Origin of the sequence: Shimwellia pseudoproteus (genome assembly GCF_016415625.1) — a bacterium.
Lineage (GTDB): Bacteria > Pseudomonadota > Gammaproteobacteria > Enterobacterales > Enterobacteriaceae > Shimwellia > Shimwellia pseudoproteus.
The window spans coordinates 57672-114510 of sequence record NZ_WBXP01000006.1 but is presented as its reverse complement, the minus strand read 5'-3'; the positions used below and the strand labels follow the sequence as shown (position 1 = coordinate 114510).

General features: G+C 57.0%; 52 protein-coding genes, 1 tRNA gene, 1 CRISPR repeat array and 1 riboswitch (1 of these 55 running past the window's edge). Of the genes, 25 read left to right on the top strand and 28 right to left on the bottom strand.

Features of this window, described 5'->3' with window-relative positions:
- The 3 genes from F9C28_RS04680 to F9C28_RS04670 form a co-directional block, all read right to left on the bottom strand.
- On the bottom strand, positions 1-1223 hold the 5' portion of the coding sequence (locus F9C28_RS04680; RefSeq protein ID WP_199014074.1) for a sugar ABC transporter permease. Its footprint begins 34 nt before the window's first position; 1223 of the gene's 1257 nt are visible here — the first part of the coding sequence; it begins with the start codon at positions 1221-1223; its stop codon lies off the left edge, out of view.
- A complete protein-coding gene (locus F9C28_RS04675) occupies positions 1220-2038 on the bottom strand; it encodes an ATP-binding cassette domain-containing protein (RefSeq protein ID WP_199014073.1) in 819 nt (272 codons plus the stop codon). Before F9C28_RS04675 ends, F9C28_RS04680 begins: the two co-directional genes overlap by 4 nt.
- Positions 2039-2100: 62 nt before the next feature.
- Positions 2101-3159, bottom strand: coding sequence for an ABC transporter substrate-binding protein (locus tag F9C28_RS04670; protein ID WP_233148909.1), 1059 nt, complete (start codon positions 3157-3159; stop codon positions 2101-2103).
- Positions 3160-3856: 697 nt separating this feature from the next.
- On the opposite strand from F9C28_RS04670, the gene cas1f reads away from it, so the two are divergent.
- Genes cas1f through cas6f form a run of 6 tightly spaced genes read left to right on the top strand, consistent with a single transcriptional unit; the run spans position 3857 to position 11902 of the window.
- Positions 3857-4828 (top strand): type I-F CRISPR-associated endonuclease Cas1f, encoded by a 972-nt coding sequence (gene cas1f, locus F9C28_RS04665; RefSeq protein WP_199014072.1) that lies wholly within the window; start codon positions 3857-3859, stop codon positions 4826-4828.
- Positions 4825-8064 carry a type I-F CRISPR-associated helicase Cas3f gene (gene cas3f, locus F9C28_RS04660; RefSeq protein WP_199014071.1) on the top strand — a complete coding sequence of 1080 codons (3240 nt, stop codon included), beginning with the start codon at positions 4825-4827 and terminating at the stop codon, positions 8062-8064. The genes cas1f and cas3f overlap by 4 nt, the downstream gene beginning before the upstream one ends.
- A 17-nt stretch (positions 8065-8081) precedes the next feature.
- The gene (gene csy1, locus F9C28_RS04655) at positions 8082-9401 is read left to right on the top strand and encodes a type I-F CRISPR-associated protein Csy1 (protein ID WP_199014070.1); all 1320 of its coding nucleotides are present in this window, start codon (positions 8082-8084) and stop codon (positions 9399-9401) included.
- Positions 9394-10329 (top strand): type I-F CRISPR-associated protein Csy2, encoded by a 936-nt coding sequence (gene csy2, locus F9C28_RS04650; protein ID WP_199014069.1) that lies wholly within the window; start codon positions 9394-9396, stop codon positions 10327-10329. Before csy1 ends, csy2 begins: the two co-directional genes overlap by 8 nt.
- A gap of 11 nt (positions 10330-10340) precedes the next feature.
- Positions 10341-11336 carry a type I-F CRISPR-associated protein Csy3 gene (csy3, locus tag F9C28_RS04645; RefSeq protein ID WP_199014068.1) on the top strand — a complete coding sequence of 332 codons (996 nt, stop codon included), beginning with the start codon at positions 10341-10343 and terminating at the stop codon, positions 11334-11336.
- 11 nt (positions 11337-11347) lie between these two features.
- Complete coding sequence (gene cas6f, locus F9C28_RS04640) at positions 11348-11902, top strand: type I-F CRISPR-associated endoribonuclease Cas6/Csy4 (protein ID WP_199014067.1); 555 nt, start codon at positions 11348-11350, stop codon at positions 11900-11902.
- 185 nt (positions 11903-12087) lie between these two features.
- Positions 12088-13620: a CRISPR direct-repeat array (repeat unit 28 nt; unit sequence GTTCACTGCCGTACAGGCAGCTTAGAAA).
- A gap of 133 nt (positions 13621-13753) precedes the next feature.
- On the opposite strand, the gene F9C28_RS04635 is transcribed toward cas6f, so the two are convergent.
- Positions 13754-13829: transfer RNA gene (locus F9C28_RS04635), tRNA-Ile, on the bottom strand.
- 143 nt (positions 13830-13972) lie between these two features.
- On the opposite strand from F9C28_RS04635, the gene mug reads away from it, so the two are divergent.
- Entirely contained in the window at positions 13973-14479 is a 507-nt protein-coding gene (gene mug, locus F9C28_RS04630) for a G/U mismatch-specific DNA glycosylase (protein WP_199014066.1), read from the top strand.
- A 78-nt stretch (positions 14480-14557) separates the two neighbouring features.
- On the opposite strand, the gene rpoD is transcribed toward mug, so the two are convergent.
- The 3 genes from rpoD to rpsU all read right to left on the bottom strand — a co-directional run bounded on the left by rpoD (position 14558) and on the right by rpsU (position 18960).
- Entirely contained in the window at positions 14558-16399 is a 1842-nt protein-coding gene (rpoD, locus tag F9C28_RS04625) for an RNA polymerase sigma factor RpoD (protein WP_199014065.1), read from the bottom strand.
- Positions 16400-16784: 385 nt separating this feature from the next.
- On the bottom strand, positions 16785-18530 hold the full coding sequence (dnaG, locus tag F9C28_RS04620; RefSeq protein ID WP_199014064.1) for a DNA primase: 1746 nt from the start codon (positions 18528-18530) through the stop codon (positions 16785-16787).
- A gap of 214 nt (positions 18531-18744) precedes the next feature.
- Positions 18745-18960: a 30S ribosomal protein S21 gene (gene rpsU / locus F9C28_RS04615; protein ID WP_001144069.1), complete on the bottom strand. Its 216-nt coding sequence runs from the start codon at positions 18958-18960 to the stop codon at positions 18745-18747.
- A 246-nt stretch (positions 18961-19206) separates the two neighbouring features.
- Here rpsU and tsaD point away from each other — a divergent pair, with 246 nt between their 5' ends.
- On the top strand, positions 19207-20226 hold the full coding sequence (tsaD, locus tag F9C28_RS04610; protein ID WP_199014063.1) for a tRNA (adenosine(37)-N6)-threonylcarbamoyltransferase complex transferase subunit TsaD: 1020 nt from the start codon (positions 19207-19209) through the stop codon (positions 20224-20226).
- A gap of 42 nt (positions 20227-20268) precedes the next feature.
- Here tsaD and F9C28_RS04605 read toward each other — a convergent pair whose 3' ends face one another.
- On the bottom strand, positions 20269-20676 hold the full coding sequence (locus tag F9C28_RS04605; protein WP_199014062.1) for a MarR family winged helix-turn-helix transcriptional regulator: 408 nt from the start codon (positions 20674-20676) through the stop codon (positions 20269-20271).
- Positions 20677-20763: 87 nt separating this feature from the next.
- Positions 20764-21399, bottom strand: coding sequence for a glycerol-3-phosphate 1-O-acyltransferase PlsY (gene plsY, locus F9C28_RS04600; RefSeq protein WP_199014061.1), 636 nt, complete (start codon positions 21397-21399; stop codon positions 20764-20766).
- A 105-nt stretch (positions 21400-21504) separates the two neighbouring features.
- On the opposite strand from plsY, the gene folB reads away from it, so the two are divergent.
- Entirely contained in the window at positions 21505-21870 is a 366-nt protein-coding gene (folB, locus tag F9C28_RS04595; RefSeq protein ID WP_199014060.1) for a bifunctional dihydroneopterin aldolase/7,8-dihydroneopterin epimerase, read from the top strand.
- A 125-nt stretch (positions 21871-21995) separates the two neighbouring features.
- Positions 21996-22832, top strand: coding sequence for an undecaprenyl-diphosphate phosphatase (gene bacA, locus F9C28_RS04590; RefSeq protein ID WP_199014059.1), 837 nt, complete (start codon positions 21996-21998; stop codon positions 22830-22832).
- 17 nt (positions 22833-22849) lie between these two features.
- On the opposite strand, the gene F9C28_RS04585 is transcribed toward bacA, so the two are convergent.
- Entirely contained in the window at positions 22850-24091 is a 1242-nt protein-coding gene (locus F9C28_RS04585) for a multifunctional CCA addition/repair protein (RefSeq protein ID WP_199014084.1), read from the bottom strand.
- A 133-nt stretch (positions 24092-24224) separates the two neighbouring features.
- Positions 24225-24845, bottom strand: a complete 621-nt coding sequence (locus F9C28_RS04580; protein ID WP_199014058.1) for a TIGR04211 family SH3 domain-containing protein — start codon at positions 24843-24845, stop codon at positions 24225-24227.
- 254 nt (positions 24846-25099) lie between these two features.
- Between F9C28_RS04580 and F9C28_RS04575 the strand changes: the two genes are divergently transcribed.
- The 4 genes from F9C28_RS04575 (at position 25100) to glgS (ending at position 31253) form a co-directional block, all read left to right on the top strand.
- A complete protein-coding gene (locus F9C28_RS04575) occupies positions 25100-26401 on the top strand; it encodes a CYTH domain-containing protein (RefSeq protein ID WP_199014057.1) in 1302 nt (433 codons plus the stop codon).
- Positions 26402-26443: 42 nt separating this feature from the next.
- Entirely contained in the window at positions 26444-29275 is a 2832-nt protein-coding gene (gene glnE / locus F9C28_RS04570; protein ID WP_199014056.1) for a bifunctional [glutamate--ammonia ligase]-adenylyl-L-tyrosine phosphorylase/[glutamate--ammonia-ligase] adenylyltransferase, read from the top strand.
- Between the two features lie 98 nt (positions 29276-29373).
- Positions 29374-30810: a bifunctional D-glycero-beta-D-manno-heptose-7-phosphate kinase/D-glycero-beta-D-manno-heptose 1-phosphate adenylyltransferase HldE gene (gene hldE, locus F9C28_RS04565; protein WP_199014055.1), complete on the top strand. Its 1437-nt coding sequence runs from the start codon at positions 29374-29376 to the stop codon at positions 30808-30810.
- A gap of 227 nt (positions 30811-31037) precedes the next feature.
- Positions 31038-31253, top strand: coding sequence for a cell surface composition regulator GlgS (gene glgS / locus F9C28_RS04560; RefSeq protein WP_199014054.1), 216 nt, complete (start codon positions 31038-31040; stop codon positions 31251-31253).
- Between the two features lie 37 nt (positions 31254-31290).
- On the opposite strand, the gene ubiK is transcribed toward glgS, so the two are convergent.
- The gene (ubiK, locus tag F9C28_RS04555; protein WP_199014053.1) at positions 31291-31572 is read right to left on the bottom strand and encodes a ubiquinone biosynthesis accessory factor UbiK; all 282 of its coding nucleotides are present in this window, start codon (positions 31570-31572) and stop codon (positions 31291-31293) included.
- Between the two features lie 121 nt (positions 31573-31693).
- Positions 31694-31845: riboswitch (FMN riboswitch) on the top strand.
- Between the two features lie 103 nt (positions 31846-31948).
- Here ubiK and ribB point away from each other — a divergent pair.
- Positions 31949-32602 carry a 3,4-dihydroxy-2-butanone-4-phosphate synthase gene (gene ribB / locus F9C28_RS04550; RefSeq protein WP_199014052.1) on the top strand — a complete coding sequence of 218 codons (654 nt, stop codon included), beginning with the start codon at positions 31949-31951 and terminating at the stop codon, positions 32600-32602.
- A 77-nt stretch (positions 32603-32679) separates the two neighbouring features.
- Here ribB and zupT read toward each other — a convergent pair whose 3' ends face one another.
- A complete protein-coding gene (zupT, locus tag F9C28_RS04545) occupies positions 32680-33447 on the bottom strand; it encodes a zinc transporter ZupT (protein WP_199014051.1) in 768 nt (255 codons plus the stop codon).
- Between the two features lie 180 nt (positions 33448-33627).
- Between zupT and ygiD the strand changes: the two genes are divergently transcribed.
- Positions 33628-34425 carry a 4,5-DOPA-extradiol-dioxygenase gene (gene ygiD, locus F9C28_RS04540; protein ID WP_199014050.1) on the top strand — a complete coding sequence of 266 codons (798 nt, stop codon included), beginning with the start codon at positions 33628-33630 and terminating at the stop codon, positions 34423-34425.
- Between the two features lie 71 nt (positions 34426-34496).
- Here ygiD and F9C28_RS04535 read toward each other — a convergent pair whose 3' ends face one another.
- The 3 genes from F9C28_RS04535 to tolC all read right to left on the bottom strand — a co-directional run bounded on the left by F9C28_RS04535 (position 34497) and on the right by tolC (position 37913).
- Complete coding sequence (locus F9C28_RS04535; protein WP_199014049.1) at positions 34497-35657, bottom strand: glutathionylspermidine synthase family protein; 1161 nt, start codon at positions 35655-35657, stop codon at positions 34497-34499.
- 5 nt (positions 35658-35662) lie between these two features.
- Entirely contained in the window at positions 35663-36319 is a 657-nt protein-coding gene (locus F9C28_RS04530) for a DUF1190 family protein (RefSeq protein ID WP_199014048.1), read from the bottom strand.
- 187 nt (positions 36320-36506) lie between these two features.
- On the bottom strand, positions 36507-37913 hold the full coding sequence (gene tolC, locus F9C28_RS04525) for an outer membrane channel protein TolC (RefSeq protein ID WP_199014047.1): 1407 nt from the start codon (positions 37911-37913) through the stop codon (positions 36507-36509).
- Between the two features lie 210 nt (positions 37914-38123).
- Here tolC and nudF point away from each other — a divergent pair, with 210 nt between their 5' ends.
- Genes nudF through parE form a run of 5 tightly spaced genes read left to right on the top strand, consistent with a single transcriptional unit; the run spans position 38124 to position 42546 of the window.
- The gene (gene nudF / locus F9C28_RS04520) at positions 38124-38759 is read left to right on the top strand and encodes an ADP-ribose diphosphatase (protein ID WP_199014046.1); all 636 of its coding nucleotides are present in this window, start codon (positions 38124-38126) and stop codon (positions 38757-38759) included.
- 2 nt (positions 38760-38761) lie between these two features.
- Positions 38762-39184, top strand: coding sequence for a DUF1249 family protein (locus F9C28_RS04515; protein WP_199014045.1), 423 nt, complete (start codon positions 38762-38764; stop codon positions 39182-39184).
- A gap of 24 nt (positions 39185-39208) precedes the next feature.
- Positions 39209-40036: a 3',5'-cyclic-AMP phosphodiesterase gene (gene cpdA / locus F9C28_RS04510; protein WP_199014044.1), complete on the top strand. Its 828-nt coding sequence runs from the start codon at positions 39209-39211 to the stop codon at positions 40034-40036.
- Positions 40036-40611, top strand: coding sequence for an esterase YqiA (gene yqiA, locus F9C28_RS04505; RefSeq protein ID WP_199014043.1), 576 nt, complete (start codon positions 40036-40038; stop codon positions 40609-40611). Before cpdA ends, yqiA begins: the two co-directional genes overlap by 1 nt.
- A gap of 42 nt (positions 40612-40653) precedes the next feature.
- Positions 40654-42546, top strand: coding sequence for a DNA topoisomerase IV subunit B (gene parE, locus F9C28_RS04500; protein ID WP_199014042.1), 1893 nt, complete (start codon positions 40654-40656; stop codon positions 42544-42546).
- A gap of 132 nt (positions 42547-42678) precedes the next feature.
- Here parE and F9C28_RS04495 read toward each other — a convergent pair whose 3' ends face one another.
- The 3 genes from F9C28_RS04495 to F9C28_RS04485 form a co-directional block, all read right to left on the bottom strand.
- The gene (locus tag F9C28_RS04495) at positions 42679-42990 is read right to left on the bottom strand and encodes a putative quinol monooxygenase (protein ID WP_199014041.1); all 312 of its coding nucleotides are present in this window, start codon (positions 42988-42990) and stop codon (positions 42679-42681) included.
- A gap of 29 nt (positions 42991-43019) precedes the next feature.
- On the bottom strand, positions 43020-43601 hold the full coding sequence (locus F9C28_RS04490) for an NAD(P)H-dependent oxidoreductase (protein ID WP_199014040.1): 582 nt from the start codon (positions 43599-43601) through the stop codon (positions 43020-43022).
- Positions 43602-43691: 90 nt separating this feature from the next.
- Entirely contained in the window at positions 43692-44699 is a 1008-nt protein-coding gene (locus tag F9C28_RS04485; protein WP_233148908.1) for a zinc-dependent alcohol dehydrogenase family protein, read from the bottom strand.
- Positions 44700-44839: 140 nt separating this feature from the next.
- On the opposite strand from F9C28_RS04485, the gene parC reads away from it, so the two are divergent.
- From parC to ftsP, 3 genes are all read left to right on the top strand, one after another.
- Positions 44840-47104 (top strand): DNA topoisomerase IV subunit A, encoded by a 2265-nt coding sequence (gene parC / locus F9C28_RS04480; protein ID WP_199014039.1) that lies wholly within the window; start codon positions 44840-44842, stop codon positions 47102-47104.
- A 209-nt stretch (positions 47105-47313) separates the two neighbouring features.
- Positions 47314-48072: a 1-acylglycerol-3-phosphate O-acyltransferase gene (locus tag F9C28_RS04475; protein ID WP_199014038.1), complete on the top strand. Its 759-nt coding sequence runs from the start codon at positions 47314-47316 to the stop codon at positions 48070-48072.
- 104 nt (positions 48073-48176) lie between these two features.
- A complete protein-coding gene (gene ftsP / locus F9C28_RS04470; protein ID WP_199014037.1) occupies positions 48177-49592 on the top strand; it encodes a cell division protein FtsP in 1416 nt (471 codons plus the stop codon).
- A gap of 63 nt (positions 49593-49655) precedes the next feature.
- Here ftsP and hemW read toward each other — a convergent pair whose 3' ends face one another.
- From hemW to F9C28_RS04445, 5 genes are read right to left on the bottom strand one after another with little or no spacing between them, the layout of a single operon-like run.
- Positions 49656-50804 (bottom strand): radical SAM family heme chaperone HemW, encoded by a 1149-nt coding sequence (gene hemW / locus F9C28_RS04465; RefSeq protein ID WP_199014036.1) that lies wholly within the window; start codon positions 50802-50804, stop codon positions 49656-49658.
- Positions 50797-51390: an XTP/dITP diphosphatase gene (locus tag F9C28_RS04460; protein ID WP_199014035.1), complete on the bottom strand. Its 594-nt coding sequence runs from the start codon at positions 51388-51390 to the stop codon at positions 50797-50799. The genes hemW and F9C28_RS04460 overlap by 8 nt, the downstream gene beginning before the upstream one ends.
- A 28-nt stretch (positions 51391-51418) precedes the next feature.
- Positions 51419-51706: a DUF167 family protein YggU gene (yggU, locus tag F9C28_RS04455; protein WP_199014034.1), complete on the bottom strand. Its 288-nt coding sequence runs from the start codon at positions 51704-51706 to the stop codon at positions 51419-51421.
- A complete protein-coding gene (locus F9C28_RS04450; protein ID WP_199014033.1) occupies positions 51703-52257 on the bottom strand; it encodes a YggT family protein in 555 nt (184 codons plus the stop codon). Before F9C28_RS04450 ends, yggU begins: the two co-directional genes overlap by 4 nt.
- Before the next feature lie 17 nt (positions 52258-52274).
- Positions 52275-52979, bottom strand: coding sequence for a YggS family pyridoxal phosphate-dependent enzyme (locus F9C28_RS04445; RefSeq protein WP_199014032.1), 705 nt, complete (start codon positions 52977-52979; stop codon positions 52275-52277).
- A gap of 8 nt (positions 52980-52987) precedes the next feature.
- On the opposite strand from F9C28_RS04445, the gene F9C28_RS04440 reads away from it, so the two are divergent.
- Positions 52988-53971 (top strand): type IV pilus twitching motility protein PilT, encoded by a 984-nt coding sequence (locus tag F9C28_RS04440; protein ID WP_199014031.1) that lies wholly within the window; start codon positions 52988-52990, stop codon positions 53969-53971.
- Between the two features lie 14 nt (positions 53972-53985).
- Here F9C28_RS04440 and ruvX read toward each other — a convergent pair whose 3' ends face one another.
- The 4 genes from ruvX to rsmE all read right to left on the bottom strand — a co-directional run bounded on the left by ruvX (position 53986) and on the right by rsmE (position 56802).
- The gene (ruvX, locus tag F9C28_RS04435) at positions 53986-54405 is read right to left on the bottom strand and encodes a Holliday junction resolvase RuvX (RefSeq protein WP_199014030.1); all 420 of its coding nucleotides are present in this window, start codon (positions 54403-54405) and stop codon (positions 53986-53988) included.
- Positions 54405-54968, bottom strand: a complete 564-nt coding sequence (locus F9C28_RS04430) for a YqgE/AlgH family protein (protein WP_199014082.1) — start codon at positions 54966-54968, stop codon at positions 54405-54407. Before F9C28_RS04430 ends, ruvX begins: the two co-directional genes overlap by 1 nt.
- A 120-nt stretch (positions 54969-55088) precedes the next feature.
- A complete protein-coding gene (gshB, locus tag F9C28_RS04425) occupies positions 55089-56036 on the bottom strand; it encodes a glutathione synthase (RefSeq protein WP_199014029.1) in 948 nt (315 codons plus the stop codon).
- A 34-nt stretch (positions 56037-56070) separates the two neighbouring features.
- On the bottom strand, positions 56071-56802 hold the full coding sequence (gene rsmE, locus F9C28_RS04420; RefSeq protein WP_199014028.1) for a 16S rRNA (uracil(1498)-N(3))-methyltransferase: 732 nt from the start codon (positions 56800-56802) through the stop codon (positions 56071-56073).
- Between the last annotated feature and the right edge of the window lie 37 nt (positions 56803-56839).

Genomic DNA, 56839 nt, shown 5'->3' with positions numbered 1-56839 from the left:
GCCATCGAATCGACAATTACCGCCACGGCCAGCACACCACCGGTTATCATATAGCGCAGTGACGACGGTAAGTTCAGCAGGGTCAGGCCGCTGGAAATACACTGGATAACGATAATGCCCAGCAGGGCGGACCAGGCGCTTCCCCGGCCGCCAAACAGGCTGGTGCCGCCAATAACCGCCGCCGCAATGGCGTTTAAATTGACATCCCCGGTGCCCGCCTGCTGGCTGGCCGATGCCAGACGGGATGCGGCAAGTATTCCGCCCAGGGTGGCCAGGGTGGAGCACAGCATAAAGGCGCTGATATAAATCCGCGGCACGTTGATCCCGGCCCGTCTGGCGGCTTCCCGGTTGCCCCCCACGGCAAACACCGAGCGGCCCCACTTGGTGCGTTTCAGGGCGTAGTTCAGCACCACGACCACCGCCACAAACAGCCCGAAGACCCAGGGGACACCGCGCCCGAGGTTGAGGTAAAACACCCCGGCCTCAAACACCAGCGAAATCACCATAACCCGTAACCACAGCGACCGGCGCGGCTCGCAGGAGAGGTTTGCCCCGGCGCGGCGGGTGCGGGTGCGTAACCCCATCACTAGCAGAGCGATACCGGGCAACAAGGCGAAAACGTGCGCCAGCCAGCCAGGCATCACCATTATCTGGCCAAAGCGCACCAGCGGGGCGCTGTAGGGGAGGTTAATACTGCCGGAGGGGCCGAGGATGTAAAGTTGCAGGCCGAGCAGGGCCAGCAGCCCGGCCAGAGTGGCGACAAAACTCGGCATTCCCAGGCGGGTATAAAGCCAGGCGTACAGTAATCCGACCAGGGCACCCAGGGCGAGGGCTGCCGCGATGGCGGCAGTCACCGGCCAGCCCTGATTAACCCACAGCACCCCGATGATCGCCGATGCCAGGCCGCTCATTGATCCCACTGACAGGTCTATTTCGCCCAGCAGCAGTACACAGACAATCCCCAGTGAGATAAACCCCACCGTGGCGCAGTCAAACAGCATATTGACGAGGTTCCCCGGGGCGAGGTAAACCGGATTCAGCAGGGCAAATACCGCGGAAATAATAATCAGCCCCAGCACCACCGGTATCATGCCTAAATCGCCGGTTCTGATACGGGTGAGATAGGCGCGTACCAGGCCGCGCAGATCATCATGGTGGCTGACCCGTTCGTCCGCGCGATCCAGCATGGCGGCGGGGCTGAGTGATTTGTTGTGAGTGGTCATCGGTCAGGCTCCCCGTGGACGGTGGCGTGTAATTTGCGCTCTACCCGGCGCGAGACGGCGTTTTCGGTAGCACCGGTGATGGCGGCGACTAAATCCTGGTTGGTGGCTTCCGGGGTGAAGATGCCTTTGTTACGCCCGAGGCGCAGCACCACTATCCTGTCTGCCACCGCCCGGACATCTTCCATGTTATGGCTGATGATAATCACCCCCAGCCCCCGGGCCCGGACGCGTTCAATCAGGTTAAGCACTTCCGCAGTCTGGGCGACGCCCAGGGCGGCGGTGGGCTCATCGAGCATGATAATTTGGGGGTTGAGCAGCAGCGAACGCGCGATGGCCACGGTCTGGCGCTGGCCCCCGGATAATGACGCCACCGGCTCCCGCAGGGAGGGAATGCGCGCCGCCAGCTCCCTGAGCAGTGTCCAGGCGCGCACCTCCATGGTGACTTCGTCCAGTTGCCAGGGGGCCAGCTCATGGCCGAGGAACAGGTTAGCCACCACGTCGAGGTTTTCACACAGGGCCAGATCCTGGAAGACGGTGGCGATCCCGTACTCCAGCGCCTTGCCTGGGCTTTCCAGGGTCACGGGCTGGCCGGCAAATTCAATGGTACCGGAGGAGGGCTGATGCACCCCGGCGAGGACTTTTACCAGGGTTGATTTACCGGCGCCGTTGTCGCCAACCAGGGCAACGACCTCGCCAGCATTCACCTCCAGATCGATATCGGTCAGCGCCGATACCGCGCCAAAATGCTTCGATATTTTACGTAACCGCAGCAGAGGCTGTGCGGTGCCGGGGGCCGGATTGTTTTCTATTAACATAGCCAGGACCTTTATAGGGATCGGGCGCCCGTCGGCGGTACCCGGGGCGCGTTGACGAGTGCTTAGTTGATCACGCCGGCTTTTTTGCAGGCCGCCAGGTACTCCCCGCGGCAGACTTGCGCCGGGGTCTGGATTTTTTTAGCGAAGATTTCGGCGTTGATATTCTCGCGGGTGATCACCGCCGGGACAAAAAGCTGGGCCGGGGTGTTGTACAGCGAGGTGGTGGCTTTGGGGGTTTCCCCGTTAATCAACTGCACCGCCACTTTCGCGGCGGCGGCGGCGACTATCTCTGCGGGTTTAGAGATGGTGTTGTATTGATCCCCGGCGAGGATCAGCTGCAACGCGGCGATGGTGGCATCATTACCGGTAACCGGTGGGATCGGTTGTACACCATTGGCTTTAAACGCGGCAATAGCGCCGCCTGCGGTGCCGTCGTTGGCGGCAACAACGCCTTTGATGGCGTCGCCAAAGCGGGTTATCTGGCCGGCGGCCCACTCTTGCGCTTTCGGGGGGGCCCAGTCCGGGGTGTCGAATTCGGCGAGGGTTTTATAACCTGAGTCTTTTAACCCACGGTGGATACCGTCACGGATCAGCCCGGCGGCGGCATCCGTGGGGGAGCCGTTGATCTCCAGAACCCCGGCCCCTGCGGGCACGCCACTGGCTTTCAGGTGTGCCACCAGGGAGGATGCTATCGCGTAGCCGATGCCTTCGTTATCAAAGGAGATGTAAAAGTCTGCCGGCGTGGCGGGGATGGGGCGGTCGTAGGCCACCACCTTAACTCCCTGGGCATGGGCAATTTCTACCAGGCCCGCCGCGGCGGAAGAATCCACCGGATCCAGCACGATCACTTTTGCCCCCTGGGTGATGGCGGCATTAAATTGCTGCTGCTGTAACGCAGCGCTGGCGTTGGCGTTCTGGTAAATCACGTGGCATGCGGGGCATTCCCTGGCCAGCGCGGTTTTAAAGCCGGGGAAATCATGTTGCTCATAGCGGGTGGAGGCCTGGTCAGGCATTAAAAATGCCACAGTGGCGGCCTGCTTGGCATGTGCCAGGGCGCTAAACCCCGCCAGTGCGAGAAGGGAAGCCCTGAACGACGCTTTGAACATAGTACGATAACGCATATTTCTGCTCCTGAGTGTCCGAACATGATTAACCCACCGCAGGGCATACCCGGGATGGGCCGGTGTTTTATGGCGACTGGGGCGGCATGCTGAAATCCGCCGGTTAATGATTTTTACCGCTGGGTTTCAACGGCCCGACGTCCATTGTTAATAAAAAATTAAATATTTATTAGCAATGTGTTCACATTTGCTCAATCGGTGAAGCAGAATTGCCACTACGCATTTACCTTGTCAAGATAAGTAACAAAAGGGATAAAATTTTTGTGACTGGCCGCAGAATTGGCCGGGCTAAGGGGGGGCGTACGGGACGGCGTGAGGGGCTGTACAGGCGAACGAAACGTGCCGCGAGATACCGATTTTGGTTATATATCGTTATTTAATAATTGATACCCGGTTGATGACCAGAAAAATGACTGACAATATATTATGGCTAACCATAATTGCCGTCTGTTTAGCTATATTATTTATTGAAAACTATAATTATAACGACATAATAATTACGTTATAAAATAGTCTACTAACAATCATTTATTTATTATTGCTGCCTCGGGCCTCTGAGTTCCGGTAGCGGTGCGCTCATCAATTGATGCGTTATCATAACCATATGATATACATGTTTTTATTGCTGTATTATTCTTACGCCAGACGGCGTGTTATTTTTACGCCGGGAATGATAAACCGATAAGGATGTACGCTGATGCTATTACCGTCGGATTTGAAAACTATTCTTCACTCAAAACGCGCCAATATCTACTACTTGCAGTATTGCCGGGTATTGGTTAATGGCGGGCGTGTGGAATATGTTACCGATGAAGGTAAAACGTCCCTGTACTGGAATATCCCCATAGCTAACACCACGGTGGTTATGCTGGGTACCGGTACCTCAGTAACGCAGGCAGCGATGCGTGAATTTGCCCGGGCAGGGGTATTGGTTGGGTTTTGCGGTAGTGATGGCACACCGTTGTATTCTGGCAATGAGGTTGATATCGATGTTTCCTGGATCTGCCCCCAGAGTGAATATCGCCCCACGCAATACCTGCAACGCTGGGTGTCATTCTGGTTTGGGGAAGATAAGCGCCTGGTTGCCGCCAGGCAGTTTCAGAAAATACGTTTGCAGCACATAGAGCGCCAGTGGCTGGGGGCGGCAATGCAGCGTGAAACGCGTTTTGCGCTTCCAGCTGCGTTATTAAAAGAGAAATTAGCGCGTTTTCAGCAAGGGATTGATGCGGCTGACAGCCATAATGCGTTAATGCTGCAAGAGGCTCAATTGACAAAAGGACTGTATAAATTAGCCAGTGACGCGGTGCAGTATGGTGACTTCACCCGAGTAAAACGGGGAAACGGGAGTGATAGCGCTAACCATTTTCTGGATCACGGTAACTATCTTGCCTATGGACTCGGCGCTGTGGCCGCCTGGGTAACCGGTATCCCTCATGGGCTGGCGGTGCTGCATGGTAAAACCCGGCGGGGCGGGCTGGTATTTGATCTGGCAGATCTCATTAAAGATGCACTGGTATTGCCACAGGCCTTTATTGCCGCAATGGCGGGTGACGATCAGCAGACGTTCCGGCAGCGATGCATCAGTGGGTTTCAGCAGGCCGAAGCGTTAGACATCATGATCGACACGCTCCAGGAGACAGCACTAACGCTTGGGAACTGTAACGCATGAACGTGCTGCTAATTTCACAGTGTACCAAAAAAGCCCGTGAGCAAAGTTGCCAGATCCTCGATCAGTTTGCCGAACGTAAAGGTGATAGTGCCTGGCAAACCGCAATCACCCGCCAGGGCCTGGAGACACTGCGGCGTTTACTGCGCAAAACCGCCCGCCGCAATACTGCCGTTGCCTGCCACTGGCTGAAAAAGAATGGCCAAACCGAGCTACTCTGGGTCGTTGGCAACCTGCGGCGCTTTAATGCCCAGGGCTCTGTACCCACTAATCACACCACGCGGGATATTCTGCGCAGTCAGCATGAGTCATCCTGGCGCAGCACTGAGGCCGTAGCTTTGCTGGCGGCGATTGCTGGTTTATTCCATGATTTTGGCAAGGCGGGATCGCTGTTTCAGGCCGGGCTTACTGGAAATAGCGCAAAGCGTTTTCAGCCGTTTCGCCATGAGTGGCTCTCTCTGCGATTGTTTCAGGCCCTGGTAGGGGAGCAGAGCGATGCACAATGGCTGGAAAGGCTGGGGGCGCTGGCCCCGGCAGATGAAGACATCTTACTGGCAAGATTGCGTAAGGACAGCGGTGACTGGAGCGACAGCCCGTTTAACAGCTTGCCTCCGCTGGCGCAGGTTGTCGCCTGGCTTATCCTTTCTCATCATCGCCTGCCGCAGTACCTGGGGGAGAATGCCGCGCCTGATTTCAACGACGAGCACTGGCTGACAAGGCAACTGGACGCCAGCTGGAATGCCCTGAATCACCAGCATAGCGGCTGGCAAGCGCGAGATTTTACACAGGTCTGGGACTTCCCGGCGGGCACACCACTACAAAGCGACACCTGGCGGGAAAAGGCCAGACAGCTGGCGAAGCGCGCCGCCCATGCACTATCCATCTATGAGTTCGGGACTGTGGGGCAGGCGTTCACCCTGCATCTGGCACGTATGTCTTTGATGCTGGCTGACCATTTCTATTCTGCACAGCCGCCGCGCATTGCCTGGCAGGATCCGCATTATGTCGCCTGGGCAAATACCGACCGTGAAACCCGCCAGTTAAAGCAAAAGCTGGATGAACATAATATCGGTGTTGCTCATCACGCACTTTTACTTGGCCGTTCCTTGCCCACACTGCGGGAGTATTTACCGGCGATTACCCGCCATAAGGGATTTCGCCAGCGGGCGAGTATTGCGCGTTTCCACTGGCAAAACCGCGCATGGGACGTAGCTGAAGGTCTACGCGAACGCGCGAAGCGTCAGGGGTTCTTCGGTATTAATATGGCTTCTACCGGTTGTGGGAAAACGTTCGCAAATGCCCGCATTATGTATGCCCTGGCCAATGAGGCGCAGGGTTGCCGTTTCACCGTGGCGCTCGGGTTACGCACTCTGACGCTGCAAACCGGTGATGCGCTGCGGGAAAAGCTCGGGCTGGGTGAAGATGACCTCGCGGTGCTGATTGGGTCGACGGCGGTACGCGAGCTGCATGAAGATATGCCGGATACGGGCAGTATTTCAGAGGATGATCTGTTTGAGGGGCATCAGTATGTTCACTATGACGGCGTGATTAATCAGGGGCCACTGCGCCACTTACTGGACAGCAGCCCTAAGCTCAGCCAACTGATTAACGCGCCGGTGCTGGTTTCGACCATTGATCACCTGATGCCCGCCACTGAAGGTGTCCGGGGCGGTAAGCAAATCGCGCCGATGCTACGCCTGCTGAATAGTGATTTAGTGCTGGATGAGCCGGATGACTTTGATATTGCCGATCAGCATGCCCTGTGCCGCCTGGTGAACTGGGCAGGGATGCTTGGCAGCCGGGTGCTGTTGTCATCTGCCACGCTCCCGCCTGCACTGGTACAGGCGCTTTATACTGCTTACCTTAGCGGGCGTAAGGCCTTCCAACAGGCCTGTGGCGATCCGGGGCAGGAACTGGATGTTTGTTGTGCCTGGTTTGATGAAGATGAATCCTGGTCATCTACGTTCGGTAAAACTCAGCCTTTCTGGGACGCCCATAAGCAGTTTGCTCAGCGGCGCGCAACGCGCCTGGCAACCAAACCGGCATTGCGGGAGGCACAACTGATTCCGGTTACCTTAGCCGCAGGTGACACCCCAGGTCTGGCGGCACTGTTACAGCGTGAGATGCTGGGCTTGCATAGGGCTCATCATCAGCAGCACCCGAGTGGCAAAACGGTTTCTCTGGGGCTGGTGCGTATGGCAAATATCAACCCGCTGGTGGCTACGGCCCGGGCGTTGATGGCATTGCCATCCCCGGAAGGATATTGCATCCATTACTGTGTATACCACAGCCAGCATCCACTGCTGTTCCGATCCTACATTGAAAAACACCTTGATGCGGCCTTTAGCCGCCATGAGGAGCAGGCCCTGTGGCAGCAGCCGGCGATTCGCCAGGCACTGAATCAGGAGCCCGCTCAGCATCACCTGTTTGTGGTGCTGGGCACCTCGGTTATTGAAGTGGGCCGCGACTGGGATGCGGACTGGGGCGTGGCGGAGCCGAGCTCAATGCGATCACTGATTCAGTTTGCCGGGCGTATTCAGCGCCACCGTCAGCAAAGACCAGTGAATGCTAACCTGCTGATTATGGACAAAAACATTCGAGCTCTGCGTAAGGATATGACCCGCCCGGCCTACTGTCGTCCGGGATTTGAGAGCCGGGATTATTTGCTCAGCAGTCATGATCTTCACGCTATTCTGCACCCGGATCAGTACCATTTTATCAACGCAATTCCCCGTATTCTGGAGCCAGCCTCGCTGCGCAGGGGGCGCGGGATATTCCATAATCTCAGCGCCCTGGAGCACGGACGCAGCTACGATGAGCTGCTGGGCCAGGATAATAAAAAACCGTCGGCGGCCACCTGGTGGCGCAAGCCGGTTGGCTGGAGCGCAGAGCTGCAAAAGTACACGCCGTTTCGCCGTTCACAACAGGAAGAACAGCGTTTTTTGTTTATGGCACAAGAGGGGGACCCGCCGCGTTTCAGAGGGCTGGATGAGGGGCCAGAGGGCTGGAAAGATGCGGACAATATGGATGAGGTGGCGCTGGTGATGGCTTCCGGGGTTACCCCGTGGCTGGAAAGTGACTATGCCCAGGTGATGCTCGATATTGCCGCACGCCGAGATATGCCGCTGGAGCAGGTCAGCCGGCGCTATGGCGAGATTAACTTACGGCTGGGGAAAGATCAGGGTGAAGCCTGGCACTATCATCCGCTGTTGGGTGTGTTTAGGGATCTGAACTCATAAGTGTTTTGGGAGAGTCTATGTCACAACAGGAACTCACTGCTTTTATTGTTGAGTATATCGCCGGGCGAAGGCAGGCCAAGCTGGAGGCCTTCGATAAAGCGTCTGCTAAGCGCCTTGCCGCTGATCCGACGGAAGAGGGCGATATTTTGCAGGCGCGCCGTGAGCTGGAATTGCGTTATACGGTGCCAAACTGGCTCACGGAGGCGGCAAAGCGCGCCGGGCAGATTAGTCTGGTGACCCATGCGGCAAAATTTACCCACGGCGATGCTAAAAATAGCAGTATCTTTAGCGAAACCATTGCCTGCGAGGGCTATCTCTCAACGGCGACGCTCAGCCAGCCTGCTGCCGATGCGGTCGGCAATGCCGCCGCGCTGGACGTCGCCAAGCTATTACAAACCGAGGTTGCGGGGGACTCTTTGCTGGCCTGCCTGAAGCGTAATGAGGCCTCCCCGTTAGCCCCGCTGGCAGAAAGCCCACAGCAGCTCAGCGAATGGGTGGATGGTTTTTCATGTGCGCTGACGGTAAAAGACCCCACCTCCCATAAATTAGCTAAGCAGGTTTATTTTCCTGTCGACGGCGGTTATCACCTGCTGAATCCACTGTTTTCCTCCTCCCTGGCCCAGGCGCTGCATCAGCGGATGGTGGCGCTGCGCTTTAGCGAGCAAACCAAAGCTCTGTGGCAGGCACGCCGTAAAAATGAATGGCACCCGGGAATGCTGGTGATCTTTCCTGATACGGCGGTGGTTAACTTCGGAGGGACGAAACCGCAGAATATCTCTGCCCTTAACAGCGGGCGCGGTGGGCGTACCTGGCTGCTTCCTGCCCGGCCGCCAGTATGGGAATCCCAGGATAAGCCGCCGCTGGCAATGGCTACGCTTTTCGGGCCGGGCGCGTTCGATCGGGTGACACGTCAGGCGCGTCGTCAGCTTATTCATCTGCTGATCAGCACTGAAGAGACTCAAAACCGGCATATTCGCCGGCAGCGGGATCAGTATATTGATGAAATTATCGATCTGCTGTTTAACGTTGCGGCAGGTATACAGCGCCGGGACTGGGCCGGATGGACCCTGGAAGAGGGCTGTACGCTCAAGGCGCATCAGCGCCTGTGGCTTGACCCGTGGCGTACCGAAACCGACGAGGCGTTCCGCAGCGGGCGTGAAAGCGATGACTGGCAAAAATGCGTAGCGGATGATTTTGCCCTGTGGCTTAACGGGCATCTTAAACGGGCGGGGCTGTCTATGGGGTTAACGGAGCGCCGGGAATGGCGTACAAAACCGCGCTTCCAGTACCGGTTACGGGAAATGGAGCGGGCTTTGACGAGGTATCGTGATGCGTAAAATTATCGTTTTACCCTGGCTTAATGTGGAAAATGCCAACGCGATTGCCGGGCTGACATGGGGATTCCCGGCGATCACCCACTTCCTGGGTTACACCCACGCCTTGTCCCGTAAGCTGGAGGCCAGCCACGGTTTGACACTGAGCGGTTGCGGGGTGATTTGTCATCATCATCAGGTACATGCTTATACGTCCGGTAGGGATTATCAGTTTGCCCTGACCCGCAACCCGTTAACCAAAGAAGGCAATACGGCGTCTTTCAATGAAGAAGGGCGTATGCATATGACGGTTTCCCTGGTGCTGGAGTGCCACGGCGAAATTGTTAACGGTGATACCGGGATGCGGGCGCTGGAGCAGCATATCCATACCCTGTGTCAGACCCAAAAACTGGCGGGCGGTACCATTACCGGCCTGCGGCGTGTCCGTATTCAGGCATTATCTGCCAGTGACGATGCCTGGCGTGCCCTGCGTTACAGCTTAATGCCGGGATTTGCGCTGCTGGATCGTTCCACTTTGCTCGATGCGCATTATCAGCAGCTGCGTGAGCAGCAGCCCGATGCGGAGATGCTTGATGCCTGGCTTGATTTTACCGCACTCAAAATGCAGGCGGATGCCTCCGGCAACTGGCAGTACCTTCCGAAACCTGTGCCTGGCTACCTGGTGCCACTGATGACCGGCTGGCAGCGTATTTCCCCGCTGTATGAGGCCGGAACCGTGGCTAATGTGCGCGATACCGATGTTCCCTTCTGTTTTTCTGAAGCGGTTTATGGCATCGGCGAGTGGTGTGGGGCACACCGTATTACCTCCCCGGATACGTTGTTCTGGCGCTACCGTACTACCGAAACAGGTTACTACTGCTACGGGCAAGTGGCACCCGAAGATGATCTGGCAGATGACACCGACGAACCGCTTTTTTTTGACGATATTTAAGGGATGAGATCATGGCTAAAACTACGGCTATTAAAACCGCATCGGTACTGGCTTTTGAACGTAAACTGGCAAACTCGGACGCCGTGCTTTCTGCCGGCAACTGGCAGGGTGACTGCTGGCAGCCAGTAAAAATTCAGGAAAAGGCGGTGCGCGGTACTATTTCTAACCGCCTTAAGAATGCCATCACCAGTGATCCGGCAAAACTGGATGCGGAAATTCAAAAAGCGAACTTGCAGCGGGTGGATGTCGCGGCATTGCCTGCTCAGGCAGATACCTTAAAAATGGCGTTCAGCCTGCGTGTGCTGGGAAACCTGGCGACGCCATCAGTATGTAACGATCGGCAATATCAGGATGCACTGGAAAGTGTGATTAACGGCTATATCGCCGAGCATGGTTTTGGCGAGCTGGCGTTGCGCTATGCAACAAATCTGGCCAATGGGCGCTTTCTGTGGCGTAACCGTGTGGGGGCTGAACAAATCCGTGTTGTTGTGAATGGCCGCAAGCAGTGGGTGTTTAACGCACATGACTACTCCCTGCGCGATTTTGAACAGCGCGATGCCGCGCTTAGCGAGCTGGCGGAGGAGATCGGACGGGGCCTGAAGGGGGAAACCTTCGCGTTATTTAACATTGAGGCGTTTGTTCGTCTGGGGCAGGGGCAGGAGGTATTCCCTTCTCAGGAACTGGTGTTGGATGGCAATAGCACCAAAAGTAAGCTGCTCTACCAGGTGGACGGGGTGGCGGCATTGCATTCGCAGAAAGTGGGTAATGCACTGCGGACGATTGATACCTGGCATCCGCAGGCGGAAACGCTGGGGGCTATTGCTGTGGAACCGTACGGCTCTGTAACCAGCCGCGGCATTGCCTGCCGCCAGCCGAAAGAGAAAATGGATTTTTATACGCTGCTTGATAACTGGGTGACCAAAGGAGATAAGCCCGGGGTTGAGCAACAGCACTTTGTGATGGCCGTGTTGATCCGTGGTGGTGTGTTCGGTGAAAAATCAGAATAAGGACGCCTGTAATGGACAGTTATCAGGATATTCGCGTACTGCCTGATCCGGAGTTTACTGAGGCTCAACTATTGGCTGCGCTGTTTGCCAAGTTGCATCGGGCGCTGGGCACACGCGGCAAAGGGGATATCGGCGTGAGCTTTCCTGAGTATGACAAAACCCCCGGTGGGGTTCTGCGTCTGCACGGTGAGCGAGGTGCGCTGGAGGCGCTGGAAGCAACGCGCTGGCGGGGCGGGCTGAATGATTATAGTGCCGGCTCAGCAATACAGGCTGTTCCGGTGGATGCTGTCTGGCGTACGGTATCGCGTGTTCAGGTAAAAAGCAGTGCCGGGCGGTTGCTCCGGCGTTCTGTGCGTAAAGGCTGGCTGACAGAAGAAGAGGCCTGCCAGCGATTGCTCAGTGCCAGAGACAGCGTTAGCCGGTTGCCATTTATTCAGATGAGAAGTCTCTCCAGTGGTCAGTCTTTTAGGCTGTTTATTAGCCTGGGGGCGGTTGCTGCGGCCCCGGTGAGCGGTACGTTTACCAGTTATGGGTTAAGTGCGGTAGCGACAATCCCCTGGTTCTGAGCCAGCGCCGCAAGTCTGTCATTATGCCGGCTTGCGGTTTTGGCGTTATCAGACACCCTTTTTTGGGGTGTTTTTATAGTTAATTGATTTTTATCGTTTTATTTATATGGCCTGAAAAAAGGGTATTAAGTGCCGAACGGCTTTTCTTACGTTCTTTAACAGAGAGTTAGGTTTATATTGCTCCAGTTCACTGCCGTACAGGCAGCTTAGAAAGATCGCGCCATGCTGCAGAGCTTTGTTAACGCGTTCACTGCCGTACAGGCAGCTTAGAAAGAGTACCGCAAAGCGCTTCTCGATATAAAGGGGTTCACTGCCGTACAGGCAGCTTAGAAATGGATGAAAACGGGTTCGCCACGGAAGCTGGATGTTCACTGCCGTACAGGCAGCTTAGAAATGATACCTGCCTCGCTGGAAGCCAGTTTCATCGTTCACTGCCGTACAGGCAGCTTAGAAAATGCCGCGCCACACCGCATCATCTGGCACGAAGTTCACTGCCGTACAGGCAGCTTAGAAATCTTTCCATGCACCGTTGCTGCGGCACTTTACGTTCACTGCCGTACAGGCAGCTTAGAAAATCAACTACCGGCATTATTGAGTGTGGAGGCAGTTCACTGCCGTACAGGCAGCTTAGAAATGCAGGAGGGGATGAGCTACAAGCAGCTTAGTGTTCACTGCCGTACAGGCAGCTTAGAAAAGGCAGTGATGATGATGGGGTGTCACCAACACGTTCACTGCCGTACAGGCAGCTTAGAAAGTAAACTGTTGACCCCTTATCGCGTCGATACGTGTTCACTGCCGTACAGGCAGCTTAGAAAGGGAATGCTTCCCAATCTGATCCCTTAATACCGTTCACTGCCGTACAGGCAGCTTAGAAAAACGAAAAAAGGCCGCAATATGCGACCTTAAAGTTCACTGCCGTACAGGCAGCTTAGAAAAAATTGCATTGGTGTCACTGCGGTCACACCGGGTTCACTGCCGTACAGGCAGCTTAGAAATCCTCCTCGATTTCCATATCCTGAAGCATTAAGTTCACTGCCGTACAGGCAGCTTAGAAACTATTCCGGCCGCAAAAAACGATTTACCGTTTGTTCACTGCCGTACAGGCAGCTTAGAAAGAATGGCCTCGGTCATTTGCGTAACGGTATACAGTTCACTGCCGTACAGGCAGCTTAGAAAGGTATCCAACCATCCGGAATTACCGGAGAGTTGTTCACTGCCGTACAGGCAGCTTAGAAAACAGTAAAACACATTGACGGTGATAATAATGAGTTCACTGCCGTACAGGCAGCTTAGAAAATCAGGTGATCGGCTTGCTCGGTGGTGCAATCGTTCACTGCCGTACAGGCAGCTTAGAAACGTAGCGTTCAATGTCAGCGGGCCTGATCCCCGTTCACTGCCGTACAGGCAGCTTAGAAAAATAGTGATGTAGTCCAGCGCCTGGCGCTTGATGTTCACTGCCGTACAGGCAGCTTAGAAAGGATTGATGATCCGAAAACCAAAGAAGCCATTGTTCACTGCCGTACAGGCAGCTTAGAAAGCATTGCTCACTCAGGGAATGAGCAATAAGGACGTTCACTGCCGTACAGGCAGCTTAGAAATCCCGCCTCCGGTTACGCGATGTATTCGGGTTGTTCACTGCCGTACAGGCAGCTTAGAAACATTAAACGTCGCATACCAATGCGATATACCCGTTCACTGCCGTACAGGCAGCTTAGAAAAACCTGCGCGGTGCCAACCTGCGCGATGCCGAGTTAACTGCCGTGCAGGCAGTTTATATCATCATCCAGGTGAATTCTTTCGGATTACAGGCACAAAAAAGCCACTCTTAAGAGTGGCTTAACTGTATGATTTTGGTGGCCCCTGTTGGGTTTGAACCAACGACCAAGCGATTATGAGTCGCCTGCTCTAACCACTGAGCTAAGGGGCCGTGGCCCGGGATTATAATGTAACTACTGCCAGCAATCCAGCCTGAATACAGATAGTTGCTGATTTTTCAGCCAAACAGTAACCATAATTATCCGATAGTTATCTGCCAATGCTCCTGCAGAAGCAGGGAATAAGAAGGACCCTATGATTGAAGACGTTTTGACGCCGAATCTGCGTGTCTTATTTTGTGGTATCAACCCCGGGAAATCCTCTGCCCATCTCGGGTTCCCGTTTGCTAATCCCTCAAACCGCTTCTGGAAGGTGATTCACCTCGCCGGGTTTACCCCGGAGCAGCTGGCGCCGGAAGAGTATCAGCGCCTGGCCGAGTCCGGCTGCGGCATTACTAAGCTGGTGGACCGCCCTACCGTACAGGCCAGTGAAGTGGCCAGGATGGAGCTGAAAGAAGGGGGGAATGCGCTGCGCAACAAGATTAACCGCTACCAGCCCGCGGCGCTGGCGGTACTGGGCAAGCAGGCATTTACTCAGGCCTTCTCCCAGTGTAATGTCAGCTGGGGGCGCCAGCCGTTTAACTGGGGCGATACTGAGGTATGGGTGCTGCCGAACCCCAGCGGCCTGAACCGCAGCCCGCTGGAGGACCTGGTCGCCGCTTATCGCGAACTGAACGACGCGCTCAGGGCCCGGGGACGATAACGGCTGTCGCCCGGCGTAGGACCAAAAAAAAGCCCTCCGAAGAGGGCTTAGTCATTGTGGCGGGTATCACGCCAGCGATTAATCGTCCAGGAAGCTACGCAACACTTCAGAACGGCTCGGGTGGCGCAGCTTACGCAGCGCTTTCGCTTCTATCTGACGGATACGTTCGCGGGTAACGTCAAACTGTTTACCCACTTCTTCCAGGGTGTGGTCGGTATTCATGTCGATACCGAAGCGCATACGCAGGACTTTAGCTTCACGGGCGGTAAGGCCAGCCAGCACATCATGAGTGGCGGCGCGCAGGCTCTCGGTGGTGGCAGAGTCCAGCGGCAGCTCGAGGGTGGTATCCTCGATAAAATCTCCCAGATGCGAATCTTCATCGTCACCGATTGGGGTTTCCATGGAGATAGGCTCTTTGGCTATCTTCAGCACCTTACGGATCTTGTCTTCCGGCATCAACATACGCTCAGCCAGCTCTTCCGGCGTCGGTTCACGGCCCATTTCCTGCAGCATCTGGCGGGAGATACGGTTGAGCTTGTTGATGGTCTCAATCATATGTACCGGGATACGGATGGTACGTGCCTGGTCCGCGATGGAGCGGGTGATCGCCTGGCGGATCCACCAGGTGGCGTAAGTGGAGAACTTATAACCACGGCGGTATTCGAATTTATCTACCGCTTTCATCAGACCGATGTTGCCTTCCTGAATCAGATCGAGGAACTGCAGGCCACGGTTGGTGTATTTCTTGGCGATAGAGATAACCAGACGCAAGTTTGCTTCAACCATCTCTTTCTTGGCGCGGCGGGCTTTCGCTTCACCAATGGACATGCGACGGTTGATATCTTTAACCTGTTCGATGGTCAGGCCGGTTTCTTCTTCGATCTGCTGCAGCTTCTGCAGGCAGCGTTGCACGTCTTCAGTGACGTCGCGCAGTTTTTCAGACCACGGCTTGTTCATCGCAATGGCCGCGTTGAACCAGGTTTCGCTGGTTTCGTTGCCGGTGAACAGGGTGATAAAGTTTTTCTTCGGCATTTTGCACTGTTCAACACACAGCTTCATGATGATACGTTCCTGAGTACGAACGCGGTCCATCATTGAACGCATGCTGTTGACCAGATAGTCGGACTGTTTCGGCACCAGGCGGAACTGTTTGAAGACTTCAGACAGTTTCAGGATCTCTTCCTGGGCGGCAGCGTGGCTGCGGCCTTTGGCTTTGATGGTGTCGCGAGTGACTTCGTACTGGGTGCGCAGCTCAGCAAATTTCTCACGGGCCAGTTCCGGGTCGATGCTGTTGTCATCGTCGGAGCTGTCGTCGTCCTCTTCGTCTTCTTCTTCGTCGTCGTCCATGTCTTCCTGGGACAGCTCAGAACCCACGTGGGTCGCCGTCGGCGCGAGGTCTTCTTCCGCATTCGGATCGACAAAGCCGGTTATCAGATCGGACAGGCGGCTTTCTTCTGCTTCAACGCGATCGTACTGTTCCAGCAGATAGGTAATAGCTTCCGGGTATTCGGCAACGGAGCACTGAACCTGGTTGATACCGTCTTCGATACGCTTAGCGATATCGATTTCCCCTTCACGGGTTAACAGTTCAACGGTCCCCATTTCGCGCATGTACATGCGCACCGGGTCAGTAGTACGACCAATTTCAGATTCAACGCTGGACAGCACCTGAGCCGCAGCTTCTGCTGCGTCTTCATCGGTATCCGTGGTGTTTTCGCCCAACATCAGGTCATCGGCATCAGGTGCTTCTTCTACCACCTGAATGCCCATGTCGTTGATCATTTTGATGATGTCTTCGATCTGATCGGAGTCGACGATATCTTCCGGCAGATGGTCATTGACCTCGGCATAGGTCAGATAGCCTTGCTCCTTACCACGGGTGACAAGCAGCTTCAGCTGTGACTGCGGGTTTTGCTCCATAAGACGGTATCCACACTTAAGTCATTTGGGTTGGTGTTGGAAGGCGTTGCCGCCAACAATATCTTTCCCCGTTTTAGCGGGTCATTCTCTTTACTGCGGCGGTGGTTCCCTCTGGTAGTAGCTTCACGCTCCGGGGATACGCATCCAATAACCGCTGATAATGACCTGGCTTCACCAGGGTATACCCACCATCATTTGTGTTACTGTCGTACTGGCTAAGTGCGGCTGGCCACTTATCGCTATAAGCGCCTGGATCTGCGTTGCCATCGTCTTGTAACCCAAACTGCGTAGGGTATATGAGAGCCTTTTGGTATATGTGCCGCGGCGCCTCAAAACGGCTTTCGGGATCTCCCGAGTTATATTCGGCAATTAAGCCGCTGGTATTCTATTTCTTCGCTAATGCCTGTGTTATCACACGCACTTCTTCGCGTTCCGCCGCTGAGAGACCCTGGGTCCTCGAACGGGCGATTAATTCTGTGAGCCGAAGTTCCAGCGCCGAGTCGAACAGATGATCAAGCGCGTCGGTAAATGTCTTTTCGGCAATGTCCTTATCTGCTATATCGTCCCAGACTGACAGTTTTTCAAGGGTTGGCGCGGAATCTGTGCCGCGATATTGTTCAAGCAGCTGCCCGGTGGTTAACCCTGGCTGGGCCAGACAGGCCGACACCAGCTCGTTAAACAGCGACAGCCCCGGAATTTTTGCCTGTGGAAGCCCGGTTAACGGGGGGACCATGGGTGCCAAATCGGGGTTCTGTACCAGCAACCCTATAAGTATACGCATGGTTGTGCGTTTTAGCTGTGGCGCTGGCCGCGGCGTATTATTCTCCGCCTGCTTTGGCATTAAACGATCAAGCTGCGCGTCGTCAAAAATGCCCAGTTTGTTGCCCAGCATCTGGCGCAACTGAATACGTAATGCATCACCCGGCACCTGGGTTATCAGCGGTAACGCCAGCGCCGCCAGTTGGGTGCTACCATCCGGGCTACTGAGATCCGCCTGGGGTACCAGGCTGTTAAACAAAAAGGTGGATAACGGCAGTGCCTCATCCATGCGGGCTTCAAATGCCGCCTTGCCCTCTTTGCGGACCAGGGTATCCGGGTCTTCGCCGTCCGGCAAAAACATAAACCGCAACTGGCGACCATCGCTCATATAGGGTAGCGCGGTTTCCAGCGCGCGCCAGGCCGCATCGCGGCCCGCCCGATCGCCGTCATAGCAGCAAATCACGTTATTGGTCACCCGGAACAGCAACTGGATATGGTCTGCCGTGGTCGAGGTGCCCAGTGAGGCCACCGCATAGTTAATGTCGTATTGCGCCAGGGCCACCACATCCATATACCCTTCAACCACCAGTAATCTGGCCGGTTCCGGGGTATGCTGTTGCGCTTCATAAAGGCCATACAGCTGGCGGCCCTTATGGAAAATATCGGTTTCCGGGGAGTTAAGGTATTTTGGGGTGTCGTTCCCCAGTACCCGGCCACCAAAGCCGATAACCCGCCCACGTTTGTCCCGTATCGGGAACATCACCCGCTCGCGAAAGCGGTCATACACCCGGCCATTGTCATTACGGACCAGCATACCGGCGTCGAGCAGTAACTGGCGGTTATCGTCATTGCCGCCAAAGCGTTTTAAGGCGTTGTCCCACCCCGGCGGGGCAAAACCAATGGCAAAACGCGCCACCACGTCCGGGCTGAGCCCGCGTTTTTCCAGATACGCTCTGGCGGGTTGCGCGCTGCTGCTCTCCAGCGACTGTTGGTAAAACCCGTTCAGGCCGTCCATCAGCTGATACAGATTCTGGCGCTGGTGGCGCTCGATCTGGCTCAGGCCGGTGCCTGACTCATACGGGATTTCCAGGTTGTGCATGGCGGCCAGTTCTTCAACGGTCTCAACGAATTCGAGCTTGTCGTAATTCATCAGAAAGTCGATGGCGTTACCGTGGGCACCACACCCAAAACAGTGGTAAAACTGCTTTTCACCGTTAACGGTGAAAGAGGGGGTTTTTTCGTTATGGAACGGACAACACGCGTGGTAATTCTTACCCTGCTTTTTCAGCTTAACGCGGGCATCGATCAAATCTACGATGTCGGTACGGGCCAGCAGATCGTTAATAAAGACGCGCGGGATTCGTCCAGCCATAAGCCCCCAATTGTTTATATCTCAACATGTTACAGCGAAACCACCAATGGCATTTGCCCCGTGAGCTGGCGACTACGACCTGGCCCGGGTGCCGTTACGCGGTGAAGTAAAATGATAAGGGTATAAACGAAAACAAGCCGCGCATTCCTTTCGGAAGCACGGCCTTAACAACTACAACTCAGTCTGAAAAGAGAGGGGTAGCCCTCTCCCGCAATTAGTACAGACGAGTACGGCGTGCGTTTTCGCGAGCCAGTTTCTTCGCGTGACGTTTCACAGCAGAAGCTTTGGCGCGTTTACGTTCGGTAGTCGGTTTTTCATAGAATTCACGACGACGAACTTCCGCCAGAACACCTGCTTTTTCACAGGAACGTTTGAAGCGACGCAGTGCAACGTCGAACGGCTCGTTTTCACGTACTTTAATTACCGGCATGTGCCTCTCACCTTTAAATTCGGTTTGTCGCTGACTTCAACGTCAGCGTTATTTCAAAATGGTGCGGAATTTTACTGCAACTGCTGCTGCTTTGTAAAGCACCGCCAGAACAGAACACCGTTTTTTGCTCTGCTCCTCGCCAGGCCCGCGAGTATACACTAAGCCTGTGCGGATCGTGAGCAAAGTTTTACAACCGCGCGGTCAAAGCATACACTGCGCGGCAGGTTACAGAGGTAAAAGACAGCTATGCGTGTACTGGGTATTGAAACATCCTGCGATGAAACCGGCATCGCCATTTATGATGACCAACAGGGCCTGTTGGCTAACCAGCTTTACAGCCAGATAAAATTACATGCCGACTACGGTGGCGTGGTGCCAGAACTGGCCTCCCGCGATCATGTCCGCAAAGCTGTGCCTCTGATCCAGGCGGCACTGAAAGAGGCTGGTCTGACAGCAAAAGATATTGATGCAGTTGCCTACACCGCCGGGCCTGGCCTGGTGGGGGCGCTGCTGGTGGGGGCAACTGTCGGCCGCTCACTGGCCTTCGCCTGGGATGTGCCGGCTATCCCGGTACACCACATGGAAGGGCACCTGCTGGCGCCGATGCTGGAAGAAAATCCACCGGAATATCCGTTTGTCGCTTTGCTGGTGTCCGGGGGCCATACCCAGTTGATCAGCGTTACCGGGATTGGTGAATACCAGTTACTGGGCGAGTCCATTGATGACGCCGCCGGTGAAGCTTTCGATAAAACCGCCAAACTGCTGGGGCTGGATTATCCCGGCGGGCCGCTGCTGTCGAAAATGGCCAGCCAGGGAACGCCAGGGCGCTTTACCTTCCCGCGCCCGATGACGGACCGCCCGGGGCTGGATTTTAGCTTCTCCGGCCTGAAGACCTTTGCCGCCAATACGATTCGCGATAACGGCACCGACGATCAGACCCGCGCCGATATTGCCCGGGCCTTTGAAGATGCGGTGGTGGATACCCTGATGATCAAATGCCGTCGGGCGCTGGATCAAACCGGGTTTACCCGGCTGGTGATGGCTGGCGGGGTCAGCGCTAACCGCACCCTGCGCGCGCGTCTGGCAGACATGATGAATAAACGCGGTGGGGAGGTGTTCTATGCCCGCCCGGAATTTTGTACCGATAACGGCGCGATGATTGCCTATGCTGGTATGGTACGCCTGAAGGCCGGTGGGGTCACCGGGCTGGAAATCTCCGTTCGCCCGCGCTGGCCGCTGGCGGAACTGCCTGCCGCCGGGCAATAACGCCCAAATCCTGAGCCCGCGCCCTGCGGGCTCAGCAAATGATCACTTGCCCATCATCTGGATCAACAGCCGGCTAAATGCCTCCCGCTGCTCCTGAGATAACCGGTCCAGAAAGTGATTATCCACCGCCGTGCCCTTGGGGAGCGCCTGGGCCAGCAGCTGTTCCCCTTCCTGGGTGAGCCAGACAAAACGCCGCCGTTTATCGGCACTGTCGCCTTCACGCCGTACCAGGCCACGCTTTTCCATGCGCGCCAGCAGCTCCGCCAGCGTCGCTTTGGTGCTGATGGCGGCATCCATCAGGGCGATTTGCTCAATACCGGGTTGTTCTGCAATGGCGCGCAACACCGCATATTGCGGTTTGGTGACCTGGGGCAACGCTTGCTGCCAGCAGGAGGTGTGTTGCTGAAATAATTCGCGGAGCAGGTGGAAGGGTTCGTCTTGAAGTTGCATCTTGTCATTCCTTGCGGGAAGAAAAGGGGCTGGCGTAATCAGGGTGGTTAATGTTATGTCCGCAGCGCAATCCCTGCGGACATGTGATTACTTTTGGGGATCGTTTGAGCCGGGCTTGTCACTGCTATTGCGGGGCTTTCTGCGCCAGATTCTGGTCTCCTGGCCGCGCCATAAGCGCTGAATATTGTCGTTATGGCGGATAAGGATCAGGCAGGAGAGCATGGCAACCGGGAAGGTGAACTGGGGTTTAAACCACCAGACATAAAACGGCGCCACCAGGGCGCTGATAATTGCCCCCAGCGAGGAATACCCGCTGAGTAACACGCTCAGCAGCCAGGTTCCCGCCATCACGCCGGTAAGATCCAGACCAATAGGCGCAATGGCGCCAAACGCGGTGGCAACGCCTTTACCGCCGTGGAATTTGAAAAACACCGGCCAGATATGGCCCATACAGGCAGCGATACCCACCAGGCCTAACCAGAAGGGGGTTAACCCCAGCCCCCAGGCGGCCCATACCGGCAGCATCCCTTTTAAAATATCAAAAATCAGTACCGCGACGGCCGCCCCTTTGCCGCCAATGCGTAAGACGTTAGTGGCCCCTGGATTTCCGGAACCACTTTCGCGCGGGTCAGGCAAGCCCGCCATACGGCAAATCAGAATAGCACTGGAGACAGAGCCGCAAAGATACGCGAGAATGATCATTACCGGCGCGATTACACTCATAACGCTCTTCCGTTGTGAAAATGTCGTTTTATTCTCTGCATCTGTGGATAATACGCATATTTCGCCGGAAGTGGTATCCGGCATCATCAAAAAGCGGATCTCCTGATGGATATTGTATTTATAGAGCAACTTTCGGCAATCACGACGATTGGCGTCTATGACTGGGAACAAACCATTGAACAGCGGCTGGTTTTCGATATAGAACTCGCCTGGGATAACCGCCGGGCGGCGGCCAGTGATGATGTGGCGGATTGCCTGAGTTATGCGGATATTAGCGACGCCGTGCTGCGCCATGTTGAAGGCCAGCGCTTTGCCCTGGTGGAGCGGGTGGCAGAGGAGCTGGCCGCACTGCTGATGACCACGTTTGGTTCCCCCTGGGTGCGGATCAAAGTGAGTAAACCCGGTGCAGTGGCCCGGGCCGCCAATGTGGGCGTAATTATTGAACGCGGTAGCCGGGAAAAAAAACAGTAATATTGCCAGGTTACGCTAAACCTAATGCTGAGTTTCCGGTCTTAAGACCGGATTAATTAGTGGGTAGTTCTTTCTGGTGCCGGTTTGGGCACCGCATTTATCATTTTAGGGTATAGGGGTTAATAATGGGTGACGCACACTCACTAATATCTGCATTGATATTGGGGATTGTTGAGGGGCTGACAGAGTTTTTACCGGTCTCATCTACCGGGCATATGATTATTGTCGGTAACTTACTCGGCTTTAAAGGCGATATCGCCGAAACCTTTGAAGTGGTTATTCAACTGGGCTCGATTCTGGCCGTGGTCGTGATGTTCTGGCGGCGGCTGTTTGGGCTGATCGGTATTCACTTCGGTAACAAAGTGCCTTATGAAGGCGACCACAGTAATCAGGAAAGCACCGGGCGGTTATCGCTGATCCATATTCTGCTGGGGATGATCCCGGCGGTGGTGCTTGGCCTGGTCTTTCATGACACCATCAAAAGCCTGTTTAACCCGGTTAACGTGATGTATGCCCTGGTGGTCGGGGGCTTTCTGCTGCTGGCTGCGGAATACCTCAAGCCGAAAAAACCGCGTGCGGTGGGCATTGATGATATGACGTATCGTCAGGCATTTGTCATCGGCTGCTTCCAGTGCCTGGCACTGTGGCCGGGCTTCTCCCGCTCCGGGGCCACCATCAGTGGCGGGATGTTAATGGGGGTTAGCCGCTATGCCGCGTCGGAATTCTCCTTCCTGCTGGCAGTGCCGATGATGATGGGGGCCACGGTGCTGGATCTCTACAAGAGCTGGCACTTCCTGAACGTGCAGGATCTGCCGATGTTTGCCGTCGGGTTTTTCACCGCGTTTGTGGTGGCGATGATTGCTATCAAAACCTTCCTCGCGGTGATCAAACGTATCTCGTTTGTGCCGTTTGCCATCTACCGCTTTATCGTGGCGGCGGCGGTCTACGCCGTATTTATGTAATACCGCGCCCCCCGGCCTCACTCCTGGGGCTGGGGGCAGTGATGTTCCTTCCAGTTAGCCACCGCCGCAATACGCTGCTGATTCAGCGCCGCTTTGATCTGGCTACCGGTGATCCCGGCGGCAATAATGTCTTTGGCTGAGACCCGGGCCGCGGCCTGCCAGGCGGCACGCAGTAAGCGTCCCTGGCGGTAGTCACACTCCTCAAACCCGGTACGCCCCCGGGCGTCTGCCTCGCTGGTGATGGCCAGCTGTTCGACGCGCTGCGGTTTGCGCCAGGCATCCAGTGCATTAAACAGATTGACGATAGTCTCGGGCCGCAGGATCGGGAAGGTATGGATCAGGTCATGGTACTCCGCCACCAGTTTTGCCAGGCTGCGGATCTCGTTCGGCACCCGTAAGCGCTGGCACAGGCCTTCCACCAGGGCAACACCCGCCAGGCCGTGGCCGCGATGGTGGGGCCACAGGTGGCGCGGGGTCAGCCCTTTGCCGAGATCGTGGCACAGGGCGGCGAAGCGGACGTCGGTTTCCGGGCTAAGCCGGGCGGCGATGGCAAGGGTCATCAGGGTGTGTACCCCGGTGTCGATTTCCGGGTGCCATTTGGCCGGGGCTGGCACCCCAAACAGGGCGTCTATCTCCGGGAACAGGACTGCCAGGGCGCCGCAATCACGCAGCACCTGGAAATAACGCTGCGGGCTGTCGCTTTGCAGGGCGTTTTCGGTCTCTTTCCATACCCGCTCTGGGGTGAGCTGGGCCAGCTCGCCGGACTGGGCCATATGCTGCATCAGCTGCTGTGTTTCCGGGGCTACCCGAAAGCCGAGGTGGGCAAAACGGGCGGCGAACCGGGCGACCCGCAATACCCGCAGCGGATCTTCACTGAAGGCCGGTGAAACATGGCGCAGCCAGCGCTGCCGGATATCTTGCTGGCCGCCGTAAGGATCGATGAGGTTACCGTCGTCATCCATGGCAATGGCGTTGATGGTCAGATCCCGGCGCAGCAGATCGTCAGGCAGGGTAACGTCCGGCGCGGCATAGCAGATGAAGCCGGTATAACCGGAGCCGGATTTACGCTCGGTGCGGGCCAGGGCGTATTCTTCCCGGCTTTGGGGATGGAGAAACACCGGGAAATCCCGGCCTACCTGCTGGTAACCGGCGTCCAGCATCTGCTGGGGGGTGGCGCCAGTGACCACCCAGTCCCGGTCTTTGACCGCTAAGCCCAGTAATCCATCACGTACCGCACCGCCTACCAGATAACGCTTCACTTTCACCTCTGCGAGAGTCACACCATGCCTTTATCATACGTTAAGCCCCCGCGACCGTGGATGATAAAAACCAAAAAACCGGTATCAACAGCGGCTGATACCGGTTTTTATGGCGTGACGGGGACGCGGCCGATCAGTTCATCCAGCGGTTATTGCGTTTGCGGCTTGGGATCATGTGCGGCAGCAGCAGACCCAGCAGTAAACCAATACCCGCGACACCGCCGCCATACATAAACCACTGCATAATGATGGCGCGTTGTTTATCATCCAGCTGGACGTTGGCGGCATTCACTTTCTTCTGGGCGACGATCAGCTGGTTTTTCAGCTTTTGGTTTTCGTCTTTCAGGCCGTTAATGACCCCATCACTGGCCGCCACTTTGCGCTGCATTTCTGCGGTGCGCTGGTTCCAGGTGGCATCAATATTGTTCAGTTTGTCACTCAGGGTTTTCACCTGATTTTCCAGATCCGGTACCCGCACCTTAAAACTCGGCTGGCTGGTCAGCTGCGCCAGCGGGATCCAGGCGTTGCGGCCATTGGCATCGCGCACCTGGGCATACTTGGTATCCGGGTTAGTTTGCAGCAGGGTCACTTCCTCACCTGCGTTAACCGTGCCTACCAGGCGATAGTTATCCCCCGGGCCACTGCGTACCCAGGTGTTCAGCTCATCGGTTACGTATCGTTTTTCTTCGCTATGGGCCGTAACAGATACGCTCAGTGTCAGTAAAGTCAGGCAAATAAGGGGTAATTTAGGCATCAGGTCGTCGATATAGTCCAAAAAAGTGAAACGATAGTAGTGGCATCAGTGTGGCGGTGCAAAAATGAAATCTGAATGAGAATCATCCAGGAGCATTCGTCACGTGACTGACTATGCGCACCTCTCTGCTTTTTCAACCACACGCATACTACCGGCATGGCAATTTGGCGCAAAATATTATTAACTGACCAGCATTATTCGATTAAGTTCGCCACAATATGTGTGGTCCATATACAACGTTAAGTAAGCTACTTATGTCACAAGAGATTGAATTAAAATTTATCGTCGAGTCCAGTGCTCTGGATAACCTGCGCGCGTTGCTCAATGGGCTGGATGCCAGCCACAGCGAGCCCCGCAATTTGCTTAATGTGTATTATGAAACGCCGGATTGCTTACTGCGCCGTCACGATATGGGCCTGCGAGTCCGCGGTGACAATGGCCATTATGAGATGACCATGAAAACGGCGGGGCACACCGTCGGCGGCCTGCACCAGCGCCCGGAATACAATATCCCCCTTGAGACGCCAGATCTGGCATTAGGGCTGTTCCCGGCGGAGATGTGGCCCGGGGATCTGGATGCCGACACCGTTTCTGCCAGCGTGGCGCCGCTGTTCAGCACCAATTTTGCCCGCGAGAAGTGGCTCATCACGCACGGCGAAAGCCGCATTGAGATAGCCCTCGATCTCGGCGAGGTGTGCGCCGGTGAGTTCCGTGAGCCGATCAGCGAGCTGGAAATGGAGATTCTCAGCGGCAATACCGCTGATCTGCTGGCCCTGGCGCGGCAACTGACCGCGCTGGCTGGACTGCGCCAGGGAAGCCTGAGCAAAGCGGCCCGGGGTTATCACCTGGCCCGTGGCAACACAGTACGCCCGCTCCGGGACGCCGGAGTGTTACACCTACCTGCGAAATCGACCGTAGAGCAGGGGCTTATTGGGGCGCTGGAGCTGGCCCTGGCCCACTGGCAATACCATGAAGAATTATGGGTGCGCGGCAATGAACAGGCCCGTGAACCGGTGCTGGAAGCCATTGCCATGGTACGCCACGTGCTGGCGCTGTTTGGCGGGATTATTCCGCGTAAGGCGAGTGCCCATTTGCGTGATCAACTGATGCAGTGCGAAGCGTCACTTCAGGCGGGAAGCTCCCCGGTAACACTGGCCTGGAGCCCGCAGTTCAGCAGTGCCAAACTGGCGCTGACCGACTGGCTGGTGAGCCGTGGCTGGCTGCCGTTTGTGGATGAGAAAGGCCGCCAGAAGCTGGGTGGTTCCTTTAAGCGTTTTGCGGATATCCAGCTGTCGCGCCACGCCGCAGAGCTGCGCCAGGCCTTTTTACACTCTGCCGATAGCGGCTACTACCAGCAACAGCTGATTCGTCTGGCCCGGGAGCTGGACGCGATCCGCATGCTGGCCGGGCACTATGATGATCAGCTCACTCAGCCCTGGCTGGAGACCTGGCAACAGCTGCGCCAGGCCATCAGCCATCACCAGTCCGTGGAAACCGAACACTGGCGGGGGCAAGCTATTGCGCTGGTGCCGTTCTGGCTGCACAGCGGCAAATAACCATACCTGGCGGACCAGGCATTAACCAAGGGAAACGATCCGATGCTGTCACTCTCTGCGCTTTTACAACAACAAGGGCAGGCGGCTGCGGCACGCCTGCCAGCGGATGTCGCTTCAACCCTGAGTGATGACGCCCGTGCGGTGCTGGCATTCAGTGATTTTGTGGCGGACAGTGTCCCCGCGGACCCGGAAGGCTGGCAGGCGCTGACCACCCAGGGGCCAGTGGCCGGTGAATGGCAGCATTACCGCCAGTGGTTACAGGAGGCGCTGTCCCCGGTGGCCACTGAAGCAGAGCTAATGCGGGTGCTGCGCCATTTTCGCCGCCGGATGATGGTGCGTATTGCCTGGGCCCAGGCGCTGGACGTACTGCCCACCGGGGAGACGCTGCAACAGCTCAGTGTCCTGGCCGAAACGCTGATCGTGGCCGCCCGGGACTGGTTATATAACGCCTGCTGCGCCGAGTGGGGCACCCCCTGTAATGCTGACGGGGTTCCCCAGCCGCTGATGATCCTCGGCATGGGGAAGCTGGGGGGCGGCGAGCTGAACTTCTCCTCCGATATTGATCTTATCTTCACCTGGCCGGAGAACGGCGCCACCCGGGGGGGGCGGCGCGAACTGGACAACGCGCAATTTTTTACCCGCCTCGGCCAGCGGCTGATCAAAGCCCTGGATCAGCCCACCCAGGATGGCTTTGTCTACCGGGTGGATATGCGCCTGCGCCCGTTTGGCGATGGCGGCCCGCTGGTGATGAGTTATGCGGCCCTGGAAGATTATTACCAGGATCAGGGACGGGACTGGGAGCGCTACGCGATGGTGAAAGCGCGCATCATGGGGGATAACAATGACCCCTGGTGCCAGGAGTTGCACAATATGCTGCGGCCGTTCGTGTTCCGTCGCTATATCGATTTCAGTGTTATCCAGTCTTTGCGCAATATGAAAGGGATGATCGCCCGGGAAGTACGGCGCCGGGGGCTGACCAATAATATTAAGCTGGGGGCCGGGGGCATCCGCGAGGCGGAGTTTATCGTCCAGGTCTTCCAGTTGATCCGCGGGGGCCGGGAGCCCCAGCTCCAGACCCGGGGCTGGCTGGAAACCCTCGACACCGTGGGGCGGCTGCACCTGCTGCCGGATGCCGATATCGCCCAGCTGCGCGATGGCTGGAGCTACCTGCGCCGGCTGGAGAACTTGCTACAAAGTATTCATGATGAACAAACCCAGACCCTGCCGGATGACCCCCTCGACCAGGCGCGCCTGGCCTGGGCCATGGGCGAAGGGGACTGGGCAACGCTGCACGCCACGTTAACCCGGCATATGCAGGCCGTGCGGCGCATTTTTAACGCGCTGATTGGCGATGATGAACAGGACAGTGCCGATGAGCGTAGCGAGGAGGGCTGGCGAGAGCTGTGGACCGATACCCTTGAGGCAGACGACGCCAGCGCGGTGCTGAGCCATTACAGCCCGCAGGTGCGCCAGCAACTGCTGGTAATCCTGGCCGACTTCCGCCGCGATGTTGAGAAACGCACCATTGGCCCCCGTGGCCGCCAGGTGCTGGATCAGCTGATGCCCCATCTGCTGAGTGAGGTCTGCCAGCGCGAAGACGCCCCGCTGATCCTCGGGCGGCTGGTGGTGCTGCTGGTGGGGATAGTCTCCCGGACCACCTACCTCGAATTGCTGGTGGAGTTCCCCGGGGCCCTGAAGCATCTGATCCGCCTGTGTGCGGCCTCGCCGATGGTGGCCAGCCAGCTGGCCCGCTACCCGCTGTTGCTTGATGAACTGCTCGATTCATCCACCCTGTATCAACCTACGGCCACTGATGCCTATCGCGATGAGCTGCGCCAGTATTTGTTGCGGGTGCCGGATGATGACGAAGAAGAACAGCTGGAGGCCCTGCGCCAGTTTAAGCAGGCTCAGTTGCTGCGCATTGCGGCCGCCGATATTGCCGGGACATTACCGGTGATGAAAGTCAGCGACCATTTGACCTGGCTGGCGGAGGCGATGATCGATGCGGTGGTGCACCAGGCGTGGGCCCATACCGTGGCCCGCTATGGTCAGCCTACCCATTTGCGCGATCGCGACGGGCGTGGTTTTGCCGTGGTGGGGTACGGCAAGCTGGGGGGCTGGGAGCTGGGCTACAGTTCCGATCTTGATTTGGTGTTTTTGCATGACTGCCCGGCAGAGGTGATGACCGACGGCCCCCGGGAGATAGATGGCCGCCAGTTCTATTTGCGCCTTGCCCAGCGGATCATGCACTTGTTTAGTACCCGGACATCGTCCGGCATTTTGTATGAAGTTGATGCCCGTTTGCGGCCGTCCGGCGCGGCGGGGATGCTGGTCACCACGGTCGAGGCGTTTGCGGACTACCAGCAAAACGAGGCCTGGACCTGGGAGCATCAGGCCCTGGTACGGGCGCGGATCGTCTATGGCGATCCGCTGCTGTGCCAGCAGTTTGACGCCACCCGGCGCCAGATCCTCTGTTTGTCCCGGGACGGGGAGCAACTGCAAACCGAAGTGCGGGAAATGCGTGAGAAGATGCGCGCCCACCTCGGAGGGAAACACAAAGATCAGTTTGATATCAAAGCCGATGAGGGCGGTATCACCGACATTGAGTTTATTACCCAGTATTTGGTGCTGCGTTATGCCCATCAGTCGCCAAAGCTCACCCGCTGGTCCGATAATGTCCGCATTCTGGAATTGCTGGCGCAGAACAACATCATGGCGGAGGACGAAGCTCAGGCCCTGACCCATGCTTATGTCACGCTGCGCGATGCGCTTCACCATCTGGCCCTGCAAGAGCAGCCTGGCCTTGTGCCGCAGGATGCCTTTAGTGAGCAGCGTAGTCAGGTGGTCCGCCGCTGGCAGCAGTGGCTGGGATAAAGGCTGGCGTGACCGGTGTACCCGTGCCTAACCGCGCGATAACAGTGATTTATGCTATTATCCGCCCAATTTTTTAGTTTCTCTCTGGAGAGTCAGAAATGAAAGTAACGCTGCCCGAATACAGCCGTGCTGGCGTCATGGTGGTTGGTGATGTGATGCTTGACCGTTATTGGTACGGCCCGACCAGCCGCATCTCCCCGGAAGCCCCGGTCCCGGTGGTGAAGGTGGAGAATATCGAAGAACGCCCCGGCGGCGCGGCGAACGTGGCGATGAACATTGCCTCTCTGGGGGCCACATCGCGGCTGGTCGGGCTGACCGGTATTGACGATGCGGCCCGGGCACTGAGCACCGCGCTGAGCGGTGTGAATGTTAAGTGTGATTTTGTCTCGGTGCCGACCCATCCGACCATCACCAAGTTACGGGTGTTGTCCCGTAACCAGCAGTTGCTGCGTCTGGACTTCGAAGAGGGGTTTGAAGGGGTCGATCCTCAGCCGCTCCACGAGCGTATTAGCCAGTCGCTGCCTTCCGTTGGGGCGCTGGTACTGTCTGATTACGCCAAAGGGGCGCTGGCCACGGTACAGCAGATGATAGCCCTGGCGCGCCAGGCCGGTGTGCCGGTGCTTATCGATCCGAAAGGGACTGATTTTGCCCGTTACCGCGGTGCCACGCTGCTGACCCCGAACTTGTCTGAGTTCGAAGCGGTGGTGGGTAAGTGTAAAGATGACCAGCAACTGGTAGAGCGCGGTATGCAGCTGATTGCGGACTTTGACCTGTCTGCGCTGTTGGTGACCCGCTCTGAGCAGGGGATGTCCCTGTTACAGCCAGGTAAGGCACCGCTGCATCTGCCTACCCAGGCCCAGGAAGTATACGACGTGACCGGTGCCGGTGATACGGTGATCGGCGTGCTGGCGGCGACCCTGGCCGCAGGCAACAGCCTGGAAGAGGCCTGTTTCTTCGCCAATGCGGCCGCCGGTGTGGTGGTGGGTAAACTGGGGACCTCGGTGGTTACCCCGGTGGAGCTGGAAAATGCCGTCCGTGGCCGTGCGGATACCGGTTTTGGCGTGATGAGCGAAGATGACCTGGAAGCGGCTGTCGCCGCCGCCCGTAAACGGGGTGAGAAGGTCGTGATGACCAACGGGGTGTTTGACATTCTGCATGCGGGCCATGTTTCTTATCTGGCCAATGCGCGCCGCCTCGGCGATCGGTTAATTGTGGCGGTAAACAGTGATGAGTCCACCCGTCGCCTGAAAGGCGATACCCGTCCGGTGAATCCGCAGGACCAGCGGATGATCGTGCTGGCTGCGCTGGAGTCGGTAGACTGGGTTGTCCAGTTTGATGAAGATACCCCCCAGCGGTTGATCGGGGAGATCTTGCCGGATCTGCTGGTGAAGGGCGGTGATTACAAGCCGGAAGAGATTGCCGGGAGTAAAGAAGTCTGGGCTAATGGCGGTGAGGTCATGGTGCTGAATTTTGAAGACGGCTGCTCAACCACTAATATTATTCGCCGCATTCAAAAGTCTTCGGATAATCAATAGGTTGTTTTTATCCGGTGCGGATGCGCGCCGGCGTGATAAATCCCTCTGGCGGCGCGGGCTGTCCGGGGGATTTTTTTATGCCAGGAAAAGTCGTAATTTTTATGATTTCGCTCAATTAGTGATCGCAATTTGTGCATTTTATGTTCATCCGCGGGGCGGTAAATCTGGCATTACTATAGACAGTAAAAAGCATATGACCAGTTTAGAAACCGACAAGCTGAAGGAGTATGCCAGTGAACCACGATGCGCTGTATTCGTTAGAGAACTTTGATTTTCTGGCCCGTACCTTTGCCCGGATGCATAACGAAGGGCGTACGGTGAACATTAACGCAGTGACAGGAAACATGGATGAAAAGCATCGCCAGTGGTTTTGTAAGCGTTATGCGCTTTACTGCCGCAGGGATGCCAGGGTGACACCCGTCGAACTGGAAGCTGAACACTAATCAAACAGCGGGTCAGGAGGACCCGCTCTTTTTTGCCTTAGTCCTGGGCTTCAATGGACGGATTTTCTGGCTCGGCGGCCTGGCGGGTTTCAAGAGCGGCCAGACGCTGCTCAAGAGCCGTCAGTTTTTCCCGGGTACGCAGCAGCACCTGGGTTTGTACGTCGAACTCTTCGCGGCTCACCAGATCCAGGCGCGACAGCTGAGATTGCAGGATCTGACGGATTTTTTTCTCAACGTCTTCCCCGAATTCGCGAATACCTTTGGGCATGGATTCGTGTACCTGACGGGCGATGTTTTCAATTTTCTTCGGGTCGATCATATTGCGTTCTCTGAGCGGGAAAAGGGATTGCCGCCATTGTAATGCCTGCGCTGCCCGTGGCAAACCGGAAATCGTCAATCAGACCGTTGCCGAGGCTACTCAATAGCGTTATAGTAATCTCGTTTATTCTCAGGGCGGGGCGAAACTCCCCACCGGCGGTAAATCAGCCATGGCGCTGAAAGCCCGCGAGCGCTCCGGAACGATGTCCGGAGGTCAGCAGATCCGGTGTAATTCCGGGGCCGACGGTCATAGTCCGGATGGGAGAGATTAACTCTGTTGGGCCCCGGCTCACTCGCGTTATAATTTAGCCGTTTTACGGCACTCCTAAGACTGCCCTGGTTCTGGTAATCCATAATATTAATGAGGTTTTTTTACCATGAATCAGACGCTACTTTCCGCTTACGGTACACCTTTCGAACGTGTTGAAAATGCATTAAAAGCGCTGCGCGAAGGCCGCGGTGCGATGGTGCTGGACGACGAAGATCGTGAAAACGAAGGGGACATGATTTTCCCTGCCGAAAACATGACCGTTGAGCAAATGGCACTGACTATTCGTCACGGCAGCGGCATTGTCTGCCTGTGCATCACCGAAGATCGCCGCAAACAGCTGGATCTGCCGATGATGGTCGAAAATAACACCAGCGCCTTCGGGACCGGGTTTACTGTGACTATCGAAGCGGCCCACGGCGTGACCACCGGTGTTTCTGCTGCTGACCGTTTGACCACGGTGCGCGCCGCGATTGCTGACGGCGCTAAGCCTGCTGATCTGCACCGCCCGGGGCACGTGTTTCCGCTGCGTGCTCAGCCTGGCGGTGTGCTGACCCGCGGTGGCCATACCGAAGCGACTATCGATCTGGTTACCCTGGCCGGTTTTAAACCTGCCGGTGTACTCTGTGAGTTGACCAATGATGACGGCACTATGGCACGTGCGCCGCAGTGCATTGAATTTGCCCGCCAGCACAATATGGCCGTGGTCACGATTGAAGATTTACGTGAATATCGCGTGGAGCATGAGCGTAAAGCCAGCTAATCCGCGATGCACGACTAAACGAAAAACGGGGCCCTGATATGGCCCCGTTTTTTTATCCCTGATACTGCCCCTGAGCGTCAGCCTAGTCCGTTGCTTTGCAGCACCGAGAGGCTGAGCCCCATCACCGCCATACCGCACAGCACCCCATAACTGGGGTTATTGTGGGGATCAATTTCCCGGGCCAGCGGCATCAGCTCGTCCACCGACAGGGCCACCATAATCCCCGCCACTGCCGCCATAATGGCCGCCATCATCACCGGGGAGACAAGGCTCCCGAGGATCAACCACGCCAGCAACCCCCCGGCGATTTCCGCAAGGCCAGATAACCCGGCCCAGCAAATGGCTTTGCTGCGGGAACCGGTCGCCGCATACACCGGCCCGGCCACCGCCAGCCCTTCGGGAATATTGTGCAGCGCCACGGCCAGGGCAATACCCAGCCCCAGTTCAATGTCGCTGCTGGCCGTGACAAAGGTGGCGATGCCTTCCGGGAAGTTATGCAGGCTGATACCGAGGGTCAGTAATAGTGCTGTACGGCGCAGGTTGCGCGGCTGCATGGTGCCGGTGGTGAGATCCTGGGGGTGGGCGTGGGGCAGGCAGCGATCCAGGGCAAAATAGCCGATCAGGCCGGTGAGAAACATGCTGTAGCCCAGCACCGGTTTCATACCGCCGGTATGCAGCGCGGCGGGGAGCATTTCCATCAGTGAGATCAACAGCATAATGCCAGCGGCAAAACCGATGGAAAACGCCAGCACCCGGTTTGAGGGTTTCTGGCCGATGACGACCAAAAGCGCACCGATAAATGTGGTGGTGCCTGCCAGCAGGGTCAGAATTAGCGGTAGCGACATATCCCCTCCTTGTGACAACTCATATGGTGTTACCGCCTCCGGGTAACCTTTGCCATTATACGATGACTTACCATGTTCAAATTTTCTGACAATCATCATCACGGTTATACCGGTTTCTCTGTACAGAAAACCGCGTACTCTATGTGAATCAACCATATCATTTTGGTTAAGGAAAAGCATATGACCGCACGCATGCCCGCATTATTTCTCGGCCACGGTAGCCCGATGAACGTCCTGGAAGATAACGCCTTTACCCGGTTGTGGCAGCAGTTGGGCACCACCCTGCCGCGCCCCCGTGCGATCCTGGCGATTTCTGCCCACTGGTATACCCGCGGGACCGGGGTCACCGCCATGGAAACCCCGAAAACCATTCATGATTTTGGCGGCTTTCCTCAGGCGCTGTTTGATATTCAGTACCCGGCTCCGGGCTCCCCGGCGCTGGCCCAGCTGGTGGTGGAGCTGCTTGATCCAGTGCCGGTGACCCTGGATAAAGAAGCCTGGGGCTTTGACCACGGCTCCTGGGGGGTGATCATTAAGATGTACCCCGATGCGGATATTCCGATGGTGCAGCTCAGTATTGACTCCACTAAGCCCCCGCAGTGGCACCTGGCGCTGGGGCGTAAACTGGCGCAGCTGCGCGATGAAGGCGTGCTGATTATTGCCAGCGGCAACGTGGCGCATAACCTGCGGGCGGCCCGCTGGCACGGTGAGGATGCGCCTTATCCCTGGGCGGACGCATTTAATGACTTTGTGAAAGAGAACCTGCGCTGGCAGGGGCCTGATGAGCAACACCCGCTGGCGCACTATCTGGATCACTCCGCCGGGGCATTGTCTAACCCTTCGGCGGAGCATTTCCTGCCGCTGCTCTATGCCCTCGGTACCTGGGACGGTAAAGAGCCGGTTAGCGTGATTGGTGAGGGGATGCAGCTGGGATCGATCAGTATGATGTCGGTACAGGTCGGGGCGCTTGCCGGGTAAGGTCATCCGGCCGCTTACTGGCGAGAAAAACAAAGGCACCCGCGGGTGCCTTTGTTGTCATGCGTCGCAGATCACTCAATAAAAGTATGGGGGTAAAAGCGCGACAGATCCTGGGTGATCAGCGCCCGATCTTCCCTGATCCCGATCCCCGCCGCCTGATCGTTGATAAGCCAACTGCCGATCAGCGTGTAGCTATCGCCAAATTTTGGCAGTGGGTAGAACTGCTGCACAATGTAGCCTTCCTCACCATAGGGGCCGTCCACGGCGGCAATTTGCTCGCCGTTCTCGATTATCTTAATATTCGCCCCTTCCCGGGAGAACAGCGGCTTAATCACGTATTTCTCCATTGGCGGGTGGTCTGCATCGGCAAACCAGGCGGGCAACAGATTCGGATGGTCCGGGAACATTTCCCACAGCATCGGCAACAGGGCTTTATTGGAGATAATGCTCTTCCAGGCCGGTTCCAGCCAGCGGACACCGGCGTCTTCCAGCTTGGTGGAGAACATCTCGCGCAGCATAAATTCCCAGGGGTAGAGCTTGAACAGGTTACTGATCACCTGATCCTGGAGATCGGTAAACTGGCCCTTTTCCCCGAGCCCAATATCCTCGACATAGAGAAATTCACTGGCGACGTCTGCCTCGTTGGCGCAGTCCTGCAGATACTGGATGGTGCCCCTGTCTTCTACGGTGTCCCGGCAGCAGGTGAAGTGCAGCAGGTTAAAACCGTGCTGGTTTTTCAGCGTCGCGAAGCGTTCGATCAGCTTCTCCTGCAGGCTGTTAAATTGATCGCTGTTGGCGGGCAGTTTGCCGCTGTTTATCTGATCTTCCAGCCAGATCCACTGAAAGAAGGCCGCCTCATAAAGCGAGGTGGGGGTGTCGGCGTTGTTTTCCAGTAGCTTGGGTTCGCCGGTGCCGTCCCAGGCCAGATCGAGCCGGGAATAGAGCGACGGCTGGTGGGTCTTCCACGACTGACGGACGAACTCCCAGGTGTGTTTCGGGATGCAGAAGCGGGCCATCAGCGCATCACTGTTAATGACTTTTTCCACCACCTGGAGGCACATCTGGTGTAGCTCCTCAGTGACCGCTTCCAGCTTTTCAATTTGCGCCAGGCTGAACTGATAATAGGCGTCCTCACACCAGTACGGCTCCCCGTACATGGTGTGAAAATTAAACCCGTATTCGGTGGCTTTTTCGCGCCAGTCCGGGCGCTCGGTAATTGCGATACGCTCCATAGCCGTTAGCCGCCCATTGAACGGTGGGTGGTGCCGCTGGCGCTGCGCTGCATGGTGGACTGTTTGGCCACAGACTCACCGAAGCCGCCGCGGGTAACCGTACTGGTGGTGGCCGGTTTCGGGGCCATCGCGGTTTTCGGTACCGTCATGGTGCGGCCCGGGGTGGCGGCGCCGTAGTTTTTACCGCTGGCATCGGTATAGCGGCCATAGGCCGGGCTGTTTGGGTTCTTAGAAGAGAACAGTGGCTGCTGGGCAAAACCGGCCCCGCCGCCCATCATGCGGCCCATCATATAACCGGCCATTAATGGCATCCAGAAGCTGCCGCCGCTGGAAGACTCCGCCGCCATACCGGCTTGTGCGGGTGCCTGCTGGCACTGGCCTTCGCCAAATTCGGCGATGCAATCTTCCCGGGTGGCGTATTTCGGTGCGGTGCGCTCGGCTTCTTTTACGGCATTGTTATAGGCGGTAGTACATTCCGCGTTTTTGCCGGGATTGGCCTGAGAGCAATCGTCCGCATTCTGGTAGAGGGAGACGGTTTCGTCAGATTTTTCGCATCCGGCCAGCATAAATACCGCGCTGACCGCCAGTGCGACCGGCGTGAGGTGGCGCGCATTCCAGCTTTTGCGGAATGTCGCATGGTTAATACGTTTTGTCCTTTTCATGATGATTTCCCGGCCCAGTGGTGATTCAAAAACAGCAAGAGCCGTCAGGATAGGTGATAGGTGGTGGAAATTGAAGCGATCAGTGGGGGAGAGAGGCTAATCTTTACGTTGCCTTACGATCGCTGGCCGCCGGGAAAATAACAAAAAGGCGTGCTGAGCACGCCTTTTTTCGCCAGAGCGTGAAAAATCACTGCATCGGGGCGGTTGCCATCCGCTCAGCGGCCGCTTCCTGGGCTTCGTTTACCGGTGCGACCACGTCAGGGGTGGTGGAGATCGGTTTACCCAGGGTGCTGTTCAGCGCCACCAGATCCTGCTCATTGAGCGTACCCAGCGCAGACTTGATATTCAGCTGGTTGATCAGGTAGGTGTAGCGGGCGTTAGCCAACTGCTGTTTTGCGTTATACAGCGTGGTGGTCGCGTTCAACACATCGACGATGGTACGGGTACCCACGGAGTAACCGGCTTCCATCGCGTCCAGAGAGCTCTGGGCAGACACCACGGTCTGTTTGTAGGCGCTGATGCTACTGACCGACGCGTTGACGTTGTTGTAAGACGAACGTACGTTCTGGATCACGCTACGGTGGGCGGATTCGAGCTGCTCGCTGGCGCCGACAAACGCGTACTGGGCCTGTTTAACCTGCGAGGTGACTGAGCCACCGGAATAGAGCGGCAGTGAGAAGTTCAGCCCAATCTGGTTCTGGCCAGAGATATTATCCGTGGAGCCATTATCGTGAGATTTGGCGTTATAGCGGTTATTGGTAATACCGGTCGACGCTGTCAATCCTACGGTAGGCAAGTGGCCGTCTTCCGCATAGCGGATTTGCTCACGGGCCAGATCCTGGCTCAGACGGGCCTGTAACAGGGATAAGTTACGTTTTTCCGCCTCTTTCAGCAGCGCGGTGACCGGATCGGCGCGGTTAGGCTTAAAGCCGTCAACGTTCAGCGAGGAGAGCTGCGGGTAGTATGTCCCGGTGACCTGGCGCAGGGCTTCCACGGCGTTATCCAGATTATTACGGGCGGTAACTTCGTCCGCCAGCACGCTGTCGTACTGGGCGCGGGCGTTTTGTACGTCGGTTATCGCCACCAGGCCTACGTTAAAGCGCTGGGAGGTCTGATCTAACTGCCGGTAGATCGCCTGTTTCTGTGCTTCGGTGTAGGACAGGTTATCAATGGCGTTCAGCACGTTAAAATAGGCCGTCGCGGTGTTGAGGATCAGGGTCTGCTGAGAGGTCTGATAGGTGACATCCTGAATACCAGCAGATTTTTCCTGCAGGGTCAGGGCGCGCCATTTGGACATATCAAAGATGGTCTGGGTCAGTGACAGTGCGCCGCTGGTAGTATTAGAATTCATGCCAGAGCTGTCCCGATAGCCGTTCTTATAGCTATAATCGGCACCCAAACCGAGCTGCGGCAGCAAGGGGCTGCGTGCTTCGTTGATCTTTTCAAACGCTGCATCACGGTCCGCGGCAGATTTGCGCAGGTCCGGGTTGCTGGTGCGCGCCTGCTGATAAACCTGGAGCAGGTTCTCTGCCTGGCTCATGGTACTGAATCCTGCCAGACTCAGCCCGATAAGAAGTGGGAGCAGTTTCTTCATTTGCATTCCTTGTTGTGAAGCAAAAATTTTTTGTTAGCGCTGACAAAGCCAAAAATGATCGCCGATTCTAGCAGAATCCGCCAGCGGTTGAAGTTGACCTTGTGTGCCATACCGGCGGTTTATTGGGTCAATTTATCTCATTCCCTGCGCACAGCGGACGATAATAGCGAAAATCGTATCTCTCATCACAATAGCAGGCAGGATTTCACCATGACGAATAAATCACCGGCACCCGTAGCGACACTGACTAAAAATGATGTAGAAATTATTGCACGGGAAACGTTATACAGTGGTTTTTTTTCACTGGAGTTGTACCGTTTTCGTCACCGGCTTTTCAATGGTGAAATGAGCGGTGAAGTACGGCGGGAAATTTTTGAACGCGGACACGCCGCAGCGCTGCTACCCTTTGACCCGGTGCAGGATAAAGTGGTGCTGATTGAACAAATCCGTATTGCGGCCCTGGAAACCAGCGAAACGCCCTGGTTACTGGAGATGGTCGCCGGGATGATTGAACCGGGCGAAACCGTTGAACAGGTTGCCCGTCGTGAATCAATGGAAGAAGCCGGGCTGACGATAGGGCGTACCAAACCGGTACTCAGCTATCTGGCCAGCCCAGGAGGCACCACCGAAAGAACTTCTATTATGGTGGGTGAAGTGGATGCCGCCAGTGCCCATGGAATCCATGGCCTGGCGGATGAAAACGAAGATATTCGGGTTCATGTGGTAAGCCGGGAGCAGGCTTACCAGTGGGTAGAAGAGGGGAAAATCGACAACGCGGCGTCTGTGATTGCCCTGCAATGGCTGCAGTTGCATCACAACGCGCTGAAAAAAGAGTGGGACCATTGAAAATGAAGCGCTATACACCTGACTTTCCAGAAATGATGCGATTGTGTGAGAAAAATTTTGCACAATTACGCCGCTTGCTGCCCCGTGATGATGTACCAGGCGAAACGGTAAATTATCAGGTAAATAATGCGCGATATCGATTAACTATTCTTGAGTCAACCCGCTACACTACGCTGGTGGAAATTGAGCAAACTGCGCCAGCCATCAGCTACTGGAGCCTGCCGTCAATGTCGGTTCGGCTGTATCATGACGCCATGGTCGCGGAAGTGTGTTCCACTAAGCAGATCTTTCGTTTTAAAGCACGTTATGATTATCCTAATAAAAAGTTGCATCAACGCGACGAGAAACACCAAATTAACCAGTTCCTGGCGGACTGGTTGCGCTATTGCCTGGCGCATGGAGCGATGGCGGTTCCGGTTTGTTAGCGTTGTGAAACCTAAGGACACCATTTGGAAAGCCTGTTAAATCTTCCTGTTGCTGGTGGGGCCAGCGTCAGGATCTTGCAAATTACCGATACCCATCTGTTTGCAGGAAAAAACGAAACCTTACTGGGTGTGAAAACCTGGGACAGCTATCAGGCTGTCCTGCAGGCGATTCACGCCCAGGCAAAAGAGTATGATCTTATTGTCGCCACCGGTGATCTGGCCCAGGATCACTCCCTGCAGGCGTACTATCATTTTGCCGAAGGGATTGCGCCGTTCGGGCTCCCCTGTGTCTGGCTGCCGGGCAACCATGATTTCCAGTCCGCCATGTACAGCGCCCTGCAAGAGGCGGGGATCTCGCCGGCCAAACGGGTAACCGCCGGGGATGCCTGGCAGATTATCCTGCTGGATAGCCAGGTATTTGGCGTCCCCCACGGTGAGTTGAGTGAGTATCAACTGGAGTGGCTGGATAGCGTTTTAGCCCAGGATCCTGAGCGCCACACGCTGTTATTGCTGCACCACCACCCGCTGCCGGCAGGGTGTAGCTGGCTTGACCAGCACAGTCTGCGCAACGCCGGGGAACTGGATCAGGTATTACGCCGTTATCCGCAGGTCAAAACCCTGTTGTGCGGACATATTCATCAGGAGCTGGATGCCCAGTGGAATGCGCGCCGGGTGCTGGCTACCCCTTCGACCAGCGTTCAGTTTAAGCCCCATTGCACCAATTTCACCCTGGACACAATCCCGCCCGGGTGGCGCTGGCTGGTGTTACACCCTGATGGGACATTAACCACTGAAGTGTGCCGTATTGATGATGCGCAGTTCAGCCCGGATACCGAATCTGAAGGTTACTGATGTCGACATTGCTTTATCTGCATGGTTTTAACAGTTCTCCCCGTTCTGCCAAAGCGACCCTGCTCAAAGGCTGGCTGGCGGCGCACTACCCCCACATCGAGATGGTGATCCCGCAGTTACCGCCGTACCCGGCTGATGCCGCCGAAATGCTGGAAGGTATCGTGCTGGAGCACGGCGGGGAAGATTTTGGGGTGGTGGGCTCCTCCCTCGGGGGCTATTACGCCACCTGGCTTTCCCAGTGTTTTGTGGTCCCGGCGGTGGTGGTGAACCCGGCAGTACGGCCTTTCGAACTGCTGGCGGACTATCTGGGGGAGAACCAGAACCCCTACACCGGCCAGCAATATGTGTTAGAGTCACGCCATATTTACGATCTGAAAGTGATGCAAATTGAGCCGCTGGAATCGCCGGACCTGATTTGGCTGTTACAACAGACCGGGGACGAAGTGCTGGATTACCGCCAGGCGGTGGCCTACTACTCCGCTTGCCGCCAAACGGTGGAAGAGGGCGGAAATCATGCTTTTGCAGGCTTCGAAGATCATTTCCCACAGATTGTCGATTTCCTCGGGTTACATTAAGCCCGGGGCGATGTTCTGTTTTGCTATCTGAATGAATACACCATGACGCAATCATATAACGCGGATGCCATTGAGGTACTCACCGGGCTTGAGCCTGTTCGCCGTCGCCCGGGGATGTACACGGACACCACCAGACCTAACCATCTGGGACAGGAAGTTATCGACAACAGCGTGGACGAAGCGCTGGCAGGCCATGCGAAGCGGGTGGACGTTATTCTGCACGCCGATCAGTCACTGGAAGTGATTGACGACGGGCGCGGGATGCCGGTTGATATCCACCCGGAAGAAGGGGTGCCCGCCATTGAACTTATCCTCTGCCGGCTCCACGCCGGGGGGAAATTCTCTAATAAAAACTATCAGTTCTCCGGGGGCCTGCACGGGGTCGGGATCTCGGTGGTTAACGCCCTGTCAAAACGGGTGGAAGTTAAAGTTCGTCGTGACGGCCAGGTTTACGCCATGGCATTTGAAAACGGCGATAAAGTTGAAGATCTGGCGGTGGTCGGGACTTGCGGTAAACGCAACACCGGGACCAGCGTGCATTTCTGGCCGGATGAAGCCTTCTTCGACAGCCCGCGCTTTTCGGTATCGCGCATGAGCCACCTGCTGAAAGCGAAAGCGGTGCTGTGCCCCGGGGTGGAAATCACCTTTACGGACAAAGTGAACAACACCGAACAGCGCTGGTGCTATCAGGATGGCCTCAACGACTATTTGTGTGAAGCGGTTAACGGCCTGGTCACCGTGCCGGAAAAACCGTTTGTCGGCACGTTCAGCGGTGAAACGGACGCCATTGACTGGGCGCTGCTGTGGCTGCCGGAAGGGGGCGAAATGCTCACCGAGAGCTACGTCAACCTGATCCCGACGATGCTGGGAGGCACCCACGTTAACGGGCTGCGCCAGGGGCTGCTGGACGGCATCCGCGAATTTTGCGAGTTTCGTAATCTGCTGCCGCGCGGCGTGAAGCTGTCGGCGGACGATATCTGGGAGCGCTGCAGTTATGTGCTGTCGGTGAAAATGCAGGATCCGCAATTTGCCGGGCAGACCAAAGAGCGCTTGTCATCACGCCAGTGCGCGGCGTTTGTCTCCGGGGTGGTAAAAGACGCATTCAGCCTGTGGCTCAACCAGAACGTGCAGGCGGCTGAGCAACTGGCGGAAATGGCGATTGCCAGCGCCCAGCGCCGGTTGCGCGCGGCGAAAAAGGTGGTGCGTAAGAAGCTGACCAGTGGCCCGGCGCTGCCCGGTAAACTGGCGGACTGCACCGCCCAGGATTTACAGCGTACCGAACTGTTCCTGGTGGAAGGGGACTCTGCGGGCGGCTCTGCCAAGCAGGCCCGGGACCGTGAATACCAGGCTATCATGCCGCTGAAGGGCAAAATCCTGAACACCTGGGAAGTCTCTTCCGATGAAGTGCTGGCCTCCCAGGAGGTACATGATATCTCCGTGGCGCTGGGGATTGACCCGGACAGTGACGATCTGAGCCAGCTGCGCTACGGCAAGATTTGCATCCTGGCGGATGCGGACTCCGATGGTTTACATATTGCCACGCTGCTATGTGCGCTGTTTGTCCGCCATTTCCGCGCCCTGGTGCAGGGCGGCCACGTCTATGTGGCGATGCCGCCGCTGTATCGTATCGACCTGGGCAAAGAGGTGTACTACGCCCTGGATGAGAACGAAAAAGACGGGGTGCTGGAGCAACTGAAGCGTAAAAAAGGCAAGCCGGGGGTACAGCGCTTTAAAGGGCTGGGCGAAATGAACCCGCTGCAACTGCGTGAGACGACCCTTGATCCCAATACCCGCCGCCTGGTGCAGTTGACCATCAGCGATGATGATGCCGATAAAACCCTGGCGGTTATGGATATGCTGTTAGCCAAGAAGCGCTCGGAAGATCGCCGTAACTGGCTGCAGGAGAAAGGCGACATGGCAGATATTGACGCCTGATAGCCGCGCTACGCACCAGATAACGCCACCTGCGGGTGGCTTTTTTTTGGCCATAAGGGCGCCCGTGGCCCGGATAAATGCCAAAAAAAAACCACCGGAAGCCGGTGGTTTAATCGTCTTACCGCGCCGGAATTATGCGTCTTCCAGGATGCGGATATGCAGATCTAATACGTCGTCTTTGGTGGCTTCCCCAAACGCTTTCATGTGCGGCGTTTGCAGGTGTGCTTCCAGATGGGCAACGGATTCCCATTTTTCCACCATCATGATGGAGTCCACCGCCGTGGCCTGGAACGGCGCGCTACTGTCGTGGTCTACCAGTGCGCTATAGCCGTGGCAACCGTCTTCCTGCAGCACGGTCGGGGTGTTTTTCTTAATGGCTTCAACAACAGCCTGACGATGGTGTAACCCGGGACGGGTACGAATTTCAGCTATCACTGTCAGCATGATTAACTCCTGTTTTATCAGAACCCCAGTTAACCAAAAATTTCACTAAGATGCTTGCGATATTCTGCGGTATAGCGCGGAACGTCAGGCAGTTTCATCACGTCATTGGCAATAAAGGTTGGCAGCGGGCTCATGGCCAGGAACTGGTTAGCTTTATGGAACGGCAGATACACACCGTCCACCCCGGCACCGTGGAAGAACTGTTTTTCGTCTTCGAAGGCTTCCAGCGGGGCGTTCCAGGTCAGGGATAGCATATATTTGGTGTCGTGCAGCAGGCCACCGGAACCGTATTTTTTGCTGGCGTCAGAGCGGGTGCGGCCATCGCTGGCATACAGCTTGCCGTGGCCCGCAGTGAAGACATCATCCATATATTTTTTCACCGTCCAGGGCGCACCCATCCACCAGCCCGGCATCTGCCAGATAACCACGTCGGCCCAGACAAATTTCTCGACTTCGGCCTCAATGTCATAGTCAGCGTCGGCGCGGGTAACCTGCACGTTATGCCCGGCATCACGCAGGTAGCTTTCTGCAACATCCGTCATGGTGTCGTTCAGCTGGCCGTTAGAATGGGCGAACTTTTTCGCACCATTGATCAGTAAAATGTTGCTCATATTTTAATCTCGTATCTGTGAATATAATCACGGATTTTATCTGACAACCGTTATCAGTAACATGACAATAATGTACAAATACTTTTGCGATCACGGCAATAATAGTGGCGGCATCACCAGCAGCGGGCGCACCGCTCTCCCGCCCTGAGAATACAGCCGGATAGCCTGCTGCCAGTCAGCCAGGGCAACGTGGCGGCTGGCGCTTATTATGCTGCTGGCCAGTAATGGCCAGATATCGCCAAATAGCGCCTGCCACTGGGGCCCGGTGATGGCCCCCAGGGTATTGCGGATATGAAACCAGTGGACGCGGGGAAGGGGCTGCAACTGGTGGAAAGGGCGACCGGACAGCAAACCGTAACAGACAAAGTCAGCATGGGCCGGTAGCGCCGCCAGCAGGGCTTGTGCCAGCTCTCCGCCGGTGGCGTCAAAGACCAGATCGGCGCAGGCCGCGGCGCGCACGATGGCGGCGCTATCGGTTTGGCGGATGGGGGTAATGCCGCAGGCCGCCAGGCGCGGCGCGTGGGCCGGGCTACGGTGGACCCCGCTCACTGATAGCGCCCCCTGGCGTAATGCCCACTGGCCGAGCAGTAGCGCGCAATCAGACCCGGCGGCAGTCAACAGCAGGTGCTTCCCCGCAGGGGGATGCTGTTTCAGCATCAGCAGGGCCGCCAGAGGGTTAATATAGCCACGGGCCGCAAGGGGGTCATCAATAGCATCCGGTACCGGGATAGCCCACTGTGGCTCACAGGCCACCACGGATTGCCAGGTGCCCTGGCCCCGCAGCGGCAATACCCGTTTACCGAGGAGCCCGCGATATTCAGCCGGGGCATTGGTCACAATACCCACCCCTTCATACCCGGCCACCTGCGGAGGGATGACCCGGTGGCCATAAGCACCGGTTACCGGGATCAAATCCGAGGCATTCACCGGCGCATATAACATGCGCACCTGCAGTTCTGCCGCGCCCACTGGGGCCAGTGGCGCTTGCTCCAGTTGCAGAACCTGTTCGGGGTCACCAAAGCGGCGATACCAGATGGCCAGGTTACGCACCGGTGCGTGGTGTGGATGGGGTGTGGTTTCCGGGGAGGATGGCATCATGGTAACAACCTGTAAAATCACTGAGGCGTACAGTTTACCTCAGCGTCGCTGTGCTCTGGGCGCCAGATAAGGTACTATCAACGCCATTCTGGCCGTAATTTTACCGCCACTGCACGCGAGCTTGAGGACAATAACCAATAATGAGCGATCTGACTCATGATGGTGCAGAGCGCCAGGCGCTGCACGAATTCACCGAAAACGCCTACCTGAACTACTCCATGTACGTCATCATGGACCGCGCCTTGCCGTTTATCGGTGATGGGCTGAAGCCGGTTCAGCGTCGTATAGTGTATGCCATGTCTGAGCTGGGCCTGAACGCCAGCGCCAAGTTTAAAAAATCGGCCCGTACTGTGGGTGACGTTCTGGGTAAATATCACCCCCACGGCGACAGCGCCTGCTATGAAGCGATGGTGCTGATGGCGCAGCCATTTTCTTACCGCTACCCGCTGGTAGACGGGCAGGGGAACTGGGGGGCGCCGGATGATCCGAAGTCTTTCGCCGCCATGCGTTATACCGAATCCCGGCTGTCGAAATATGCCAGCGTGCTGCTGGGGGAACTGGGCCAGGGCACGGTAGATTATGTGCCGAACTTTGACGGCACCCTGGACGAGCCGAAAATGCTGCCCGCCCGCCTGCCAAATATCCTGCTGAACGGCACTACCGGCATCGCGGTAGGGATGGCCACCGACATTCCGCCCCATAACCTGCGTGAAGTCGCCCAGGCGGCAATCACCCTGATTGATGAGCCGAAAGCGTCTCTGGATCAACTGCTGGATATTATCCAGGGGCCGGATTACCCCACCGAGGCGGAGATTATTACCTCCCGGTCGGAAATCCGCAAAATCTACCAGAATGGTCGCGGTTCGGTGCGGATGCGCGCGGTATGGAAAAAAGAAGACGGCGCGATGGTTATCACCGCGCTGCCGCATCAGGTATCCGGCGCCCGGGTACTGGAGCAGATTGCTAACCAGATGCGGGCTAAAAAGCTGCCAATGGTGGACGATCTGCGGGATGAATCTGACCATGAGAACCCCACCCGGCTGGTGATTGTGCCGCGTTCTAATCGGGTGGACATGGAACAGGTGATGAACCATCTGTTTGCCACCACCGATCTGGAAAAAAGCTACCGGGTCAATTTGAATATGATTGGCCTGGACGGCCGCCCGGCGGTGAAAGACCTGCTGCAAATCCTCAATGAGTGGCTGGTATTCCGCCGCGACACGGTACGCCGCCGCCTGAACTATCGCCTGCAGAAGGTACTGAAACGGTTACATATCCTCGACGGTTTGCTCACCGCATTCCTCAATATTGATGAGGTTATTCATATCATCCGCAGTGAGGATGAGCCCAAGCCGGTGCTGATGTCCCGTTTTGAACTCAGTGAAACCCAGGCAGAGGCCATCCTCGAACTGAAATTGCGCCACCTCGCCAAACTGGAAGAAGTGAAAATCCGCGGCGAGCAGAGCGACCTCGAGAAAGAACGCGACCAGCTCCAGGGGATCCTGGGCTCGGAACGCAAAATGAATACCCTGCTCAAGAAAGAGATCCAGGCCGATGCGGACGCCTTTGGCGATGACCGCCGCTCGCCGCTCCAGGAGCGTGAAGAAGCGAAGGCCATGAGCGAGCACGACATGTTGCCGTCTGAGCCGGTCACCATTGTCTTGTCACAGATGGGCTGGGTGCGCAGTGCGAAGGGCCATGATATCGACGCCCAGGGGCTGAATTACAAAGCCGGGGACAGCTACCTGGCCGAGGCGAAAGGGAAAAGTAATCAGCCGGTGGTATTTATTGACTCCACCGGGCGCAGCTATGCGCTGGATCCGATAACCTTACCGTCTGCCCGCGGCCAGGGTGAGCCGATTACCGGTAAATTGACCCTGCCGCCAGGGGCGGTGGTTGAGCAGTTACTGATGGAGAGCGATGACCAGAAACTGCTGATGGCGTCGGATGCGGGCTATGGCTTCGTGTGTACTTTTGCGGATCTTGTCGCCCGTAACCGGGTCGGTAAAACCGTTATCACCCTGCCGGAGAACGCGAAAGTGCTCTCCCCGGTACGGATCGAGAATGAACAGGATCTGTTGCTGGCCATCACCGCCGCTGGCCGGATGCTGATGTTCCCGGTTGGGGATCTGCCGCAGCTCTCCCGCGGGAAAGGGAATAAGATTATTTCCATCCCGTCGGCAGAGGCCGCCAGCGGCGCAGATAGCCTGGTGCATCTGTATATTCTGCCACCGCAAAGTTCGCTGACTATCCACGTAGGTAAACGTAAGCTGAAATTGCGCCCGGAAGAGCTGCAAAAGGTACGCGGGGAACGCGGGCGTCGCGGCACGCTGATGCGTGGTTTACAGCGGATTGATCGGGTGGAAATTGACGCCCCGGCACGGGCCGCCACTGACGAGGAGTAATGCCATCATCCGGGGCCGGATAACTGGCCCGGCGACTGAACGGTGAGCCGTACTGGCGCAGTACTTTCGGGCCAGTACGATACGCAAAAACGTCTGTTCTCCGTATTATTTTAGCGCCTGGGTCGGGCCTTGTGGCGCACTTATGCTTTCCGGTGTTTTTTGTTATGGAATCGGTATACTGACACCGGCGTTATGCTTCTGAGGTCGTTATGCTAGCTATTGTTCGTTTTATTATTGTTGTTATTTACTGCATTCTGGTTTGTGTTCTGGGATCCATTTGGTGTTTGTTTAGCCCGCGCAACCCGCGTCATGTAGCGACCTTCGGCCACCTGTTTGGGCGCATGCATCCTTTATTTGGGCTGCGTGTTGAGACCCGCTATCCTGCCGGGGCTGACAAGTTTGGTAATGCGATTTACATCGGTAACCACCAAAATAATTACGATATGATCACCGCATCCAGTATCGTGCTGCCCCCGACGGTTGCCGTAGGTAAAAAGAGCCTGATCTGGATCCCCCTGTTTGGCCAGCTATACTGGCTGACCGGTAACCTGTTGATTGACCGAAATAACCGCGCCAAGGCACACAGCACCATTGCCCAGGTGGTTAAGCAGTTTAAACGCCGTAAGATTTCTATCTGGATGTTCCCGGAAGGGACCCGTAGCCGGGGCCGCGGGCTGCTGCCGTTTAAAACCGGGGCATTTCACGCCGCCATTGCTGCCGGGGTGCCGATTATTCCGGTGTGTGTTTCCAATACCAATAACAAGATCAAACTTAACCGCTGGAATAACGGGCTGGTTATTGTTGAGATGCTGCCGCCTATTGATACGTCCGGTTACGGGAAAGATCAGGTGCGCGAGCTGTCTGCCCACTGCCGTCAGCTTATGGAAGAGAAAATTAACCAGCTCAATGCGGAAGTTGCTGAGCGGGAAGCGGCCGGAAAGGTAGCCAGAAAAAAAGAAGCCCGCTGATCACGCAACGGATGGCCGGGCAGCATGGTCACCATTAGGTTTATTTTTTATGTCTTGCGGCGCGCGTAGACGCCGCTCTTCAGAGAGTCTTACACGGAGCAATTATGTCACTCAGTCGGCGGCAGTTTATTCAGGCATCAGGTGTTGCGCTTTGCGCAGGCGCGGTGCCACTGAGGGCAAACGCAGCAAGCCAGCAGCCACCGTTACCGGTTCCCCCGCTGCTGGAATCCCGCCGCGGTCAGCCGCTTTTTCTGACCATGCAGCGGGCGCACTGGGCTTTTACCAGCGGTTTAGGTAAGGCCCAGGTGTGGGGGTTTAATGGCCGCTATATGGGGCCCACCATCCGCGTGTGGAGCGGGGATGATGTCAAAATGATTTACAGCAACCGACTGACAGAAAACGTCGCCATGACGGTCAGCGGTTTGCAGGTCCCCGGCCCCCTGATGGGCGGCGCGCCCCGGATGATGTCCCCCAACGCTGACTGGGCGCCGGTATTGCCGATCCGCCAGCAGGCGGCCACGCTCTGGTATCACGCCAATACCCCTAACCGCACCGCCCAGCAGGTATACAAAGGGCTGTGTGGGATGTGGCTGGTGGAAGATGAGGTCAGCAAATCCCTGCCGGTGCCTAATCACTACGGGGTGGATGACTTTCCGGTGATTATTCAGGATAAGCGGCTGGATAACTTCGGCACGCCGGAATATAAAGAACCCGGCAGCGGTGGCTTTGTGGGGGATACTCTGCTGGCTAACGGGGTACAGAGCCCGTATGTGGAAGTCTCCCGGGGGTGGGTGCGCCTGCGCCTGCTCAATGCGTCCAACTCCCGGCGTTATCTGCTGAAGATGAGCGATGCCCGCCCGCTGCACGTTATTGCCGGTGATCAAGGCTTTTTACCGGCCCCGGTTTCTGTCCAGCAATTGTCACTGGCACCCGGGGAACGCCGGGAGATCCTGGTCGATATGACGGACGGTAACGAGGTGTCTATCACCTGTGGTGAGGCCGCCGGTATCATGGACCGCATTCGCGGGTTCTTTGAGCCGTCCAGTATCCTGGTGTCCACCCTGGTACTGACCCTGCGTCCCACCGGGTTGCTGCCGCTGGTGACCGATACCTTACCCACTCGCCTGCTACCCGATGAAATTATCGGCGGGGCAGCCTCTGCCAGCCGCGATATCAATCTGACCGACGATCCGGGGATCAACGGCCAGCTGTGGGACATGAAACGGGTGGATATCCGTACCCGCCAGGGGACCTGGGAGCGCTGGAATATTCGCTCGGATTCGCCGCAGTCGTTCCATATTGAAGGGGTGTCATTCCTGGTGCGCAACGTCAATGGCGCGGCACCGTTACCGGAAGATCGCGGCTGGAAGGATACTGTCTGGGTTGATGGGCAGGTGGAGTTACTGGTCTACTTTGGTCAGCCTTCCTGGGAACACTTCCCGTTCCTGTACGCCAGCCAGACCCTGGAAATGGCCGATCGGGGTTCCATTGGCCAGTTGCTGGTTTCCCCGGCCCCTTAATCCTCGTGCCCCTTAAGCCTCGTGAAAGACGGGCATCGCCCGATACCCGTCTTTCTCTGTCTGCTAGTCCGCTTCTTCTTCCGCCAGGAACAATTCCAGTAGCGAATTGAGAAACAGCTTGCCGTGGGCGGTTATCTGCCAGTGGCTGGCGCTTTCGGTGATATAACCCGCCGTAAGGGCAGCGGTTATCTGTGGCCGAATCACCTGCTCATCCAGCCCGGTAAAGCGGGAGAAGTCCGCCCGGGGGGCGGCTTCCAGCAGGCGAAAGCGGTTCATAAAAAATTCGAACGGCTTATCTTCGGTTGCCACATCCCGCTGGCGGTCAAGGTATTTCCCGGCCAGATATCCCCGGGGATGCCGGGTCTTCGCGGTGCGCAGGATACGCCCGTCCGGGAAGGTGATTTTGCCGTGGGCACCACAGCCGATGCCCAGATAATCCCCGAAGCGCCAGTAGTTCAGGTTGTGCTGGCACTGGTAGCCGGGCAGGGCATAGGCGGAAGTCTCATACTGCTGATACCCGGCGGCGCTGAGTAACTGGTGACCCTGCTCGAAGATATCCCACAGGGCGTCGTCATCCGGCAGCACCGGCGGGCGGGAGCCAAACAGGGTATTGGGTTCAATGGTCAACTGATACCAGGAGAGGTGCGGCGGGCGCAGCGCAATGGCCTGGCGCAAATCATCCAGTGCCTCTTCCAGGGACTGGTCCGGCAGGCCGTGCATCAGATCGAGGTTAAAACTGCGCAGCCCCAGGTTGCTGGCCATGGCGGCGGCGCGTTTAGCCTCTTCTGGCCCGTGGATCCGGCCCAGGCGGGTCAGCTTTTCGGCGCTGAAGCTTTGTACCCCAATGGAAATCCGGTTTACCCCGGCCTGGTGGTAGCGGGCGAAGCGGTCCGCCTCAACGGTACCCGGGTTGGCTTCCATGGTGATTTCGGCGCTGGCGGCCAGCGGGAGCCGGGCGCGAACCCCGTCCAGCAAGGCTTGCATCGCCTCCCCACTCAGCAGGCTGGGGGTACCGCCGCCGATAAAGATAGTTTGAATGGCGCGTCCCTGAGCCCAGGGCGCATCATGGTCCAGATCGCGCAATAAATGCCGCACGTAGTCGTCGTGGGGCACGTCACCCTTCAGGGCGTGAGAGTTGAAATCACAGTAAGGGCACTTCTGCACGCACCACGGAATATGAATGTACAGGCTCAGGGGAGGCAGCTCAGCCATGGCGCATTGCTTCCAGTAACAGTTTCAGCGCCTGGCCACGGTGGGAGATTGCGCGTTTTTCATCACGGGTTAACGCCGCCGCGGTTTTCCCTTCACCGGGGACAAAGAAGATAGGATCATAGCCGAAGCCGCCTTCACCGGCCGGTGTGCGGGTGATCTGGCCTTCCCAGCTACCGTGGCAGACCAGCGGGGTTGGATCGGCGGCGTGGCGCAGATAGACCAGTACACAATGGAAGCGGGCGGTACGCTGGTCGTCGGGCACGTCTTGCATGGCATCCAGCAGCTTCTCGAGGTTTTGCCGATCGCTGGCGTCTTCCCCGGCGTAACGGGCAGAGTAGATCCCCGGGGCACCCCCCAGGGCATCCACCGCCAGCCCGGAGTCATCGGCAATGGCGGGCAGGCCGGTAATCTGGGCCGCGTGGCGAGCCTTCAGAATGGCGTTTTCAATAAAGGTCAGCCCGGTTTCGTCGGCAGACTCGACGCCCATCTCGGTCTGGGCGACGATATCGAGGCCGAAATTACCCAGCAGATCGGCCAGCTCACGCACTTTCCCGGCGTTACCGGTGGCGAGGACAACTTTTTGCATCAGAGAGATCCTGTGGTTACAACGTGGTTTACAGCAGCGCCGCCACGGCGGCGGGGATCTGCTGTGGCTGACTAATCAGCACCTGTTTGTGGCGGCCCAGTTCACCTTTTTCAATGGCGACCTGGCTTTTTGCCACCCGGAATTGTTTGGCGAGGTATTTGGTCAGATGGGCATTGGCCTGCCCATCGACCGGTGGGGCGGTAATGGCGACTTTGAGCTCGTCGCCGTGGAGCCCCACAATGGCGTCGCGGCTGGCCTTTGGCTGAATATACAGCCGCAGCACCAGCCCGGCGTCTGTCTGGCTAACGGCACTCACAGTAAATACCAGAGCCCCGGAAACAGATCCATCCCCAGATAGTTCAGGAAGTACAGCACCAGAATGACACCCATTGCCGAAAAGTCGATACCGCTCATGGCCGGGATAATCCGGCGAATCGGGGCCATCATCGGCTCGGTCAGCTGCATCAGCACATACTCAATCGGGCTGCGGCCCTGGCTTATCCAGCTCATCAGGGAGCGGATAATGATAGCCCAGAACACCAGGCTCCCGGCGGCTTTCAGCAAGGAAAGCAGGCCAACCAGCAGGTTCATTGGGTCCAGACTGATCACCCCGGCCTGAATCAACAACAGCGCCGGATACTTAATCGTGGTCAGAATAAACGCCAGCAGCAGCGAGGCGGTATCAATCGGCCCCACGGACGGGATTATCCGGCGTAATGGCCCAATGATCGGCTGGGTGATTTTGACAATAAACTGGGAAAAAGGATTGTAAAAGTCGCAACGGGACCACTGCATCCAAATGCGCAGCAGCAGAACCATGACGTACAGTTCAATGATAGTTTTGACCAAAAAAGTCAACGTCAGCATGGCGTTCCTCTGTGTTGTTAGCGTGCGGCGTAATTGCGCGCGCCGAAAATTGCGGTTCCAATGCGCACCATGGTGCTGCCAGCCGCAATGGCGGCGTCCATGTCATCGGTCATGCCCAGTGACAGTGTATCTGCACTCGGGTGGCGGGCCTGAATGCCCTGTAACGCCTGGGCCATCTGGCTGGCGACAGCAAACTGGCGCTGGTAGTCCGGCTCTGGCGCCGGGATAGCCATCAGGCCGCGCAGTACCAGGCCCGGTAATGCGGCGACCTGGTCGGCCAGAGCGTCCAGCTCACTCAGCGCGATCCCGGACTTACTGGATTCATCACTGATATTTATCTGGATCAGCACATTTAGCGGCGGCATCCCCGCCGGGCGCTGCTCGCTGAGCCGGGTGGCTATCTTCAGCCGGTCCACGGTGTGGCACCAGTCAAAGTGTTCCGCCACCAGGCGGCTTTTGTTGGACTGCAGCGGGCCAATAAAGTGCCACACCAGATCCTGCTGACCCTGTTGCTGGAAATAGCGGATTTTATCCACCCCTTCCTGAACATAGTTTTCACCAAAGGCGCGCTGGCCAGCGGCAATGGCGTGTTCGATATCACTCGCAGGTTTGGTTTTACTGACTGCAAGCAGGGTAACGTCTTCAGGAGCTCTGCCGCAACGCTGTGCAGCGGCAGAGATCCGTTGATGAACCTGCGCTAAATTGTCGGCAATGTGATTCATGGATAGCGATGCCTGAAATGGAAAAATTAGTGGCCCTTAGTGTAAAGCATTATGTCTCCGATCTACACCTGTGTGCGGGCTTTGGCTGCTGGTGGCGCCGGGCAGGGCAACTGGAACCGGCGCCGGTTGCCGGGCCTGCGCCGGAACAGTTGCTGGCGCGCTGGCTCTCTCCCGGGCAGCAGGCGCAATTTGCGCACCACGGGCAGCTGGATTTTGCCGTCACCCTGGCAGACGGCCAGCGGCTGCGGGCTAACGCGTTCCGCCAGCGGCTGGGGTTATCCCTGGCGCTGCGTATCCTGCCGTCTCGCTGCCCGCTATTGGCGGATCTCGGGCCCCCGCCAGCCCTGGAGGCGGCTCTGGCCCGCCAGAATGGCATTCTGCTGGTCACCGGGGCGACCGGCAGCGGCAAATCCACTACCCTGGCGGCGATGGTGGGGGCGCTGGCGAAACAAGGGCGGCATATTGTCTGCCTTGAAGATCCGGTGGAGTATCTGCACCCGCCGGGCAATGGCCTGGTGCAGCAGCGGGAGATTGGCACCCACTGCTTATCCTTTGCGGAGGGGCTGCGCGCGGCGCTGCGTGAAGATCCGGATGTTATCCTGCTGGGGGAGTTGCGGGACCCGGACACCATCCGCCTGGCCCTCACGGCGGCAGAGACGGGCCATTTGGTGCTGGCGACCCTGCACACCCGGGGGGCCTGCCAGGCGGTGTCGCGGCTGGTGGATGTGTTCCCCGCGGCGGAGAAAGGCCTGGTCCAGGCCCAACTGGCGGAGAGCCTGTGCGCGGTGCTGGCCCAGCGCCTGGTGGCGGCCATGGCCGGTGGCCGGGTCGCGCTTTATGAGTTACTGATCAACACCACGGCGGTGGCGAGCCTTATCCGCGAAGGCAAAACCCATCAGCTGCCGGGGGTGTTACAAACCGGGCGCGGTGCCGGAATGCAGGATTTTGCCGGCAGCCTGGCAGCGCGCCAGGCGGCAGGGATCGTGTGCTAGCGTCGCCGGGGATATCAGGGGTGCTGTTCGAACCAGCTTTCGAGGATAACCACCGCAGAGGCGGAATCCACACTGCCTTTGTCCAGCGCCCGGAAGCCGCCGTGCTCAAACAGGCCGGCGCGGGCTTCGACAGTGGATAACCGCTCATCGTGCAGGGTTACCGCCACCCCGAAGCGCCCGTGGATGCGGTTAGCGAATTTGCGGGCCCGGGCCGTCAGCGGTTGCTCGGTGCCGTCCATATTTAACGGCAGCCCAACGATAATATCATCGGGTTGCCACTCGTTAAGCAGCCGCTCAATGGCGTTCCAGTCCGGGTTACCGTCTTTTGCCTTCAGGGCAGCAAGGGGCCGGGCGGTGCCGGTAATGCGTTGACCAATGGCGACACCAATACTTTTGGTGCCGAAGTCAAAGGCCAGTAAAGTACCGCTACTCATCAGGCGTGTCCTGCTTCAACGGGCATGTTGTGAATATCAATGCCAATCAGTTTTGCCGCTTCGCGCCAGCGATCGGCAATCGGGGTTTTAAATAAAATATTGAGATCTGCCGGGGCGGTCAGCCAGGCATTTTCCAGGATTTCCCGCTCCAGTTGGCCCTTTTCCCAGGAGGCATAGCCCAGCGCCACAATAATATGTTCCGGCTGTTGATCGGTGCCGATGGTTTCCAGCACGTCCCGGGAGGTGGTGACGATGGTGTTGTCGGAAATACGGATGCTGGCATTAAAGGTGTCTGGCGGGGTGTGCAGGATAAAACCACGATCTTCTGCCAGCGGGCCGCCAACAAAGACCGGCTTGTCCAGCCGGATATCCGGGTTACGCAGTGCCGGATCTATTTTCAGTTTCTCCAGCACTTCCTGGATATTTAGCCCTTCCAGCGGCTTGTTAATAATCAGCCCCATGGCCCCCTCTTCGTTGTACTCGCAAATGTAAACCACGGTACGTTTGAACAGCGGATCCTGGAGACCGGGCATGGCAATCAGAAAGTGGTGCTGTAAATTCATTGTCAAAATCAGGGATCCCCGGTTGAAAAACGATTGGCCCAGTATGGGGGGAAAGCGGCCCGCTGTCACTGAGTGACCAGGCGCAGGTTGTCGGGCAGGGTCCCTCCCGCCCGGGTGGCGTTATTTCGCCAGGCGTTTTTCGATAGCGTCCATCAGCATACCGGTGATGGAGATAGGAAACTCCGCTTCGATTTCACGGACACAGGTAGGGCTGGTGACGTTAATCTCGGTCAGACGGTCGCCGATAATATCCAGGCCGACGAAGATCAGGCCCTTTTGTTTCAGCACGGGTGCCACCCGGCGGGCAATCGCCCAGTCGCTTTCGGTCAGCGGACGGGGTTCGCCACGGCCACCGGCCGCCAGGTTACCGCGGGTTTCACCCCCCTGGGGGATACGCGCCAGGCAATAGGGGACCGGTTCGCCATCGACAACCAGCACACGTTTATCGCCGTCTTTGATGGCGGGCAGGTAGTTCTGGGCCATACAGTAACGGGTGCCGAGGGCGGTGAGGGTTTCGCCAATGACCGGCAGGTTAGGGTCCCCGGCTTTCACCCGGAAAATGGATGAACCACCCATACCGTCCAGCGGTTTCAGAATGATGTCACCGTGCTTTTCATAGAATGCTTTCAGCTGCGCTTTATTGCGGGTCACCAGGGTATCCGGGGTGAGGTCGGCAAACCAGGCGGTGAACAGCTTCTCGTTACAGTCGCGCAGGCTCTGGGGCTTGTTGACTATCAGGGTGCCTTTATCTTCCGCCCGTTCCAGAATATAGGTGGCGTAGATAAATTCGGTGTCGAAGGGCGGATCTTTACGCATCAGGATGACATCCAGATCGCCCAGCGCGATATCCTGCTCGCCCCCGAAGGTGTACCACTGATCGTAATTTTGTTCCACGCTGACCAGACGAGTACGGGCCCGGGCTTCACCCTGGTTGAGGTAGAGATCGGCCATCTCCATATAGTGCAGCTCGTAACCGCGGCGCTGGGCTTCCAGCAGCATTGCGAAACTGGTGTCTTTTTTAATATTAATGGTCGCGATGGGGTCCATCACGATACCGAGCTTAATCATGGTTGTTCTCCTGTAGCGCCTGGATTAGCAGGCCTTAGCCCAAATCGCCAAACCGCACCTGAAGTGCAGTAAGCGCGGTGAGTGCTGTCGTCTCAGTGCGCAGAACGCGTGGTCCCAACAGAATATCAGTAAACCGGTACTCTGTGGTCATGGCTATCTCTTCGGCAGTGAGCCCCCCTTCAGGGCCGATCAGCAGGCGGACCTGCTCAACGGGCAATGGCAGGGTATTAATACTCTGGCTGGCCCGGGGATGTAAATTCAGCTTCAGCCCCGGGGCTTCTTCGGCACACCACTGCGCTAGCTGCATGGCGGGGCGGATTTCCGGGATCCGGTTGCGGCCGCACTGCTCGCAGGCGGCAATGGCGATTTTCTGCCACTGCTGGCGTTTTTTCTCCAGCCGTTCGGCATCCAGCTTGACACCGCAACGTTCTGAAAACAGCGGCGTGATGATATTCACCCCCAGTTCAATGGACTTCTGGATGGTGAACTCCATTTTCTCACCGCGGGACATCACCTGGCCAAGGTGGATATGCAGCGGTGATTCGCGATCGTCAACGTCACCGCTGACGACCTGAACCTGGACCCGCTTCTTATCGGCGTGGGTGATGTGTGCGTTAAAGACCTGGTTGCTGCCGTCAAATAACTGAATTTCCTGGCCTGGCCCCATGCGCAGCACGCGGCCAACGTGGCCGGCGGCATCCTCGCTCAGGGTCAGTTGCTGGCCAACGGTGACAGGTTCAGGGTGATAAATACGGGGGATGCGCATCGGGTTATCTTATCCATCAGGGCCGGGAATAGCTCGC

Bases quoted from the DNA above. Each gene is read 5' to 3' on its own strand.
- F9C28_RS04670 (WP_233148909.1), bottom strand. From the start codon at position 3,159: ATGCGTTATCGTACTATGTTCAAAGCGTCGTTCAGGGCTTCCCTTCTC.
- zupT (WP_199014051.1), bottom strand. From the start codon at position 33,447: ATGTCGCTACCGCTAATTCTGACCCTGCTGGCAGGCACCACCACATTT.
- F9C28_RS04490 (WP_199014040.1), bottom strand. From the start codon at position 43,601: ATGAGCAACATTTTACTGATCAATGGTGCGAAAAAGTTCGCCCATTCT.
- F9C28_RS04475 (WP_199014038.1), top strand. From the start codon at position 47,314: ATGCTAGCTATTGTTCGTTTTATTATTGTTGTTATTTACTGCATTCTG.
- bacA (WP_199014059.1), top strand. From the start codon at position 21,996: ATGGGTGACGCACACTCACTAATATCTGCATTGATATTGGGGATTGTT.
- yqiA (WP_199014043.1), top strand. From the start codon at position 40,036: ATGTCGACATTGCTTTATCTGCATGGTTTTAACAGTTCTCCCCGTTCT.
- folB (WP_199014060.1), top strand. From the start codon at position 21,505: ATGGATATTGTATTTATAGAGCAACTTTCGGCAATCACGACGATTGGC.
- csy3 (WP_199014068.1), top strand. From the start codon at position 10,341: ATGGCTAAAACTACGGCTATTAAAACCGCATCGGTACTGGCTTTTGAA.
- parC (WP_199014039.1), top strand. From the start codon at position 44,840: ATGAGCGATCTGACTCATGATGGTGCAGAGCGCCAGGCGCTGCACGAA.
- F9C28_RS04430 (WP_199014082.1), bottom strand. From the start codon at position 54,968: ATGAATTTACAGCACCACTTTCTGATTGCCATGCCCGGTCTCCAGGAT.
- F9C28_RS04515 (WP_199014045.1), top strand. From the start codon at position 38,762: ATGAAGCGCTATACACCTGACTTTCCAGAAATGATGCGATTGTGTGAG.
- cas6f (WP_199014067.1), top strand. From the start codon at position 11,348: ATGGACAGTTATCAGGATATTCGCGTACTGCCTGATCCGGAGTTTACT.
- cas3f (WP_199014071.1), top strand. From the start codon at position 4,825: ATGAACGTGCTGCTAATTTCACAGTGTACCAAAAAAGCCCGTGAGCAA.
- F9C28_RS04485 (WP_233148908.1), bottom strand. From the start codon at position 44,699: ATGATGCCATCCTCCCCGGAAACCACACCCCATCCACACCACGCACCG.
- nudF (WP_199014046.1), top strand. From the start codon at position 38,124: ATGACGAATAAATCACCGGCACCCGTAGCGACACTGACTAAAAATGAT.
- ribB (WP_199014052.1), top strand. From the start codon at position 31,949: ATGAATCAGACGCTACTTTCCGCTTACGGTACACCTTTCGAACGTGTT.
- ftsP (WP_199014037.1), top strand. From the start codon at position 48,177: ATGTCACTCAGTCGGCGGCAGTTTATTCAGGCATCAGGTGTTGCGCTT.
- ubiK (WP_199014053.1), bottom strand. From the start codon at position 31,572: ATGATCGACCCGAAGAAAATTGAAAACATCGCCCGTCAGGTACACGAA.
- F9C28_RS04440 (WP_199014031.1), top strand. From the start codon at position 52,988: ATGCCTGAAATGGAAAAATTAGTGGCCCTTAGTGTAAAGCATTATGTC.
- F9C28_RS04675 (WP_199014073.1), bottom strand. From the start codon at position 2,038: ATGTTAATAGAAAACAATCCGGCCCCCGGCACCGCACAGCCTCTGCTG.
- F9C28_RS04575 (WP_199014057.1), top strand. From the start codon at position 25,100: ATGTCACAAGAGATTGAATTAAAATTTATCGTCGAGTCCAGTGCTCTG.
- plsY (WP_199014061.1), bottom strand. From the start codon at position 21,399: ATGAGTGTAATCGCGCCGGTAATGATCATTCTCGCGTATCTTTGCGGC.
- glgS (WP_199014054.1), top strand. From the start codon at position 31,038: ATGCCAGTGAACCACGATGCGCTGTATTCGTTAGAGAACTTTGATTTT.
- tsaD (WP_199014063.1), top strand. From the start codon at position 19,207: ATGCGTGTACTGGGTATTGAAACATCCTGCGATGAAACCGGCATCGCC.
- F9C28_RS04605 (WP_199014062.1), bottom strand. From the start codon at position 20,676: ATGCAACTTCAAGACGAACCCTTCCACCTGCTCCGCGAATTATTTCAG.
- glnE (WP_199014056.1), top strand. From the start codon at position 26,444: ATGCTGTCACTCTCTGCGCTTTTACAACAACAAGGGCAGGCGGCTGCG.
- F9C28_RS04530 (WP_199014048.1), bottom strand. From the start codon at position 36,319: ATGAAAAGGACAAAACGTATTAACCATGCGACATTCCGCAAAAGCTGG.
- F9C28_RS04445 (WP_199014032.1), bottom strand. From the start codon at position 52,979: ATGAATCACATTGCCGACAATTTAGCGCAGGTTCATCAACGGATCTCT.
- ygiD (WP_199014050.1), top strand. From the start codon at position 33,628: ATGACCGCACGCATGCCCGCATTATTTCTCGGCCACGGTAGCCCGATG.
- csy2 (WP_199014069.1), top strand. From the start codon at position 9,394: ATGCGTAAAATTATCGTTTTACCCTGGCTTAATGTGGAAAATGCCAAC.
- cas1f (WP_199014072.1), top strand. From the start codon at position 3,857: ATGCTATTACCGTCGGATTTGAAAACTATTCTTCACTCAAAACGCGCC.
- dnaG (WP_199014064.1), bottom strand. From the start codon at position 18,530: ATGGCTGGACGAATCCCGCGCGTCTTTATTAACGATCTGCTGGCCCGT.
- csy1 (WP_199014070.1), top strand. From the start codon at position 8,082: ATGTCACAACAGGAACTCACTGCTTTTATTGTTGAGTATATCGCCGGG.
- F9C28_RS04580 (WP_199014058.1), bottom strand. From the start codon at position 24,845: ATGCCTAAATTACCCCTTATTTGCCTGACTTTACTGACACTGAGCGTA.
- hldE (WP_199014055.1), top strand. From the start codon at position 29,374: ATGAAAGTAACGCTGCCCGAATACAGCCGTGCTGGCGTCATGGTGGTT.
- F9C28_RS04460 (WP_199014035.1), bottom strand. From the start codon at position 51,390: ATGCAAAAAGTTGTCCTCGCCACCGGTAACGCCGGGAAAGTGCGTGAG.
- F9C28_RS04450 (WP_199014033.1), bottom strand. From the start codon at position 52,257: ATGCTGACGTTGACTTTTTTGGTCAAAACTATCATTGAACTGTACGTC.
- rpoD (WP_199014065.1), bottom strand. From the start codon at position 16,399: ATGGAGCAAAACCCGCAGTCACAGCTGAAGCTGCTTGTCACCCGTGGT.
- gshB (WP_199014029.1), bottom strand. From the start codon at position 56,036: ATGATTAAGCTCGGTATCGTGATGGACCCCATCGCGACCATTAATATT.
- ruvX (WP_199014030.1), bottom strand. From the start codon at position 54,405: ATGAGTAGCGGTACTTTACTGGCCTTTGACTTCGGCACCAAAAGTATT.
- rpsU (WP_001144069.1), bottom strand. From the start codon at position 18,960: ATGCCGGTAATTAAAGTACGTGAAAACGAGCCGTTCGACGTTGCACTG.
- hemW (WP_199014036.1), bottom strand. From the start codon at position 50,804: ATGGCTGAGCTGCCTCCCCTGAGCCTGTACATTCATATTCCGTGGTGC.
- rsmE (WP_199014028.1), bottom strand. From the start codon at position 56,802: ATGCGCATCCCCCGTATTTATCACCCTGAACCTGTCACCGTTGGCCAG.
- parE (WP_199014042.1), top strand. From the start codon at position 40,654: ATGACGCAATCATATAACGCGGATGCCATTGAGGTACTCACCGGGCTT.
- tolC (WP_199014047.1), bottom strand. From the start codon at position 37,913: ATGAAGAAACTGCTCCCACTTCTTATCGGGCTGAGTCTGGCAGGATTC.
- F9C28_RS04495 (WP_199014041.1), bottom strand. From the start codon at position 42,990: ATGCTGACAGTGATAGCTGAAATTCGTACCCGTCCCGGGTTACACCAT.
- F9C28_RS04535 (WP_199014049.1), bottom strand. From the start codon at position 35,657: ATGGAGCGTATCGCAATTACCGAGCGCCCGGACTGGCGCGAAAAAGCC.
- mug (WP_199014066.1), top strand. From the start codon at position 13,973: ATGATTGAAGACGTTTTGACGCCGAATCTGCGTGTCTTATTTTGTGGT.